The sequence below is a fragment of the Myxosarcina sp. GI1(2024) genome (genome assembly GCF_053543375.1).
Window position 1 is genome coordinate 745,290 of the sequence record NZ_JBKGTY010000001.1, and the last position, 57,671, is coordinate 802,960.

47 protein-coding genes and 8 pseudogenes (1 of these 55 only partly in view) are annotated in these 57,671 nt (G+C 41.5%); 36 read left to right on the forward strand and 19 right to left on the reverse strand.

Going from position 1 to position 57,671, the window contains the following annotated elements; all coding sequences use genetic code 11:
* Positions 1–121: 121 nt before the first annotated feature.
* Both ACLFKQ_RS03675 and ACLFKQ_RS03680 read left to right on the forward strand, forming a co-directional pair.
* Positions 122–878 (forward strand): annotated as a pseudogene (locus ACLFKQ_RS03675) (alpha-amylase family glycosyl hydrolase); the annotation flags it as partial.
* 383 nt (positions 879–1,261) lie between these two features.
* The gene (locus ACLFKQ_RS03680) at positions 1,262–2,476 is read left to right on the forward strand and encodes a hypothetical protein (protein WP_448998535.1); all 1,215 of its coding nucleotides are present in this window, start codon (positions 1,262–1,264) and stop codon (positions 2,474–2,476) included.
* Positions 2,477–2,751: 275 nt separating this feature from the next.
* Here ACLFKQ_RS03680 and ACLFKQ_RS03685 read toward each other — a convergent pair whose 3' ends face one another.
* Positions 2,752–2,928 (reverse strand): hypothetical protein, encoded by a 177-nt coding sequence (locus tag ACLFKQ_RS03685; protein WP_448998536.1) that lies wholly within the window; start codon positions 2,926–2,928, stop codon positions 2,752–2,754.
* Positions 2,929–3,050: 122 nt separating this feature from the next.
* Here ACLFKQ_RS03685 and ACLFKQ_RS03690 point away from each other — a divergent pair, with 122 nt between their 5' ends.
* Positions 3,051–4,181 carry a cation:proton antiporter domain-containing protein gene (locus ACLFKQ_RS03690; RefSeq protein ID WP_448998537.1) on the forward strand — a complete coding sequence of 377 codons (1,131 nt, stop codon included), beginning with the start codon at positions 3,051–3,053 and terminating at the stop codon, positions 4,179–4,181.
* Positions 4,182–4,784: 603 nt separating this feature from the next.
* Here the strand turns inward: ACLFKQ_RS03690 and psaK are convergent.
* Positions 4,785–5,057 carry a photosystem I reaction center subunit PsaK gene (gene psaK / locus ACLFKQ_RS03695; protein WP_448998538.1) on the reverse strand — a complete coding sequence of 91 codons (273 nt, stop codon included), beginning with the start codon at positions 5,055–5,057 and terminating at the stop codon, positions 4,785–4,787.
* A gap of 126 nt (positions 5,058–5,183) precedes the next feature.
* Here psaK and ACLFKQ_RS03700 point away from each other — a divergent pair, with 126 nt between their 5' ends.
* The 6 genes from ACLFKQ_RS03700 (at position 5,184) to nblS (ending at position 15,566) form a co-directional block, all read left to right on the forward strand.
* Positions 5,184–5,819 carry a phosphoribosylanthranilate isomerase gene (locus ACLFKQ_RS03700; protein WP_448998539.1) on the forward strand — a complete coding sequence of 212 codons (636 nt, stop codon included), beginning with the start codon at positions 5,184–5,186 and terminating at the stop codon, positions 5,817–5,819.
* Between the two features lie 671 nt (positions 5,820–6,490).
* Positions 6,491–7,627 carry a class I SAM-dependent methyltransferase gene (locus ACLFKQ_RS03705; RefSeq protein ID WP_448998540.1) on the forward strand — a complete coding sequence of 379 codons (1,137 nt, stop codon included), beginning with the start codon at positions 6,491–6,493 and terminating at the stop codon, positions 7,625–7,627.
* A 15-nt stretch (positions 7,628–7,642) separates the two neighbouring features.
* On the forward strand, positions 7,643–8,626 hold the full coding sequence (locus ACLFKQ_RS03710; protein ID WP_448998541.1) for an NAD(P)-binding protein: 984 nt from the start codon (positions 7,643–7,645) through the stop codon (positions 8,624–8,626).
* Between the two features lie 376 nt (positions 8,627–9,002).
* Complete coding sequence (locus ACLFKQ_RS03715; protein ID WP_448998542.1) at positions 9,003–12,029, forward strand: two-partner secretion domain-containing protein; 3,027 nt, start codon at positions 9,003–9,005, stop codon at positions 12,027–12,029.
* A 179-nt stretch (positions 12,030–12,208) separates the two neighbouring features.
* Positions 12,209–13,471, forward strand: a complete 1,263-nt coding sequence (gene purD / locus ACLFKQ_RS03720; RefSeq protein WP_448998543.1) for a phosphoribosylamine--glycine ligase — start codon at positions 12,209–12,211, stop codon at positions 13,469–13,471.
* A gap of 157 nt (positions 13,472–13,628) precedes the next feature.
* Positions 13,629–15,566 (forward strand): two-component system sensor histidine kinase NblS, encoded by a 1,938-nt coding sequence (gene nblS, locus ACLFKQ_RS03725; RefSeq protein ID WP_448999447.1) that lies wholly within the window; start codon positions 13,629–13,631, stop codon positions 15,564–15,566.
* Between the two features lie 7 nt (positions 15,567–15,573).
* Here nblS and ACLFKQ_RS03730 read toward each other — a convergent pair whose 3' ends face one another.
* Both ACLFKQ_RS03730 and ACLFKQ_RS03735 read right to left on the reverse strand, forming a co-directional pair.
* Positions 15,574–15,927, reverse strand: coding sequence for a zinc ribbon domain-containing protein (locus ACLFKQ_RS03730; protein ID WP_448998544.1), 354 nt, complete (start codon positions 15,925–15,927; stop codon positions 15,574–15,576).
* A gap of 39 nt (positions 15,928–15,966) precedes the next feature.
* Entirely contained in the window at positions 15,967–16,272 is a 306-nt protein-coding gene (locus tag ACLFKQ_RS03735; protein WP_448998545.1) for a TIGR03792 family protein, read from the reverse strand.
* Positions 16,273–16,408: 136 nt separating this feature from the next.
* Between ACLFKQ_RS03735 and ACLFKQ_RS03740 the strand changes: the two genes are divergently transcribed.
* Together ACLFKQ_RS03740 and ACLFKQ_RS03745 are read left to right on the forward strand one after the other, a co-directional pair.
* The gene (locus tag ACLFKQ_RS03740; protein ID WP_448998546.1) at positions 16,409–16,732 is read left to right on the forward strand and encodes a phasin family protein; all 324 of its coding nucleotides are present in this window, start codon (positions 16,409–16,411) and stop codon (positions 16,730–16,732) included.
* A gap of 408 nt (positions 16,733–17,140) precedes the next feature.
* Entirely contained in the window at positions 17,141–17,536 is a 396-nt protein-coding gene (locus ACLFKQ_RS03745; RefSeq protein ID WP_448998547.1) for an FHA domain-containing protein, read from the forward strand.
* Between the two features lie 8 nt (positions 17,537–17,544).
* On the opposite strand, the gene ACLFKQ_RS03750 is transcribed toward ACLFKQ_RS03745, so the two are convergent.
* Positions 17,545–18,348, reverse strand: coding sequence for a TlyA family RNA methyltransferase (locus ACLFKQ_RS03750; protein WP_448998548.1), 804 nt, complete (start codon positions 18,346–18,348; stop codon positions 17,545–17,547).
* A gap of 165 nt (positions 18,349–18,513) precedes the next feature.
* Between ACLFKQ_RS03750 and ffh the strand changes: the two genes are divergently transcribed.
* The 3 genes from ffh (at position 18,514) to ACLFKQ_RS03765 (ending at position 20,674) form a co-directional block, all read left to right on the forward strand.
* Positions 18,514–19,965 (forward strand): signal recognition particle protein, encoded by a 1,452-nt coding sequence (ffh, locus tag ACLFKQ_RS03755; protein WP_448998549.1) that lies wholly within the window; start codon positions 18,514–18,516, stop codon positions 19,963–19,965.
* A 93-nt stretch (positions 19,966–20,058) separates the two neighbouring features.
* Entirely contained in the window at positions 20,059–20,307 is a 249-nt protein-coding gene (rpsP, locus tag ACLFKQ_RS03760) for a 30S ribosomal protein S16 (RefSeq protein WP_448998550.1), read from the forward strand.
* Positions 20,300–20,674 carry a KH domain-containing protein gene (locus ACLFKQ_RS03765; RefSeq protein ID WP_448998551.1) on the forward strand — a complete coding sequence of 125 codons (375 nt, stop codon included), beginning with the start codon at positions 20,300–20,302 and terminating at the stop codon, positions 20,672–20,674. Before rpsP ends, ACLFKQ_RS03765 begins: the two co-directional genes overlap by 8 nt.
* 145 nt (positions 20,675–20,819) lie before the next feature.
* Here ACLFKQ_RS03765 and ACLFKQ_RS03770 read toward each other — a convergent pair whose 3' ends face one another.
* From ACLFKQ_RS03770 to ACLFKQ_RS03785, 4 genes are all read right to left on the reverse strand, one after another.
* A complete protein-coding gene (locus ACLFKQ_RS03770) occupies positions 20,820–21,113 on the reverse strand; it encodes a DUF1816 domain-containing protein (RefSeq protein ID WP_448998552.1) in 294 nt (97 codons plus the stop codon).
* 140 nt (positions 21,114–21,253) lie between these two features.
* Entirely contained in the window at positions 21,254–22,096 is an 843-nt protein-coding gene (rlmB, locus tag ACLFKQ_RS03775; protein ID WP_448999448.1) for a 23S rRNA (guanosine(2251)-2'-O)-methyltransferase RlmB, read from the reverse strand.
* A 19-nt stretch (positions 22,097–22,115) separates the two neighbouring features.
* Positions 22,116–22,505: a Mini-ribonuclease 3 gene (locus ACLFKQ_RS03780; RefSeq protein ID WP_448998553.1), complete on the reverse strand. Its 390-nt coding sequence runs from the start codon at positions 22,503–22,505 to the stop codon at positions 22,116–22,118.
* Positions 22,506–22,600: 95 nt separating this feature from the next.
* Positions 22,601–22,969 carry an STAS domain-containing protein gene (locus tag ACLFKQ_RS03785; protein ID WP_448999449.1) on the reverse strand — a complete coding sequence of 123 codons (369 nt, stop codon included), beginning with the start codon at positions 22,967–22,969 and terminating at the stop codon, positions 22,601–22,603.
* Positions 22,970–23,348: 379 nt separating this feature from the next.
* Between ACLFKQ_RS03785 and ACLFKQ_RS03790 the strand changes: the two genes are divergently transcribed.
* From ACLFKQ_RS03790 to ACLFKQ_RS03810, 5 genes are all read left to right on the forward strand, one after another.
* The gene (locus ACLFKQ_RS03790) at positions 23,349–24,662 is read left to right on the forward strand and encodes an ABC transporter substrate-binding protein (RefSeq protein ID WP_448998554.1); all 1,314 of its coding nucleotides are present in this window, start codon (positions 23,349–23,351) and stop codon (positions 24,660–24,662) included.
* A gap of 1 nt (position 24,663) precedes the next feature.
* Positions 24,664–25,551, forward strand: a complete 888-nt coding sequence (locus tag ACLFKQ_RS03795) for a carbohydrate ABC transporter permease (protein WP_448998555.1) — start codon at positions 24,664–24,666, stop codon at positions 25,549–25,551.
* 57 nt (positions 25,552–25,608) lie between these two features.
* A complete protein-coding gene (locus tag ACLFKQ_RS03800) occupies positions 25,609–26,475 on the forward strand; it encodes a carbohydrate ABC transporter permease (protein ID WP_448998556.1) in 867 nt (288 codons plus the stop codon).
* Positions 26,476–26,610: 135 nt separating this feature from the next.
* Positions 26,611–26,976 carry a DUF4864 domain-containing protein gene (locus tag ACLFKQ_RS03805; RefSeq protein ID WP_448998557.1) on the forward strand — a complete coding sequence of 122 codons (366 nt, stop codon included), beginning with the start codon at positions 26,611–26,613 and terminating at the stop codon, positions 26,974–26,976.
* Positions 26,977–27,224: 248 nt separating this feature from the next.
* Entirely contained in the window at positions 27,225–28,307 is a 1,083-nt protein-coding gene (locus ACLFKQ_RS03810; protein WP_448998558.1) for a ferrochelatase, read from the forward strand.
* 235 nt (positions 28,308–28,542) lie between these two features.
* Here the strand turns inward: ACLFKQ_RS03810 and ACLFKQ_RS03815 are convergent.
* From ACLFKQ_RS03815 to ACLFKQ_RS03830, 4 genes and pseudogenes are all read right to left on the reverse strand, one after another.
* Positions 28,543–29,337: pseudogene (locus tag ACLFKQ_RS03815) on the reverse strand (IS1 family transposase).
* A 37-nt stretch (positions 29,338–29,374) separates the two neighbouring features.
* A pseudogene (locus tag ACLFKQ_RS03820) lies at positions 29,375–30,335 on the reverse strand (FAD-dependent oxidoreductase).
* A gap of 309 nt (positions 30,336–30,644) precedes the next feature.
* Positions 30,645–30,842 (reverse strand): hypothetical protein, encoded by a 198-nt coding sequence (locus ACLFKQ_RS03825; protein WP_448998559.1) that lies wholly within the window; start codon positions 30,840–30,842, stop codon positions 30,645–30,647.
* A 25-nt stretch (positions 30,843–30,867) separates the two neighbouring features.
* Positions 30,868–32,138: pseudogene (locus ACLFKQ_RS03830) on the reverse strand (IS701 family transposase).
* Between the two features lie 95 nt (positions 32,139–32,233).
* On the opposite strand from ACLFKQ_RS03830, the pseudogene ACLFKQ_RS03835 reads away from it, so the two are divergent.
* The 7 genes and pseudogenes from ACLFKQ_RS03835 to ACLFKQ_RS03865 all read left to right on the forward strand — a co-directional run.
* Positions 32,234–32,704 (forward strand): annotated as a pseudogene (locus tag ACLFKQ_RS03835) (SRPBCC family protein); the annotation flags it as partial.
* A gap of 36 nt (positions 32,705–32,740) precedes the next feature.
* On the forward strand, positions 32,741–33,061 hold the full coding sequence (locus ACLFKQ_RS03840; RefSeq protein ID WP_448998560.1) for a hypothetical protein: 321 nt from the start codon (positions 32,741–32,743) through the stop codon (positions 33,059–33,061).
* A gap of 368 nt (positions 33,062–33,429) precedes the next feature.
* A complete protein-coding gene (locus ACLFKQ_RS03845; RefSeq protein WP_448998561.1) occupies positions 33,430–33,846 on the forward strand; it encodes a hypothetical protein in 417 nt (138 codons plus the stop codon).
* Between the two features lie 81 nt (positions 33,847–33,927).
* A pseudogene (locus ACLFKQ_RS03850) lies at positions 33,928–35,098 on the forward strand (zinc-dependent alcohol dehydrogenase).
* Between the two features lie 181 nt (positions 35,099–35,279).
* Positions 35,280–35,585, forward strand: coding sequence for a polyribonucleotide nucleotidyltransferase (locus tag ACLFKQ_RS03855; protein ID WP_448998562.1), 306 nt, complete (start codon positions 35,280–35,282; stop codon positions 35,583–35,585).
* 354 nt (positions 35,586–35,939) lie between these two features.
* A complete protein-coding gene (locus tag ACLFKQ_RS03860; protein WP_448998563.1) occupies positions 35,940–36,794 on the forward strand; it encodes a manganese catalase family protein in 855 nt (284 codons plus the stop codon).
* 139 nt (positions 36,795–36,933) lie between these two features.
* Entirely contained in the window at positions 36,934–37,380 is a 447-nt protein-coding gene (locus ACLFKQ_RS03865) for a DUF4383 domain-containing protein (RefSeq protein WP_448998564.1), read from the forward strand.
* Between the two features lie 31 nt (positions 37,381–37,411).
* On the opposite strand, the gene ACLFKQ_RS03870 is transcribed toward ACLFKQ_RS03865, so the two are convergent.
* The gene (locus tag ACLFKQ_RS03870) at positions 37,412–37,624 is read right to left on the reverse strand and encodes a hypothetical protein (RefSeq protein WP_448998565.1); all 213 of its coding nucleotides are present in this window, start codon (positions 37,622–37,624) and stop codon (positions 37,412–37,414) included.
* A 77-nt stretch (positions 37,625–37,701) separates the two neighbouring features.
* On the opposite strand from ACLFKQ_RS03870, the gene ACLFKQ_RS03875 reads away from it, so the two are divergent.
* The 3 genes from ACLFKQ_RS03875 (at position 37,702) to corA (ending at position 40,700) form a co-directional block, all read left to right on the forward strand.
* The gene (locus ACLFKQ_RS03875; protein WP_448998566.1) at positions 37,702–37,836 is read left to right on the forward strand and encodes a DUF2243 domain-containing protein; all 135 of its coding nucleotides are present in this window, start codon (positions 37,702–37,704) and stop codon (positions 37,834–37,836) included.
* 474 nt (positions 37,837–38,310) lie between these two features.
* Entirely contained in the window at positions 38,311–39,192 is an 882-nt protein-coding gene (locus ACLFKQ_RS03880) for a YihY/virulence factor BrkB family protein (protein WP_448998567.1), read from the forward strand.
* A gap of 347 nt (positions 39,193–39,539) precedes the next feature.
* Entirely contained in the window at positions 39,540–40,700 is a 1,161-nt protein-coding gene (gene corA, locus ACLFKQ_RS03885) for a magnesium/cobalt transporter CorA (RefSeq protein ID WP_448998568.1), read from the forward strand.
* 129 nt (positions 40,701–40,829) lie between these two features.
* On the opposite strand, the gene ACLFKQ_RS03890 is transcribed toward corA, so the two are convergent.
* The 3 genes from ACLFKQ_RS03890 to ACLFKQ_RS03900 all read right to left on the reverse strand — a co-directional run bounded on the left by ACLFKQ_RS03890 (position 40,830) and on the right by ACLFKQ_RS03900 (position 43,898).
* Entirely contained in the window at positions 40,830–41,390 is a 561-nt protein-coding gene (locus ACLFKQ_RS03890) for a type 1 glutamine amidotransferase domain-containing protein (protein WP_448998569.1), read from the reverse strand.
* Positions 41,391–41,693: 303 nt separating this feature from the next.
* Complete coding sequence (gene murG / locus ACLFKQ_RS03895) at positions 41,694–42,758, reverse strand: undecaprenyldiphospho-muramoylpentapeptide beta-N-acetylglucosaminyltransferase (RefSeq protein ID WP_448998570.1); 1,065 nt, start codon at positions 42,756–42,758, stop codon at positions 41,694–41,696.
* A gap of 204 nt (positions 42,759–42,962) precedes the next feature.
* Positions 42,963–43,898: a tetratricopeptide repeat protein gene (locus ACLFKQ_RS03900; protein ID WP_448998571.1), complete on the reverse strand. Its 936-nt coding sequence runs from the start codon at positions 43,896–43,898 to the stop codon at positions 42,963–42,965.
* Positions 43,899–44,061: 163 nt separating this feature from the next.
* Between ACLFKQ_RS03900 and trpB the strand changes: the two genes are divergently transcribed.
* From trpB to tnpC, 5 genes and pseudogenes are all read left to right on the forward strand, one after another.
* On the forward strand, positions 44,062–45,300 hold the full coding sequence (trpB, locus tag ACLFKQ_RS03905; protein ID WP_448998572.1) for a tryptophan synthase subunit beta: 1,239 nt from the start codon (positions 44,062–44,064) through the stop codon (positions 45,298–45,300).
* A gap of 140 nt (positions 45,301–45,440) precedes the next feature.
* Positions 45,441–45,998, forward strand: a complete 558-nt coding sequence (locus tag ACLFKQ_RS03910) for a CAP domain-containing protein (RefSeq protein WP_448998573.1) — start codon at positions 45,441–45,443, stop codon at positions 45,996–45,998.
* Between the two features lie 6 nt (positions 45,999–46,004).
* Positions 46,005–46,634, forward strand: a complete 630-nt coding sequence (locus tag ACLFKQ_RS03915; RefSeq protein ID WP_448998574.1) for a ribonuclease D — start codon at positions 46,005–46,007, stop codon at positions 46,632–46,634.
* A gap of 892 nt (positions 46,635–47,526) precedes the next feature.
* Positions 47,527–47,772: pseudogene (locus ACLFKQ_RS03920) on the forward strand (IS982 family transposase); the annotation flags it as partial.
* A gap of 971 nt (positions 47,773–48,743) precedes the next feature.
* Positions 48,744–50,202: pseudogene (gene tnpC / locus ACLFKQ_RS03925) on the forward strand (IS66 family transposase).
* A gap of 335 nt (positions 50,203–50,537) precedes the next feature.
* Here tnpC and ACLFKQ_RS03930 read toward each other — a convergent pair.
* Entirely contained in the window at positions 50,538–51,386 is an 849-nt protein-coding gene (locus ACLFKQ_RS03930) for a WecB/TagA/CpsF family glycosyltransferase (protein ID WP_448998575.1), read from the reverse strand.
* Positions 51,387–51,638: 252 nt separating this feature from the next.
* Positions 51,639–53,246, reverse strand: a complete 1,608-nt coding sequence (locus ACLFKQ_RS03935) for an Hsp70 family protein (protein WP_448998576.1) — start codon at positions 53,244–53,246, stop codon at positions 51,639–51,641.
* A 208-nt stretch (positions 53,247–53,454) separates the two neighbouring features.
* Between ACLFKQ_RS03935 and ACLFKQ_RS03940 the strand changes: the two genes are divergently transcribed.
* Both ACLFKQ_RS03940 and ACLFKQ_RS03945 read left to right on the forward strand, forming a co-directional pair.
* A complete protein-coding gene (locus tag ACLFKQ_RS03940; RefSeq protein ID WP_448998577.1) occupies positions 53,455–54,672 on the forward strand; it encodes an HhoA/HhoB/HtrA family serine endopeptidase in 1,218 nt (405 codons plus the stop codon).
* 527 nt (positions 54,673–55,199) lie between these two features.
* Positions 55,200–57,671, forward strand: partial view of an EAL domain-containing protein gene (locus tag ACLFKQ_RS03945; RefSeq protein ID WP_448998578.1) — the 5' portion only. 24 nt of this gene lie beyond the right edge of the window; 2,472 of the gene's 2,496 nt are visible here — the first part of the coding sequence; the start codon lies at positions 55,200–55,202; its stop codon lies off the right edge, out of view.

Sequence of the window (57,671 nt, forward strand, 5' to 3'; positions counted from 1 at the left end):
ACCCTTAGGAAACCAAAAACCAATCTACAGTGGTCACGCTTTAAATTAAAAAATAATTTAAAAACAAAATAATTGCTATTGAAACTTGTCTAATTCGAGCTGATTCTTAACCTCAAAAATTATGTCTAACGCAGTAGAATTTAAGTTACTAGCTCCCTATAACCAAGCAGCAGTTTTAATCGGATCTTTTTCAGACTGGAAAGAGATATCGATGCAAAAAAACGAACGAGGATATTTCTCTACCTCAGTTGAGTTGGAAGATGGAGTTTATCAGTATAAATTCCGAGTTAGGTCAAAAAATCAAGATCGGCTGGATCGATGGGTAGAAATTAACGATCCTTATGTGACAGCAATCGATGCGGCGACCAATAATGGCGTGATTCGGATTAAAGATGGTCGGCGATTCGACAGAAGAGCTGAAACAGTTAATCGATCGATGCCATGCCAGAGGCATTCGGGTCATCCTAGACCAGATTTACAACCATTCCTCGGAAGAAAGTCCCCTAGTGCAAATTGACCGTGATTACTGGTACTATCATGAGCGCCACCATCCTGATGCTGACCCGATTGATTACTGGGGACCAGAGTTTAACTACAACCATTACGATGAGATACGAGAGACTTTACCAGCTAGGGACTATATTGGGGATGTGGTCAGGTTTTGGATTCAGGAGTACCACATCGATGGCATTCGTTATGATGCCTTAAAAGAAATCGATAACCAAGACTTCTTAAGCTGGATTAGTAGTGAAGCGACTAAGACTGCCGGGTCCAAACCTTTCTACAACATTGGCGAACGGATTCCCGAACGAAGCGATCTCATCGATCCCTATGGACCTATGGATGGCTGCTGGCACGAAAATTTTTACTACACCATTGGACGAAAGACTATTCTGTTGAAGCAGAAAACAACGAATTGATTATTGACATGGGAGAGTACGAAGGGCAAATTTTCATTTGGCAGTAGTCGGCAACCATAACACCAAAAAATAACATCACCCTTTTTATCTATAGATCGCAATATTACTGACCGCATCTTTAGATAGACGATTGAAAATCTGAGAATGATTACTTTTAAGATAAATAGCTTTTCTAAAAGAGTGAATAATACCAATTCTCAAAAGTAACTAGAGACTTAGTCAATCTAAGTTATTGAGATACCTTTATTTCAGAGTTGCGATCTATCTAGCCACTTTTGATAAACGGTATAACTCTTTTGTGTCGTTGTTTTTTAATAAAAATTCAAAAAGGTTGAATAAATATGAGCTTTAACCCCTTAACTGAAAAAGGCATTAGCATCGATAGACAACTACGAAGTTGGTCAGAACTCAACGTGAAACCCTATCGTTCCGAAGATGTCGACCCCTACACTCGTACTCGCGTAATTACTTTAAATGGGATTGAAGTGGAATCGATCTTATTTTCCCATCAATTTGCCCGTCATACCGATCGCCAGGATATCCGCCGTTATTTAGCGATGACGCGTCGGGTGGAACAGCAACAACAGAAAGCGGTCAATTGGCTGATACCTGGCAATGAATCTAATTTAGAAGTTACCATTGGTTACGAACAAGTTGCCGTTGACCTCACCGCTTATCTAGCGCGGACCGAACCGGATCCTTATCTCAAACAAGCGTTTGAGTTTGGCTTACTCGAAGACTTCGACCACCTTTACCGCTACGCTAACCTTTTAGATCTCCTCGATGGGAAAAAAGCCGAACGCATCACCGGAGACTATACCGAAATTATGCCTGGTCGCGCTACTAGTGCAGAACACCGCCATCCTTTTGATGAAGTTCGCAAACCCACAGACCGCCAACAGGCAAATCCCTTGTCTATGTTACATGCAATGACCTTAGTTGCAGCGGAACAGCAGACTATGAACTTCTACATGACAGTGGGAAATCGCCCGATGAATCCTTTAGCACGGGCGCTATATCTAGAGATTGCCCAAATTGAAGAACAGCATGTTACTCACTATGAATCTCTCCTAGACCCCACTGCCTCTTGGTTTGAGCGCGAAGTGATGCATCAGTACAATGAGTGCTATCTCTACTATTCATTTATGCAACAAGAAACAGATCCTCGTATTAAGCAATTGTGGGAACTCCATTTAAATATGGAACTCGAACATCTGCGCTTGGTGTGTGAACTGATGCGACGCTACGAGGATAAGGATCCAGAGTCCATGTTACCGAAAGAGTTGCCCGAACCCATAAAATTCCAAGAGAATAAAGATTATATCCGTCAAGTCCTAACATCTCAGGTCAATCTCACGGGTCATGAAACTGAGTTTGTCCCTGTTGACAGCTTACCTGCAGATGCTCGTTACTTCGAGTATCAAAAGACCGTTAACCAAGACGGTATTCCCAGCGAACAGGTCATTGAAGAACATAGAAAGCAAATGGGGCAAGAGTATCGCGTCGAAACCGAAGGAAAACATCCCTTAGCGGGTGTTTCTTCTAGTATCCTTTAGGTTTTCTCGGTTTTTCCTTGACATTCGGCTTGAATACCCGATCGCGCTTAGCGTTCCTCGACTGTTTTGGACGGGAGTAGCTTGAAACTAGAGTTACCACAATATAGAATTGTACTTTGAGCGCGATCGCTTTACCTGCTAAGTAGCGCTCGGAATGACTTCAAATTTTCCCGATAAAGTCAAAATAATTGCGATTGGTTTTGCTACCACACTCCGCACAAGCGCAAGACTTAAATGGCTTTAATTTCAGCGATCGATACCGGGAAGATTACTCATCATTTAGGCCACCGGAAGCTATTGCGTTCGACTAATCCTAAAAGTAGCCGACGACGATGCTCTAAATCAGCAAGGGAGCGCACAAATTCTTCATCGCTGACCACGGGAATTCCTGCTTGCCGTAGGGATCTCAGATAGATTGCTACTCTAGTAATTTTCTCTTCCCATAGCTGCAATCGATTTGGTTGTAAATGCCTGGTGAAGGAGATTGTATTACGTCCTATCTCGAGAAAGATGAAATGATCGAGTAATAGATCGATAATAGCAGAGAATTTCTTGGGTTTCAGAATTTTTAATCATGGCTCAACTCCTCGACCCGACGAAGTTTAATATTGCTCTATTAGGTTTGGGAGGTCTGCTTTCCGGTTACGCTCTGCTGTCTCGCTTTTTCAAACAGCAGCTTTATCTTTCTGCGCCCATTCTTGCCATACTTTTGGGGGTACTCTGCGGACCCGTTCTCGGTATTTTTGACCTTCATGCGTGGGGCAACCAAGAACTCATTTTAGAAGAACTTGCCCGTCTGGCAATCGCGGTTCAACTAATCTCGACGGCCCTCCGTTTGGAGAAGGCTTATCCCTTCGAGCATTGGCGCAGTTTAGCAATCATTCTGGGTCCTCTGATGCTGGCGATGTGGGCAGTTAGTAGCTTGTTAGTGTACTGGATTCTAAATGTAGAGCTCTGGGTGGCGATACTCATTGGTGCAGTGATTACCCCTACCGATCCCGTTTTAGCCTCAACCATTGTTACCGGTAAATTTGCTAAAAAACATCTTCCTCCAAGGGTTCGTAACCTCTTAGGGGCTGAGTCGGGACTAAATGATGGTTTAGCCTACCCCTTTGTCTTTTTACCCTTGCTCTTTCTCATGCCGTCTCACTCCGACCCACTCGTTCATTGGTTTAGTGTGATTTGGCTTTGGGATGTAGGGGCAGCGATTATTTTTGGCTTGGGGTTGGGTTATCTCGCCGGAAAACTCTTGCAATGGGCGCAGCGTAAAAAAATGATGGATAAACAGTCTTTTTTGGCTTACATGGTCGCCGTTTCTTTCCTTGCTTTGGGTGGAATTAAACTGATTGGGAGTGATGGAATTTTAGCTGTTTTTATGACTGGGGTGGGTTTCGATCTAGTGATAAAATCTTCCGATCGCGTGGAAGAAGAAAATGTACAAGATGCTCTCGATTTAATGACCACCATTACCATGTTTAGTCTTTTTGGTCTAGCCCTACCTTGGCAAGAATGGCTATCTCTCGGTTGGCGGGGATTGGGTTTAGTGATGGCAATCTTGTTACTGCGCCGTCTTCCTGCTTTCTTGATGCTCAATCGCTTCATTCCCCATACTCAAGGATATAAGGATGCCCTGTTCATGGGTTGGTTTGGTCCCATTGGTGTCGCGGCAATTTTCTATGCCAATCTAGTTTCTATGCCAATCTAGCCGCTCACAAAACTGGACTTCTTCAAGTGTGGTAAGTGACTAGTCTCGTCGTTATCGGTTCGGTTATCGTTCATGGCATCACCTCAGTCCCTTTGTCTATGCTATACAGTCACCACTCTAATAATTCTTCCGAACCTCGAGAATAAGTTGGAGACGAGCGAGATCGAATTGAACTTACAGCAGTTTTCTATAGAGTAGACTACAACTTGGTATTAGGCAGAAGGCAGGGGCAGGGGCAGGAGGCAAATCCCTAGCATTCGATTGGACGAGGGCGTACGCACTCCTGTAAAAATAAGGGCGACTCAAGCTTGTCTGAAAACCCACTCATAGGGCTTTTAAAGACTCGAATTAACTTCGAGGCCACAGCCTGTTGACAAGACGCGCTCCTTAAGAAGGATAAAAGAAGCCTCGCCTTAGAGACAGCCCTTGATTTGCCGAGTTTTCGTCGGTAAAGAGGATTTATGAAACTTTAATATAACTAGACAAACTTCACGGATAAACTCTCAATCATGTTAGAGAAGCTTGCTCCATTGGTTGTCTTAGGTTATCTCCCAACTTATCGATGGTGGCATGAGTCGCTCTGACTACTCTTGACTTAACTATTTAGAGAACTCCTGCATTGCCCAATCCTAAGATAACGCCCGCACCGAGAATATGACCCAAGCTAGTAGTAGCTAATAATTCTGGTACGCCAAATTTATCCCACATTTCTGGTTGGGGTACTGGTAAATCAGGACCTTGACCGGGTTTTTGGATAGCATAGCGTCCAATAGCGATCGCAAATAAATTGCACATAATCATGATGATTGCCACTGAAGGATTCCAGTCAATAGTCGTCGGAGAAGCCTGAGCTGCTAAAACTAAAGTAGATATCATGTAAAAATTAACTCCCAATTATTTATAATCTGGTTTAGTTATAGAGATTAGATTATAGGAATCTCTGGGCAAACAACTTGGTTTCGTTGAAATAATTAACAGTAATACGGACTTTATATAGCCAGAATGCGAATTAAGATCTGCGGTATTACCCAGGCACATCAAGGAAAAGCTATAGCGGCATTAGGGGCAACTGCCTTGGGATTTATTTGTGTCGAGCGATCGCCTAGATATATAACCTCGGATCGGATTCAGGACATCGTGAGAGAATTACCAACTAGTGTAGATAAAATTGGCGTATTTGCTAATCAAACAGCAGAGACTATCGCCAAAATCGTAACTAGCACTAATTTAACTGGAGTGCAGCTTCACGGCGACGAATCCCCCAAATATTGCGATCGCCTGCGTCAAATTTTACCGGCAGAAACTGAATTAATTAAAGCTTTTAGAATCAAAACTGCTGCATCTTTAACCGAGGTTAAACCCTATCTCGATCGCATTGATACTATCCTTTTAGATACCTACGATCCGCAAATATTGGGAGGTACGGGAAAGACTCTTAACTGGCAAGATTTACGGCAATTCAAACCTGCTTTACCTTGGCTGCTGGCAGGAGGTTTAACTCCAGATAATATTTTAGAACCTCTCTATCGCCTCAGTCCTGATGGTATCGATCTTTCTAGCGGCGTAGAGCGATCGCCTGGAGATAAAGATATAAGTAAAGTAGAGCAATTATTTGCCGAGTTGCGATCGCAACAATGACAGTTTAACTCGCTGTACTCGAAGGAAGAAGGAAGGAGTAAGAAGGAAGAAGTTACCCTTCTTGAGGGGCTGTCTGCGAAAGAAAACATCGCAGTTCATACGCCCCGTCCCTCTTCCTTCTGTTTAACCAACTACTCGATCCAAAGTCAGATCGATCGCAACTGGTTTACTAAAGATAATATTAATCACAAAAACGATACAGTTAGTAACAAAAGCGATACAAAAATAACTATTTGGTTTTAAGCTGAAGAAAGAATTTATATGGTTTAGCAGTTGATTTGTGGGAATTTTCTACGCTTTAGTTTTCTCAAAGTTGAGTAGAAACTTACCCAAAATATTTTCTATAAAACTGTCCCTTTTACGGCCTTTTTGTGTCGGTTCATCTATTGGGCATTGTTCCATAGCCAGCATTAGAGGTTGTCTGAGAAGTCTGATTTATTACACTAATGCTCCCTAAATCCCCCGCCCCTCCCTACCCCTCCCCAATGCTGGGGAGGGAACGAATGGTCTCCCCCAAATTTGGGGGAGATTAGAGGGGGCAGTGACTATGATTTATTTTCTCCCCAGACTTGGGGGGTTAGGGGGGGGCAAAACTAAGAAATGGAAATTTAAAAAGATAACTTTTCAGATGTCCTCTTAGGTAATATCAATTTGAATTGAGGTAAAAAGTTATGTCATCTACCACCAGATTCCATGATTTTCTAGAGGATTTATCTACAGTAGGGAGTCTCAATAGTAAATCACAATTGTCCTACAAACTCACTCGTGGACTTACTGCGATTGCAAATGCGAGCCAGATGGCATTGGCAGAAAGTTATATTAATGGACTCGAAATTCCCGATCCTCTACTAAAAGGCGGTTTTGACACAATTCTTCCCATATTGTACCAATATTTTCCCGCTCTGCTCGTTCCTTACGAGTGGGTACTCAAACAGAGCGAACAGCTAGCAGAAAGTTCTAATGAATTAATGAAAGTTCAATACGATCTGCCAGAGGAACTGTTTACTCTGATGTTAGAAGAGAGCGAGCTAATTTATCCTAAGTACACTATGGCGTTATGGGAAAAAGGAGCGACAAACATTTTAGAAGCTCAACAGGATATGCTTGACGATGCGATCGAGAAAGTTGGAATTCAAGACGGAGACAATATTCTAGATTTAGGATGCGGTTTTGGAGCGTCTTGTAATTATATTCTGAACCGATTTCCTGACGTGAGAGTGACAGGTGTGAATTTGAGCCGAACGCAATGTCAATATATGCGGAAAAAGATGCAATCTCCTGACAGTCAACTGAGTTCCGAGCGATTTACCCTAATCGAACGCGACTTTAACGAAATTACTTTTGAAACCAAATTTGATAAAGTAGTTGCGATCGGACTACTGGAGCATATTGGCAATTTAACCAAGGCTTTAGAAAAGATAGGGAGTTTTGTAGAAGATAATGGTCGGGTATTTATTCACATTATCTCAGTCCGTTTACCTCACAATATCTTCGATCCTTTTATCAATAAATATATTTTTCCTAAAGCAAGAGCGTGGTATTACGAGCAAATTCCGCTTCTAGATCGACGACTGAAAACTATCGATCGATGGTATATAAATGGGTCGAATTACGCTCAAACTTTGAGAAGTTGGTTAAATAATTTTGATGCGAATCAAAACACAATCAAAACTTTACATTATGACATGAATTATGAGCAATTTCGTCGTATGTGGAGGCTTTATTTACTTTCACTTATTGCTTACTTTGAAGCCTGTAATGGTGAAGTTTTAGGCAACGGTCAATATTTATTAGTTCCTAATTCCTAATCTGGAGGCATGGCAATGACAGAATATTATGAAACTATTATTGTTGGTGGTGGTCCAGCTGGAAGTAGTTGTGCGTGGAAGCTAAAAAAAAGCGGGAAAGAAGTATTAATTCTCGATAAAGAACTATTTCCCCGTTTAAAGCTATGCGCTGGCTGGATAACTTCTAAATTAATGGAAAAGTTAGAATTTACCCCTAATGATTATCCTCACTCAATTCTGAAAATAAACGCAAGAATGTATCTCGCACCCTTTTCCTTTCCCGTCCTTTCAAGTAGGATGATGCCATGGAGAAAAGACTATTCGATTCGCAGAATTGAGTTCGATCGCTGGTTGCTAGAACGTTCCCAGGCTCAAATTAAAACTCATCGTGTAAAAAAAATAGAACGACAAAAAGAGCATTACATCATTGACGATCGCTATAAGTGTAAATATCTAGTAGGAGCAGGAGGAACCGGTTGTCCGGTTAGAAAAACTTTTTTCCCTCACCAGCGTCTGCCGGAAAAACAAATCGTAACTTTAGAAAAAGAATTTGAATATCCCGAACGAGATAGTATAACCCATATATTTCTTTCTGAGCGTGGGCTTAAAGGTTATTCATGGTATGTTCCTAAAGGTAATGGCTTTCTCAATATCGGTTTGGGAGGCTATAGTTCCTATTTCGGGCAATCCCAATTCGGCATTCGCGATTATTTCCGATGGTTTCTCGAAGATCTGGTAAAACGGAGATTATTGGATGAGAAAACCAGCCAAGCACTGAAACCTTCAGGTTATGGATACTATTTGTTTGCCAAACAGGGAGAAGTCAAGCGCGATAACTGCTTTTTGATTGGGGATTCGGCTGGCTTAGCTTCTCTAGATCTAGGTGAAGGAATCTATACAGCTATTGAGAGTGGATTGCTGGTAGCAGATGAGATTCTCGGTAACTCTCAATACTCGAAAACAACTATTTCTAAGTTCAGTCTCAAGCGTCCTTTACAGTGGATAGTGAAACCTTTATAAACCCCGACAAGCGGTGAAAACCATAGTTTTTAATAGGCTCAGCCACCTAGGGAAAGCAGAAGATTTAACTTTAAATAACCGAGGTGAAATCTTAGCTAAAACAACTTATTGCTCAGAAGGCAACAATAAAGCACTTAGTGAAGTGAGATTAATTTACAAATTAGAGATCGCCTGGAGATAAGGATTTAGCTAAAGTAGAGCGATTATTTACCGAGTTGCGATCGCTTCAATGAAATAGTTGGCAGTAAATTTAAGGAGTAGTATAAAAAGTTATCAACTTGTCATACTAGTTACCAACTGCCATAAATTGTCATAATTCGATCGCAGATTTTTAAGCTTTTCTTATTTATTGTGCACACCTTTTTTTGTACTCTTAATGGTAGAAATTTTACTACCTACAGAAATGCTTTACTATCGGCGGTTATTTCCAATTAGTGCGGTGTGCGGTTTGTATCTATACAGTTTATCTATGGCTGAGGTGGCGCGATCGCAGTCTATCACTTCAGATGGTACTTTACCCAACCCTACAGAAGTAAATCCTCAAGGTAACGTCACCGAAATAACTGGCGGTACGGCACGAGGCAGCAATTTATTTCACAGCTTTCAAGAGTTTTCTGTCGATGTTGGCACTGAGGCTTTCTTTAACAATGCGGATACCATTTCCAATATCCTCTCTAGGGTAACTGGGGGCGATACCTCCAGCATCAACGGGATGATTAGTACTAACGATGCCAGTTTGTTTTTAATTAATCCCGCAGGGATTATCTTTGGTGCGGGGGCGAGTTTGAATCTCGGTGGAGGTTCGTTCTACGGTAGCACCGCCGATAGCCTGTTATTTCCCGAAGGAGAGTTTAGCGCGGTAAATCCGGACAATACCCCAGTTTTAACTATTAATGCTCCTATTGGGCTGCGTTTGCGCGACAGTTCTGCTCCGATTGAGGTTACGGGAGATAGCGCCACTAGAACTTTTGTTAATTTAGCAGTTAATTTAGGACAAAACTTTAGTTTGATTGGTGGCGAGATCGATTTTAATACGGGAGTAGCTATTGCCCCAAGTGGAAGAATTGAGTTAGGAAGCTTATCAGAATCGGGAATCGTTAGTCTAAATGAAGATTTTAGTATCAATTTTCCTGAAAACGTAGGCAGAACAGATATTAACTTTGCTAATGCAGGTGTTAGTGTCGCCAGCGAAGAAGGTGGTTCGATAAATCTCAATGCTCGCAATATTAATTTGACTAATGATAGTCGTATTGTAGGAGGACTCGTATCAACAGGAATTAACGTACCGGATGCGGAAGCGGTAGATGTGGTTATAAATGCTACAGATACACTATCCATAAGCGGTATTAACACTACGAGTGGATTAAATAGTGCAATTTTCAATAATATTGAATCAGGAGCAGTAGGTAATGGTGGAAATGTTCGAATCAGTTCAAAAAATCTCTCTTTAACCAATGGCGGTCAGATACAAACTGTGGTGCATCGGGGTAACCCTAATTTGGAACTCGAATCAGGAAATGGCATCGCTGGCGATATAGTTATCGATGTCGCAGAAGCCGTCACTATTGAAGGGGTCAGCGAGATTGTCAATGTCGGTGGATTTGATAGCAGTTTTCCCAGCTTGATTTCCAGTAGTTTGGATTTGGGAGCAACAGGTGCAAGTGGAGAGATTTCGATCGCTTCTGACTCTTTGTCTTTAATTGATGGTGGTCGAATTTTAAGTAGTACTTTTGGTCGAGGTAATGCAGGAAATATCACTCTCGATGTCAGCAACGATATCAAGCTTGAGGGAGCCAATCAATTTCTCACTCAAGGAATCTCCAATGATGCCTTGAGCAGCATTTCCAGTAACGTAGAATCGCGAGCAGAAGGAGATGGAGGCTTAATCGATATTCAAGCCCAAAATCTCTCTTTAACCAATGGCGGTCAGATACAAACTGTGGTGCGTCGGGGTAACCCTAATTTGGAACTCGAATCAGGAAATGGCATCGCTGGCGATATAGTTATCGATGTCGCAGAAGCCGTCACTATTGAAGGGGTCAGCGAGATTGTCAATGTCGGTGGATTTGATAGCAGTTTTCCCAGCTTGATTTCCAGTAGTTTGGATTTGGGAGCAACAGGTGCAAGTGGAGAGATTTCGATCGCTTCTGACTCTTTGTCTTTAATTGATGGTGGTCGAATTTTAAGTAGTACTTTTGGTCGAGGTAATGCAGGAAATATCACTCTCGATGTCAGCAACGATATCAAGCTTGAGGGAGCCAATCAATTTCTCACTCAAGGAATCTCCAATGATGTATTGAGTGGTATTTTCAGTGACGTAGCATCGCGAGCAGAAGGAGATGGTGGTAGCATTGAGGTTACCACCGATGAACTCTCGATTACCAACGGTGCTGGAATTAATGCCGGTACTTTTGGTGAAGGAAATGGCGGCACGATTTTCGTCGATGCTACATTGATAACACTCGATGGTACGGCACCCAATGGTCAATTTGTCAGTGGAATTTTTAATACGGTAAATCAAGGAGCAAGAGGCAATGGTGGGGACATTGAAGTTACTACCGATGAACTCTCGATAACCAACGGCGCTAATATTAACGTTAGTAATCTTGGAGAAGGAAATAGCGGCAATCTTTTAGTTAAAGCAGATGCTTTAACTCTAAATGGTGGAGGGATTTTTGCTGCCAATATACCATCAGAATCTAATGCTGCTAACGAAGCCTCAGTATTAGGAGGCAATATAACTCTGGAAATAGCAGATAATCTTATTCTGCGCAACAACAGCTCGATCTCTGCTCAAGCTGGAGAGAACGCTTCTGGTGGCAATATTAATATTAATGCAGATTTTGTTATTGCTTTCTCAAGCAGCGGCGATGGTAACGATATTATCGCTAGTGCAGAACAAGGAGCAGGGGGAAGGATTAATATTTCTACTCAGCAAATTTTTGGTTTAGAAGAAAGAGAAGCAGTACCAGGAAATGGCTCTAATGATATCGATGCTACCTCCGATTTTGGACTTGATGGCACGGTAAACATTAGTACCTTTACTGACGATCTTCTTCAAGGAGCGGCTGAACTACCTACAAATCTGGTAGAACCAGAGCAAACTATCACTCAAGCCTGTCAGAGCGATCGCGCTTCTGGAACATCGGGTACCTTAACTATCCTGGGTAAGGGTGGCGTACCTCCAGAACCTGTCGCGCCTTTAAATAGCGATGTGTTGATTATTGAGGGAGATGCCACGACGGCAACAAATTCAGCACCACAGGTGATTAAAACTGCTCAAGGGGATATCGTTCCCGCTCGAGGAGTAGAAATTACTGAAGATGGTCGGGTTTTGTTGGTTGCCTATCCTACTAGCAATAACCAACGCACTCCAGCAGCGAGGACTAACTGTGGCAAATAGGTCGGTTTAATGGCGATCGCCATCTTGGCTAACTAGAGCGATTTTAAGTAGAATAGCTAATAAACTTCTGTCTCCTGCCTCCTGTCTAATACCGAGATCTGGTCTGCCCAAGAGAAAACTGCTTTAATTGACCCTGGAACGCGGTTTAATTAATAGTTGTTCGTAAATATTGGATATCGATGAAAATCTTAGTAATAGGTAGCGGTGGCAGAGAACACGCCATAGCCTGGACATTATTGCGATCGTCTAATGTGACATGGGTATTTTGCGCCCCTGGTAATGGCGGTACTGCAAAAATGGAAAATTGTCGCAATTTAGCTCTAGCGGTAGATGACTTTGAAGGAATAGCTGATGCAGTCAGAGAAAACGAGATCTCTTTAGTAGTAGTGGGACCAGAAGTACCTCTGTCTTTGGGAATTAGCGATTATCTCCAACAGCAGCAAATTCCCGTATTTGGTCCTAATCGAGCAGGGGCGCAACTCGAGTCTAGTAAGAGTTGGGCAAAAGAATTGATGCGGGCGGCAAATATTCCCACCGCCCATGCTGATAGTTTTAGCGATCCGACGGCGGCTAAGGAATATGTAAGGCAACAGAATGCACCGATAGTTATTAAAGTCGATGGTTTAGCTGCAGGTAAAGGAGTCGTAGTAGCAGCAACAATTCCAGAAGCGATCGCGGCGATCGACGGTTTATTTCGTCAAAACTTTTCCCGCCTAGTTATTGAAGAATTTCTGATGGGAGAAGAAGTTTCAGTTCTCGCCCTGACTGACGGAAAAACTATTCGCCCCCTACTACCCGCACAAGACCACAAACCCATCGGCGAAGGAGATACGGGAAAAAACACTGGGGGCATGGGCGCATACGCACCGGTACCCATAGTAGACGTGCGACTGCAACAGCGAATTCAGCAGGAAATTCTCCAACCGACACTAGACGCTATAAACCAGCGCGGTATCGATTATCGGGGTGTAATCTATGCTGGCTTGATGATTACTCCCCAAGGCGACCCTAAAGTAATTGAATTTAACTGTCGCTTTGGCGATCCTGAGACTCAAGCGGTTTTACCTCTACTGGCAACCTCTCTCGATGAATTACTCCTCGCCTGTGTAGAAGGGCGACTAGCATCCCAACCCCCAATCGCCTGGAATGGTAAAGCCGCCGTCTGTGTAGTGCTTGCTTCTGGAGGCTATCCCGATCGCTACCACAAAGGATATGAAATTTCTGGATTAGATACTGCTTCTGCACCGGAAGTTATGGTTTTTCAAGCCGGAACCAAACTGCGGGGCGATCGCTTCATTACCGACGGTGGTCGGGTATTGGGAGTTACCGCCCTAGGAGACAATCATGCAGAGGCGATCGCTCTAGCATACGATAAGGTAAAATCGATTCGGTTTGAAGAAATGTATTACCGTCGCGACATTGGATATCGGCTCGGCAAATAAAATTCTCCAATTACCTCCGTACTAATTGATAAACTATAATTGCAGGCATCTTAACATTTATTAATTATTTACGCGGAGTATTTTGCTGACTCTTATTACCAAGATTAAAGAAATTATTGCCCTCTGGTGGTCGGAATTTACCCTCCAGACCAAACTCATGGCAGCGGCTACTTTAGTAGTTTCCTTGGTTATGAGTGGTCTAACTTTCTGGACGGTAAACACTATTCAACAAGATGCTAGGGTTCACGATACTCGCTTTGGCAACGATTTAGGGTTGCTATTAGCTGCTAATGCTGCCCCTTTTATTGCCGAAGATGACCTCAATGGCTTAGCTCGTTTTTCCAGTCGTTTTTTCCTCAGTACCTCCAGCGTACGTTACCTGATTTATGCCGATCGCGAAGGCAATATCTTTTTTGGTATTCCCTACTCCCAGGCGGAGGTACAGAATTCTCTAACTATCGAGCGTCAAATTCAGTTACCAGAGGACTATGCCGAAAACAGCGAACTCCCCTTTATTCGCCAGCATGATACTCCTAATGGCGAAGTTACCGACGTATTCGTTCCTTTAAGACACGAAGATAAGTATTTAGGAGTTTTAGCAGTTGGGATTAATCCCAACCCTACGATTGTCGCTTCTTCGAATCTCACTAGAGATGTAACTATTTCGGTGTTTATCACGATCTGGGCGATGGTGATCTTGGGCAACGTTTTTAATGCGTTGATGATTACCAGACCGATTAAGGAACTATTAGTCGGGGTGAGAAATATCGCCGCTAAAAATTTCAAACAGCGGATCGATCTCCCTCTGAGAGGAGAACTAGGAGAACTAATTGCCAGCTTCAATTTTATGGCAGAACGCTTAGAAAAATATGAAGAGCAAAATATTGAGGAATTAACTGCCGAAAAAGCCAAGCTGGAAACTCTAGTATCTACCATCGCTGACGGTGCAGTTCTCATCGATACCAACATGAAGATTATTCTGGTCAACCCCACCGCCAGACGCATCTTTGGCTGGGAAGAAAAGGCGATCGGCGAAAACATCCTCCATTATTTGCCATCGGAACTTACAGTTAAATTAACCAAGCCTCTCTATCAAATTATTGCCGATACGAGAGAGGGAGAATTAACAACCCTGACTCATGATGCCGATCGCAGTCATACAGATAACGCTGAAGATGTACTTCCCCAAGATGAATTTCGCATTACTATCAAACAACCAGTAGAGAGAACGGTGAGAGTTTTACTCCGAAAAGTGGTCGATAGCGAACGGGAAAACATTAAAGGAATTGCCATGACCATTCAGGATATTACCCGCGAAGTCGAACTAAATGAAGCTAAAAGTCAGTTTATTAGCAATGTCTCCCACGAATTGAGAACCCCTTTATTTAATATCAAATCCTTTATCGAAACCCTGTTCGAATATGGCGAAGATCTGAGTGAGACTCAGAAGCGAGAATTTTTAGCAACGGCGAATCACGAAACCGATCGCCTCAGCCGTTTGGTTAACGATGTTTTAGATTTATCTCGTTTAGAATCTTCTCGAACCTACCAACTGGGTGAGGTCGATCTAACCCAAACCATCGAACAGACTCTCAGAACCTATCAACTCAATGCCAAGGATAAAGGTATTGCCCTAGACCAGCAAATCTCCCCCAATTTGCCCACCGTACTCGGTCATTACGACCTCTTGTTACAGGTGTTAGCGAATTTGGTTGGCAACAGTCTCAAATTTACTCCCGCCGGAGGTAAAGTAACGATTCGCGCCTATCCAGTCGAATCCGACACCGTAATCTCGACTCATCCCCGGCAGGTGAGAGTAGAAGTAATCGATACCGGGATTGGGATTTCTCCAGAAGATAAAGAAGCAATTTTCGAACGTTTCTTCCGGGTTGAAAATCGAGTTCACACCTTAGAAGGGACTGGACTGGGTCTTTCGATCGTCCGTAACATCATTGAAAAACACAACAGCCAAGTTCACTTAAAAAGTGAAGTCGGAGCGGGCACTACTTTTTGGTTCGATCTGCCAGTTTACGAACATTCCCATTCGGAGCACAATTTAATTCAAGCAGTAGAGACCGTTGAAGAGGAACCGTAATTGCTGCCTAAAATGCCAATAGAATACTGACCAGGGCGATAACGGCGATCGCGACCAAACCTCGATGGCGACCGAGCCAGTATTTGACTGACTGAAAACCATTTGCAGTTGGATGTGTAGTTTCTTCTTTTAATGGCAAAGAAGAGTCGCGAAATAAAGTGCATGTTTTAGCATGAGGACGCTGAGGAAAATTACAGGTATCGTCATCATGATAGACACAGCGATCGCACAAATATTCGCTTTCGGTCGCCCGATACAGAGGTATACCGGGATGACCGAAAGCTTTAAGCTGGTAGCGACAGTGAGGACATTCTATTGCTTGGGAATCGATCGCGCGATCGCAGCGGGGACAGTTAGCCATAAAATCGAACCTTAAGACAAGCTAGTTTTATTTTCTCATCTAGGAAAATTTGCGTATTTGAAATTCCTTGCTTTCTAGCATTTTATATTGAGTTCCCCCCATCGCCTCAGCAAATTGGCGATCGGTAGCAGTTAAAACTTCCAGAGGAACCGCTTTCCACTGTTGGCGACTCTGCCAGCGAATGACGAAGATAACTTCATTGCTTTTACTGGGATCTAGCCAAACTTCTTTACCGACAAAACCAGGTTGTTGGCTTAGGGTTGCCGTCCAAATCGCTTCGTCTTGTCGAATAAATTTTTCTCGAGTTTCTGGTGCTACTCTAAATTTAAGCCATTCAATAACCATGCAAGTCGATCGAGAGATAAATCAACAATAATATATCTTGTATGAGGGCAAAGACATTTGACTTCGTTCCCCTGCAGTATACCGTTTACCATTCTACGATGGCAGTAACATAGTAAGTAAATTTGAGGAAATTAATATGGAAAGTAATGATTGGCTGAGACAGTTATTAATGGTCGGTATCGGTACCACTTCTCTGGTTGCCGAAAAAATTCGAGAAGTTAGCCAAGAATGGGTCAGAGAAGGAAAAATCAACTCCGAACAAGCCAAGTCTATGGTTGACGATTTAATGCGCCAATTTAGTTCCGAATCTGGAACGATGCAACAGCAAGCTGAAAGACAAGTAAGAAATATGCTCCAGGATTTGGGCGTTCCTCGACAATCAGAATTAGACGAATTAAGAGGCAGAATCGATCGCCTCGAACGTCAAGTTAGAAACTTAGAAAACAAAAGCTGGCGTTAACCGAGCGCCAAATGATCGATAACGTTTTTCTGGCTTTGGAAGGTAAGAACTAGGTCGTAAGCTGTTGGCTATTAGTTAACTTAAAGCTATTAGCTTTCAGCTATTGGCAACAATAAAGTTATTAAGTGAGAGCGAAGGAGGTTGAGTAGATTTACCCGCGAGCGAAACTTTAAAAATGAAGCCAATGGTCGATCGCTAAGGACAATTTAACTTGTAATAGAGATAAGATTAATTTCTAATAGCCGACAACTCAAAAAGCGATCGGCTAAGATTAAATAGCGATTTTTTGTGGTGCAATGGTTTTAAATTTGATTTGACACCAAATATAAAAAACTAAAAATAACTTCGTTTCCCGCCTTCCTCAAAAAACTTTTAGTGAATGACTTTATTGTTTGAGATAGCCGATCTGTGATTACCTTAACCCTATTACATCCTTTAAGAGAAATAGCAGTTCAAAGCTGGACTTTTGAAGATAAATCGACTATTCGGATCGGGCGTGCCCCTGATAATGAAGTAGTGTTATATAGTGCTGTAGTATCGCGCTACCATGTCGAAGTCAAAAAAACCGAACAAAGTTGGGAAGTAATTAATTTGGGAGCAAATGGCACCTACGTTGACGGAAAAAAAATTACTAAAGCTCCTATATTTGATGGTACGATTTTCCGACTAGCAACCTCGGGACCGAAAATCTTAGTCAAAATTGAATCAGAATTTCCCGAACCAGAAGAGCTTGACGAACTTCACCGCCAAGAAGAACTAAAAAAGAAAATTTTAAAATCTTCTAAAGATACTTTGATTAATTAGAACGATTTTTAGGTCTCCCTTGCCACTTCAGCAATAACTTCCTCGATTCGTTCTAGGTTCTGCAACTGTGATGGTTGAGACTTTAACCATAGCAAATATTCGATATTTCCCGCAGGACCTTTGAGGGGAGAACTAACTAGTCCTTGATATTGCCAGCCTAGTTGATGGGCAACTTGCCAAACTCGCGCGATCGCCTCAGCTCGGTCTTGAGGGTTGCGAATTACACCTTTTTTACCAACCTTGGCTTTTCCCACTTCGAACTGGGGCTTGATCAGTAAAACTACTTCGTGGGGAAAGGTCAATAAGTTACGTAAATTGGCTAAAATTTTGGTTAAGGAAATAAACGATAAATCCATCACACCCAAACTAGCATGAGGGCAATCGCCATATAGTTCCTCTGGGGTAAGATAGCGAAAATTGGTTCTTTCTTTCAGAATGACGCGATCGCTCGTACGCAAACTCCAGGCTACCTGTCCGTAGCCCACATCGACTCCATAAACCAGTGCTGCTCCTGCCTGTAGCAAACAGTCAGTAAAACCGCCCGTAGAAATACCGCCATCGAGACAGATCCGCCCTTTAACATCGATCTCAAAGATTTGAAGCGCCTTAGCTAATTTTACGCCACCGCGAGAGACATAAGGCGGCTTTTGCTTCAGGGCGATCGCCGCAGTTACCTCGACTTCCGTGCCTGGTTTATCGATAATGCGATCGTCTACCATAACTTCTCCCGCTCTGATCGAACGCTGCGCTACTGCACGAGAATTACAGAGATTGAGACTCATCAAGAGATTATCCAGTCTTTGTTTGCTCAATTGATACCGAGATCGGAAATTACTATCATTTGTTATTAGTTTAGTCGATCGAGACCATAACCGAACCGCTACGGGAATTTATACAATAATATAACTGAACTAAAATTTAGACATTCAATAGCTTCGAGATAACAATAACTCAATAAAAAATTCAAAAATTGCTTTATGTTTGATGCCCTAGCCGAAAAACTAGATGACGCGTGGAAAAAACTGCGCGGTCAAGACAAAATATCCAAATCGAATATTCAAGATGCTCTTAAAGAAGTGCGTCGCGCCTTGCTATCTGCTGATGTCAACTTGCAGGTAGTTAAAACCTTCATTGCCGAAGTCGAAGAGAAAGCATTAGGTGAAGGAGTAATTTCTGGAGTCAATCCGGGACAACAATTTATCAAAATTGTCTACGATGAATTAGTCCGAGTGATGGGGGAAAGCAACGTTCCCCTAGCTAAAGCAGAACGACCGCCGACAGTTATTTTGATGGCAGGTTTGCAGGGTACTGGTAAAACTACTGCTACTGCGAAACTAGCTCTGTACCTGGGCAAGCAAAAACGCAGTTGTCTGATGGTCGGTACTGACGTATATCGCCCTGCGGCTATCGATCAGTTACTAACTTTAGGCAAACAAATTGATGTTCCCGTGTTTGAACTGGGAACCGATGCCGATCCTGTCGAAATTGCTCGTCAGGGAGTCGATCGCGCCAAAGAAATGGCGGTAGATACGGTAATTATCGATACGGCAGGTAGGCTGCAAATAGATCCAGATATGATGGGTGAATTAGCCCGCATCAAAGCAACCGTCAATCCAGATGATACTTTACTGGTAGTCGATGCGATGACGGGACAAGAAGCAGCCAACCTCACCCGGACTTTTCAGGAAGAAATTGGCATTAGCGGGGCAATTCTCACCAAACTAGATGGCGACAGTCGCGGTGGTGCGGCTCTGTCAGTCAGACAGGTATCGGGACAGCCAATTAAATTTGTCGGTGTCGGGGAAAAAGTCGAGGCATTAGAGCCATTTTATCCCGATCGCCTGGCTTCTCGGATCCTCAACATGGGCGACATTCTTACTCTAGTAGAAAAAGCCCAAGAAGAAATCGATCTCGCCGATGTCGAAAAGATGCAGTCCAAAATTATGGAGGCGCAGTTCGACTTTAACGACTTTCTCAAACAGATGCGCCTGCTGAAAAACATGGGTTCTTTGGGAGGCGTGCTCAAGCTAATTCCTGGGATGGGTAAAATTAGTGGCACAGATTTAGCTAAAGGAGAAACTCAACTCAAGCAAACCGAATCGATGATTAATTCGATGACTAAAGATGAGCGCACTAACCCCGATTTACTAGCTAGCTCTCCCAGTCGTCGTCGTCGTGTCGCCAAGGGGTCTGGCTTTCTCGAAAAAGATGTCAGCAAGCTAATTAAAGACTTTAGCAAGATGCGCTCGATGATGCAGCAAATGGGTCGCGGTATGCCCGGTATGGGAATGCCCGGTATGGGCGGCGGTATGCCCGGTATGGGAATGCCCGGTATGGGTGGCGCTGCCATGCCTGGTTTTCGCCCTCAACAGGGAGAAGGCAAGAAGAAAAAGAAAAAAAAGAAGAAAAAAGGCTTTGGTACATTGTAAGATAGAATATTGTCTGAATTAACCAACTAGAAGAATCAGCAGATAGTTTACAATCGTTAAGGACTATATTTCGATATTGAGAAATTTATATATATGCTCAAACTCCGTTTAAAAAGATTTGGTAAGAAAAGAGAAGTCAGCTACCGTATTGTGGCGATCGACAGCAGAAATCGTCGTGATGGTCGTCCCATTGAAGAATTGGGTTACTATAATCCTAGAACCGACGAAACTAGACTGGATGTTCCGGCGATTGTCAAACGATTGGAACAAGGCGCACAGCCCAGCGAAACTGTAAAAAGCATTCTCCGAAAAGCACAAGTTCTCGACCGAGTTCATGCCTAGAAAGACTAAGACTAGCCCAGATTACGAAGGGCTAGTTAAATTTTTGATTGACCCTTTGTTAGACGACCCACAATCGCTGTATATCGACAGTGAAATCATTAGAGAGCGAAAAATCTGGTTGAGAGTCGCTTTCGATAGCGATAGCCGTGGGAAAGTATTTGGTCGCGGTGGTCGCAATATTCAAGCTATTAGAACCGTATTAAATACTGCTGCTGCTTTAGCCGACCAATTGATTTATCTAGATATTTACGACGGTGAAAACCGCAATCGTCCCGAACGCCAATCCTCTAGTAATTCTAGTAGTGCTAACAGAAAAAAAAGATCCCGCACTTCCAAAGAACGACCCCGTATTACTAAATCGGAGTAACCAGGAAGCAAAGGAGGCTGGAAAGACTGGCTAGGAAAATTAAGGTTTCTCGAGCTGTTCGAGTTTTAGTTACCTTTTAAAGCATAAGCTCTGTCCCACAGAGGCAGAGCCTGGAATCTGCTATTAACTTCAAGCCAATAGTTTTTTAGTAGGTCTGACTGCTAAACATAGAAAGCTTTAGATCTGTGGTTTCGTTGGATTCATCATAAACGGTTAAATGCTGGGGTTTGCAACGCCTAACTTCCAGTTTATCGACTTTTGCTCCTTCTCCAATTAAATCTTCAACGTAACCAGCCTGCGCGGCATGGGCTTCATTTGAAGTTAGAAAGGGACCGAAGTAATAGGTACATTGGGGGTTCTCGGAAATGATTTTTACCCAGTGAGCCAAACCAAAGCTATTGAGTAACGAGATCGACATTTCTTTGAGCATTTCTTTCATTAATTTATCCTCTATTTTTGCTAAATTAAATTAATTTTTGTAAAATTATCGAGCAGTCTATATTGAAGTTATTTTAGTTTTACTAATTTTTATTTATTTATACCGTCAGATAGACTGCAATTTCAATTTAAATAATATTTTTATTGGGATCGCGCTTGTCGTTGGCGAAAGATTTCGTAGAGTGCGATCGCTGTTGCTACCGAAGCATTGAGGCTGGGAGTCGCTCCCGACAGAGGAATCGCCGCTAATTCATCGCAATAACGTTGAGTTAAAGGACTGATGCCTTTGCCCTCCGAGCCTACTACTAATCCTACTGCACCGCTAAAATCGATTGTGTGTAATAATTGACTGCTTTGGGTCGCAGTGCCATAAATCCAAAAACCAGCTTCTTTCAATTGCTCGATCGCCTGGTTTAAATTTACCACCCTGGCGATCGCTAAATGCTCTACAGCTCCTGCGGCGGCTTTCATTACAGTAGAGGTCACACCTACTGCCCTTCTTTGGGGAATAACTAGTCCCTGCACACCCATTGCTTCTGCAGTGCGGATAATGGCACCTAAGTTGTGAGGATCTTCAATGCCATCGGCGACGACAATTACGGGATTACTTTTAAGTTTGGCTCGCTCGATTAATTCAGTCAATTCCCAATAAGCATAAGGAGCAATTTGAGCGACTATTCCTTGATGGTTGGCTCCAGAGCTTAATTTATCGAGGCGATGACTGTCGATTTCATCGATTATCGTCCCCTTGGCTTTGGCTTCCTCTAATAAAGCTGCAAATTTGGGGCTTCTACGTAGTTTGCGAGTAATCCAGATTCGACTGACGGGGCGATCGCTTTCCAAGACTGCGAGAACGCTGTGGCGACCGTAAATCGAATTAGTTGCTTCTAAGTTTTCTTCTTCAATAGTTCGTTCGACAATTTTAGGGCGAGGTTTGCTATTGTCTCGCTTGGGCGAGCGCTTGGGATAGCTTTGTTTCATCAAATCTGAGATTTGGCTCAATTTACTCTATGTTTAACTTAGCTAATAATTCCTCCAAACGCTGCAGGTCAGTTAGATAGAGATAGCCAATTAAAGTTTCTAAACTAGTTGCCTGTTGATACAGTTGGGGGGATAGCCGTCTCGGTTTTCCCCCACAGGCATTACGTCCGCGACGAAGAATTTCTCGTTCGGCAGCAGTTAAATAAGGTTGAAGAAGTTCTAATTGAGCTGCCTGAGCTTCGGCTCTTACTTGGGCAGTGACTTGACCGTGATAATTTGCCATGCGCTTCGGTGGCATCAAAAAGTAAGTACGAACGTATAATTCGTATACGGCATCTCCGATATACGCCAGAGCTACTGGCGACAATCGTTCGATTTCAGCCAATTGTTCTTTGGCTGTTAAATTAGCCATATTTTCAATCTTCGCCCAAGTTAGAACTGCTTCAAATGGTTTTATTTGGTTGGAAATGGACTCTGATAAAACTTAGAGTCAAATTAGATGTTAGGTTAATTTTTGAGGTTTTCTAGCGCGGTTTCCACAGAAGGTTGTAGAGAAAGAAATTTCTCCAAACGAACCAACTTTACTGTTTGAGTCACCCGGGGATTGGTAACCACTTGCAAGCTACCTCCCTGATTTTGAGCCTGTTTGACTAATTGTACTAAAGCGCCCAAACCAGAACTATCGATAAAATCGATTTGAGACAAAACTAAAATTACGTCTTGTGGTCCTTGGTCGATACAGTTGCCGATGACTTTACGAAATGCTGGCTCGGAAAAAGCATCGAGTAATCCAGTAAGACGAAAAATTTGATAATTATTACTGACTTCGCGAGTGCCTCTCAAGCTTACAGTCAGATTTAGCTGTTCTGGAATAATTTCCTCCTCAACTGTTCTTAAATTTCGATTTTGAAGTATACCCGATCTTTTCTTCAGACAAAAAGAGGTTAACTTCAATTATTGTAATGATAGAGTATAATGCTTGAATTCAGAAGGTCGTTATTAATAGCCGCTAACGTACACTAAGCTCAAAATAAATAGCTCCTGGAGATAAATATTAGAATTAAATTATATACCTAATCTTAATTATTTAGATTGAAGCGATCGCGCTGAAAGAGAACCAAGAATCATACATTTGGCGATCGCTTAATTCACAGTAATCTACAAAAGTAAACTAAAAATTTTAAAAGTTAGAGATTACTCAGTCTTCTTATGGCAGAGTAGTATCTGACTGTGTGTCAATTTTACTTCAGAATCGATGTCTAACTTTTTCTTATCACACCTTCAGCTTAAAATTTTTTCCAGATTCAGGAGCATCAAACCCAAAATTTTGCGGTTTTTACTCCTATTTGTCGCCACAATTGCCCTGTTTTATTTTTGGATAATACCCGTAACTTCTCAACAACCAGTTACTGTTAGTGTTTTGATGCAAGCTGCCGAAGCTTCTCAGTGGCAACCATTAGTAGAAAAATTTCACCGACAACATCCTCAAATTAGGATTAAAGTTTTTGCCGCTCCTAGCGATACCAATCAGGTAGAAGATTTATATACATCATCCTTTTTACTGGGAGAATCGGTTTACGATTTAGTCTACATGGATATCGTTTGGACTCCCAAGTTTGCCGCTGCTGGCTGGTTAGAAGATCTATCGGGACGTTTATCGGATGAGGAACTCGACGAATTTTTAGAGGGCGATATCAATGGCGGAATGTATCGCGGCAAGCTGTACCGCGTTCCGTTTCGTTCGGATGCGGGAATGCTTTATTACCGCACCGATTGGTTAGCAGAGGCTGGCTATCAGCCTCCAGAAACCTTTGCCGATTTACTTAAAATTTCTCAAGATTTACAACAACAGGGACTGACAGACTGGGGTTATGTCTGGCAGGGCAAGCAATATGAGGGTTTGTCGGCTATGTTTGTCGAAATACTCGAAGGTAGTGGCGGTTTTTGGATCGATCCCGATACTTTAGAGGTGGGCTTGGAGCGACCAGAAGCAGTTGAGGCAGTAGACTTTTTACGCAGCACCATTGAGAAGGGAATTTCTCCTCCTGGAGTTACTACTTATGCCGAAGAGGAAACCCGTCGTTTGTTTGAAAATGGTAAGTCCGCATTTTTACGTAATTGGCCTTATGTCTACAGTCTAGCTTCAGAATCACCGATCGCTGGTAAATTTGCCATTAAACCGATGATTCATCAACCAGGGAATAGTAGCGGTGCTTGCTTAGGTGGTTGGGGACTGGGTATTGCTAAAAATAGCAAACATCTCGAAGCAGCTTGGGAGGTAGTTAAGTTTTTTAGTAGTGAAGCTAGTCAACGAGAGTATGTTTTAGCAACGGGCTACGTTCCCAGCCGTAAGTCTTTGTTTACCGATCCGCAAATCGTAGCCAAATACAGTCACTATCCCCAATTATTAGAGGTAGTTAAAAATTCTGCTTTACGCCCGCCAATTCCTCAATATTCACAGGCTTCGGATATTTTACAGCGTTATCTGAGTGCGGCTTTGACTGGTAAAATGAATCCCGAGTCGGCAATGAAAGCCGCTGCCGCCGAAACTCGCAGGTTATTAAATTAAGATGACTCTAGAACGACAAGCAAAAATTACGGGTTGGTTATTGTTAATTCCTGCCCTAATCGTATTGTCTTTAGTATTTATTTATCCCATTGCTAGAGCTTTCTGGCTGAGTTTGTATGCTGAAAACTTGGGAACTCAACTTCAGCCAGTGTTTACAGGTCTCACTAACTACCAGCGCATGGTCGGAGATGGAAGATTTTGGCAAAGTATGCTCAATACCTCTATTTTTACGGCAGTTAGCATTACGTTGGAGTTAATTTTAGGTTTGGGTACTGCCTTAGTTTTAAATAGAGCCTTCTTTGGTCGAGGAGTAGTCAGAACCGTTGCCATCATTCCGTGGGCTTTACCCACAGCAGTTATGGGTTTGGCTTGGGCATGGATTTTTAACGATCAGTTTGGGGTAATTAACGATCTTTTACGAAGATTGGGACTAATCGATACGGGAATAAACTGGCTGGGAGATCCGACTTTGGCGATGGTGGCTTTAATCGTCGCTGATGTTTGGAAAACCACTCCGTTTATTAGTATCATTCTGCTAGCACGTTTGCAGTCTATTTCTCAAGATTTATACGAAGCTCATGCTTTAGATGGTGCTAGTGCCTGGCAAAGCTTCTATCAAATTACCTTGCCTTTGCTAATGCCTCAAATTTTAATTGCACTGCTGTTTAGATTTGCCCAGGCATTTGGGATTTTCGACCTCGTACAGGTAATGACCGGAGGCGGACCTGCAGGCGCGACAGAAACGGTATCGATTTACATCTATTCTACGGTAATGCGTTATCTAGATTTTGGTTATGGTGCAGCTTTAGTAGTAGTAACCTTTTTGTTGTTAATCTTAGCCGTTGCTATTACCTCATGGTTGTTAAATAAAGCACGTTCTTATATTTGAGTTTACTTTATTGGTAATTTTATTTATCTATCGATTGAATTTTAAGGGTAATAGCTCATGTCTTCAATACAATTAAGAGAGCGACAAGCAGCAAGATTAACCGCTGGTAAAGTGGTTTTAGGTTTGAGCATTTTGGCGGTTTTGGTTTTTTTTCTGGCACCGATGATTTGGCAGGTTTTGACTTCGATCAAAACTAATGAGGATATATCGGCAATTCCCAACGTCTATCTGCCCGACGAGATTACTTTCGAACACTACCGAGCACTATTCGTACGTCGTCCCTTTTTACTTTATATTTTCAATAGTGCTTTTGTCTCGATAGTTTCTACGATTTTATGTTTGGTTATCGGTTCTCCTGCGGCTTATGCTTTAGCTAGAACCAAGTTACCCGGAAGAAATTTAATTTTAACGGGGATTTTAATCGTTTCTTTATTTCCCTATGTCTTACTATTTTTAGGATTGTTAGAAATAGTCAAAGCCGTCGGTTTGGGCAACACTTATCTAGCCCTGATTATTCCCTATACGGCAATCAATCTACCTCTGACAATTTTAGTGATGCGGAGCTTTTTCGAGCAGTTACCAAAAGACCTCGAAGATGCCGCAAAAATTGACGGCTATAAAACTATAGGAATGCTGCTCAAAATCGTGTTGCCCATGACCTTACCCGCGTTGGCAACTACGGGAATTTTAACCTTTATTTTTGCCTGGAATGAATATATATTTGCCCTGACTTTTATTACTGAAGAAGCTAAAAAAACTATTCCCGTAGCAACCGCACAGCTAGGAGGAGCGACTTTATTCGAGATTCCTTACGGCCCGATCGCAGCAGCAACTGTTTTGGGAACTCTACCGTTAGTGATTCTGGTGCTAGTTTTTCAACGTCAGATCGTGCAGGGTTTGACCGCAGGAGCGGTTAAGGGATAGTAGCTATCGCTCGATTGAAGCTGAAACCCACTAATAGACTTGTTGCACGAATCCTCATTAACTACTTAAGCTAAGAGTAAAAGAGTAAAACTCCAAGGCACAAGGGTTTGATTATTTATTCATGCAAGAGGTCTCATGTATATCTCAGAACATGATAAAGCCTTGATTCGTAACTGCATCGAACGACAGCTACAGGCATTTCAAGAGGATAATGCTGCAGCTGCCTTTGCTATCGCCAGTCCGACTATTCAACAGCAGTTCGCCAGCGCAGAAAACTTTCTGGCTATGGTAAAACAAAATTATCAAGCCGTCTATCGTCCACGTTCGGTAATGTTTCGCGGATTTACTTTAGTCGATGATTTTCCCGCTCAAATCGTCATGTTATTAAATGAAGCAGGAACGGTCGTTAAGGCAGTTTACGTCATGCAGCAGCAGCGCGATCGCAGTTGGCGCATTCACGGTTGTCTCTTAGTTCCCCTCGACGAACCGCTAGATTACTGATCGCAACAGAACATAGTTAATAGTAACCTTCGACTAGCCAACCATAGATATAGATATACCCAGAACATCAAATAGCAGTGAGGATCGGTCAATAGCTAGAGGTTACAAAAGTTAACAATAGCTAAATTGACAACAGTATCCAGTAGGAAGAGCAAGGACTGAAATAGAGACTGGTTGAGTTAAAATCTTTCTTCCTTGCCTATCTGGATTGAGATGTTTGCGTAAATTATACGATAGAGAAATATTATATGGTTATTACACCAGAACAGTTACATTACTCCAGCGATCGTCATCAACAGAAAAGTCGCGTTGCGGTACTGTTAACAGGCTATGGCGAAGTAGAAGACTATGAAAACTTTGCTGATTACAATCGGCAAGCCCTCGACCTACTGACGACTAAGTTTGCTCCCATTCCTAAGTGGCTCACACCAACTCTATCTTGGTATTTAGCTAATTCCGATCGCCAAGAATGGGAAGAAGAAAACGATCGCTTTATTTCTCCTCATAATGAAATCTTTGAGAGACAAAGGGCTGGAATCGAAAGGAGTCTTCAACAAAAGTGGGGTGATCGGGTTGAAGTTTTCAAGGCATTCAATTTCTGCAAGCCTTTCTTACCCGAACAAGTGCTGGCTCAAATCAAAGAGCGGGGATTTGACAAACTGCTAATCTATCCCCTTTTAGTGGTCGATTCTATTTTTACTAGTGGTATTGCTTTAGAACAAGTCAATAACAGTCTTTCCCAACTCACAGAGGATGGAGAACGCTGGCTGCAAGGAACTAGCTACATTCCTTCTTTTTTCGATCGCCCAGCCTACATCGATTTACAGGCTCGCTCCATTGAAGAAACCCTCGGGGAGAAATTGCTCTCAGCTTATTTTCCTTCCCAGATAGGAATAGTCTTAATGAATCACGGCTGTTCTGAAGAGGCGAAAGGATTCGTGACGGGAATTGAAGAAAGTCAAGGACTGTACGATAAAGTTAGAGCCAAACTAATTAATCGCTATCCGCTAATTTCGGTTGGTTGGCTCAATCACGATACTCCTTTTGTTAAATGGACGCAGCCCAATGCCGATCGAGCCGCTGAAAACTTAATCGAACTAGGAGCTAAAGCGATTCTATTCGTTCCCATTGGCTTTGCCACTGATAACCACGAAACAATTCTGGATGTAGAAACGATTATCGAGCAAGTTCGCCGGAAGTATTCGGAAATCACTTATCTGCGGATGAACTGCGTTAACGACCATCCCGAATTCCTTAAGATGGTAGCAGACTGGGCAAACCCCCAAATAGAAGCTCTATTATTCCCAGTAGGTAAAAAGAGGGATAGCTAACCTCTATGAAAAGTTACTCCAACTCAAATTAACTACACAAAACTTGGGCGTGGTGGCGAATGCGATCTTCAATGAAAGTGGCGATAGTAAAGTAGCTGCGATCGTAACCCGAGCGCATTCTTAAATTCAAAGCTTGACCCGCTTGTTTATAAGCCGCCTCGAACTGTTCGGGAAGTAGCTGTTGTTGGTGGTAAAAATTATCGTCCGTTCCCCGATCGATGAGAATTGGGTAGTGCTAAAGATGTAATGAAGCATTATAGTAATATACGAAGTGCCAGATAGCACCTAGATGATTCTCTAATGATTTGGAAAATGATAGGGTTTTTCCCACTAATCGAGATACTCTTTGTCTAAGAGTATTGTTAAACCGTTCAATATAACTTGTTCTTCCTGTTTCTTTTCCCACTGCTTGATGGGGTTGTTGAGGAAATACCGTCTCATAAGCTGCCCAAAAATCAGTGTAGGCAACCGCACATTGACCATAGACAGGAGGTAGCGAATTCCACAGTTCTGGCGCTGCTTGTTCGCTGCGATTGCGCTCCGCGCAGTGGCAAAGCCAATCGCCAATTGTTACCCCAACGATTTCACGAGTTTTGGAATCCAAAGCTAACCAGACCCATTGTTTATTTCCTTGATGGTCTACAAATGACACGGGGCTTTCAAGGTGCGGAACCTGTGTCCGCACACAGCCCCTCCACATTGCATCACACTGCTTCGTCAATTTCCCCTTTTTTTGGGTGTGACTTTTATTTCTCTGGGAACTAGAGCATATTTATTTATGGTTAACATAGGTTTGAAGCCACTTTTCTGACACTTCAACTGCTCGTGCAATACCTGCCAAAGAAATTCTTTCTAATCAGAGCCTGTCAATCAACTCCCGTTTCTCTTGATTAACGACGATTTTTTGCGGTTTCTCTACAAATTGACGATGACATTGATTACATCTAAACCTTTGTTTTCCGTTGTGAATCCGACCATTTTTGACAATTTTCTCAGAATGGCAGCTTGGACAAGTAGGCTTTGCTCTCAAGTTATTTAAGCTCGACGTTTATTTTAGATCGTTACTTCTACAGGACTACCAACTTATTCATCGCAAAACACCACGGAGTTACGGTGACATATCCTGTTTTAGTCTGCGACACGAAGTATGTTTTTCCATCTGGTCCAGGGTTGATTTCTAATTCTCGTTGGTTATCGGGCAGTTTATGCTGACAGAGAATTAACGACAGGCGATCGCATAAAACTTCTCCTCCTTTATCTTTAACTAGATTGACTAGAGCTTGAGTCAAAGCACCAGTACCACTACGAGGTCTGGCCATACCTGGATTATGACGCATCGACATCATCATCGAACCAATGCCAATAGTTTTTTGCGAGGGTGGCGCGCCAAATTCTGAGACTAATCTGGCTAGCGGTGCTCTGAGGAATTCTGAATCAAACCAGTATTCTAGACTATCTTTGGGACTGGTAAGCATGGTACGAACTAAATCCAAAGTCTTATCAATTCCACCCAAAGTCGACAACAGTTTTTGAATATTTTTGATGCCATAGTTCCCGGCAATATCGACAACGGATTTGGGCGGTGCATTGAAAACTGGCGTAATTCCTGCGGTTAGCCGTTGCCAAAAATCAACATACTCTCCATATTTTTCAGCGTCGCGCTCACTGTAACGCGCAATTTCGGCTTGAGTTTTCTCTACTGAAGCATGAGCCAGAAAATATTTACCGTCAGGATGGGGACAAAAGGTGACGGGGTCGCAGTAGAGGTATTCTAGCCCATATTTGGCTAGTTCTAGCTCTTCAATTACGGGTCCGAGATGAATAAACTCGTGGTCGATCGCACAGAGATTAAATTAAAAGCCTGGTGCTGCTTCGGGTAAAGCTTCTTCTGTGGTCGCTCCACCGCCAGGAATGGGACGTTTTTCTAACACGAGAACCTTATAACTTATAACCCGCGTTGAGTAAATAGGCCGCACAGACCAAACCATTGTGACCTGCACCGATAACGATTACATCGTATGTTTGCATGTGGCGCGTTTGCTGACAATTATTTTTGTATGTTTATTTAAGTTTAAAAAATAAAGCGAGACATCTTTTATCTATCAATAGAAAGAAATTGGTTAAAGTTTTTTTAAATTAACGAATTTATTTACTCGAGGCAAAATTCCCAGAGAAAGAAAAAGAAAGCGTACATCAATTAATTATTCTGTCTTTAGAGCTAAAAAAAAATCTTGGTACTGCTCTTAAATAGTTTTAGAGTCTCAAGCGCGAAACTTATTTTACTTTTGAAAAAACAACATAAATAATACCGAGCGATTTATCTTATATATCCTTAGTTTACATTATGGAATTAACTAAAAATTCGACGATCGATTCGACCATGACAGCTAGGGAAATTGACAATAGCTCATTGGTTATGAGAAATTTACAGCAGCGTTCTTTAAAAGATATTTTAGCGGCATTGGGCGAGCGTCCCGTACCAGAATCGGAAAATGTTATCGATCGCGCTGCCGAAGCAGTTGGTTTAGAGCCCAATCTTTTAGCGGTACTTAAACAAAAATCAAGCCCAAACAAAGCCCAAACTAGCTTTATAAGCTACGAATACGTCGCGATTTTGGTTCAACCATTGGACAAAACGATAAGATATACCTGTACGAAAAGCTTCTAATGCTTCAGGAAATGTCTCCAAAGGTTTGTTCGCCCAACGTCTTCTTAAACCTCCAGTAAGCTTATGCCAAAGGATAAAAGTATAGGCACAAAAAACTAGAATAAAATGTCTTTCCAAACTCTTCTTATCTCTAACTTGATACTCTTTTAATCCTAACCATCCCTTGGCTTCTCGATAGAAAACTTCTATCCAGTTTCTCTGAGCATAAGTTTGAACTATCCATTGCTCGGTTACTATTTCTCCCTCAACATTTGTGAGTAAGTAGTCAATATCTTCAGCATCTTCAAAGATTGGTGCACTCATGACGATAGCTATTTTTCTGATTCCTTCTAGCCTTGATATTTCTGCTTCTATTATTGCTACCCAGACGGTTCTAGGTTTTTCACCCTGGATTTGAATCTCCTTAAATTCCTCATCAGATAACCATTGAGCATATTCATCTACTCTGATTTTTTCTAATTGATTTGATGGAGTTTTAACCAAAATATTACGATTTTTAGCGATTCCTCCTATATACTTTAATTTCTTTTTTTCCAGTTCGAGTAAAACAGTTGTGTTGTTACCATAGGACGAATCTATTAATACTAGTCCTGGTCGATATCCCCTCTTCAAACTTTTATCGATTAATTCTAAGGCTAAGGTGGGTTTTTTCTTGAATTCTCTGTCTTTCTTTCCTTCGGGCAACGAATTACCATGTTGATATAGTTCTATGTCTAAAGGTAAGCTTTTTTGGCCATCATATAGATGAGTTGTTACTACAACATTGCCATTATCTGTTTTCCCAATTTCCCCAATATATTGACGACCTACTGCTGCGGTAAAGTTACCACTTTTTCTATGCCCAGAGTCATCAACAATTAGACTAAATCCCTTACTGATTCTCGTTTGATTACACTTGTTCATCACTTCTAAGCGACGTTCATTTATCTTGTTCGCTGACCAAGTTGCTTCAGTTAAGAAATGGTGTAATTTGTGGTATGTGACCTCTACTGCGTCTTTAGCCATTTGAGATACATTTTTTCGCTCACTTTCCCCTAATAATCCTCCTAAATAATGTCTGAATTCCCTTTTTTGCGCTTTAGTTCTCAGTAAATCATCAAACTTTTGACACCATCTCATCTATCGAAACAGGGAGGCATGGCTGCGGGAGTAGTTTCTTTCATAAAGTAAGTGCGATCGGGCTTTAGAATAATGTTAAAGTTAATCAGCAAAGGTATTCTATCTTATTTTGTCTGTTTAAATTGTTTAAGTACCGTTAGTAGAAAAAACTGTCATTATCAATCGTCCCGCCAACGAACTATACGGCTACTGGCGCGATTTCACCAATCTACCCAACTTTATGACTCATCTCAAATCGATAACTAATAAAGATGAAGCAGGTAAGGTAACCCACTGGGTAACTAATGCACCTCTAGACTTAAGCGTCGAATGGGATGCTGAAATTGTCAAAGATGAACCCGATCGCTTAATTGCCTGGAGTGCGCTAGAAAATGCCGATATCGACAACTGTGGATTTGTCCGCTTTCAACCAGCTACGGGAAATCGTGGTACTCAAGTCAAGGTGGTTTTAGAATATCAGCCTCCAGGAGGCGCGTTAACTAATGCTATTGCCAAACTGTTTGGCGAATCACCCCAAGAACAAATTGGCGACGAACTAAATCGTTTCAAACAGTTAATGGAAACTGGGGAAATCGCTACTACAGAAGGGCAATCCCACGGTTCTAAGTAGTTTAATCGAACCCCAAACATCAGGAGAAATAAAATTATGTTCCACACTAATATTACTCACTGGCTACGCACTGTCGCGATCGCTTTTATCCTTATCGTAGGAACTTGGTTGCTTAATGTCCCTTACAGCGCAACAGCCTTAGCTGGAGATAACTATAGCGCAGAGACAGATACCTATCAGCAAACGCGCAACCCCAATCGAGTCGATAGTAACAAAGAAGAGTTAGCTAACAGTAAAACCTATTTGCCAGAAGAAACTGAAGGCAAATCGATCTACGAGAACGTAATAGACAGAGTTAACCAGCAACGAGAGACTTATTCTCAAGACCAAACCCCAAGCGAAACCGAACGCCAATAATTTATCTATCCGTCGGTTAACTCTCTTTCAAAAGTCATAAAGATCGGTAGTCATAACTTTTGAATGATGAAGAGATCGAGACAAGCAGCAAAAAATTAAAGTGAGATTATTGACCATAAAATATGAGTAATTACAAACGTGCAGTTGGTTTATTTTACAGCCGCGACGAAGCAGAAGCAGCATTAAGGGCACTGAAAGACGATGGCTTTAATATGAAGTGAGTTAATTTAATTGCCCGAGATGCCGATCGAGTAGCAGGAGCAAACGATCTAAATCGTGGTGAAGAAACTGTAGAAGAAGGCAATAACGCCTCTGAAGGTGCGGGTGCGGGAGCAACTAGCGGTGCAGTTTTAGGCGGTATTGGTGGTTTGTTAATTGGTTTGGATACGCTCGCCATTCCCGGTGTAGGTCCGATAATCGTAGCTGGAGAAGCAGCTTCTACCATTGCTAGTACTCTTGCCGGTGCGGAAATTGGCGCAGCCGCTGGCGGTATTATCGGCGCTTTAGTCGGTTTGGGTATTCCCGAAGAAAAAGCAAAAATCTACAACGCTCGCGTCAAAAGCGGTAGCTATTTACTATTAGCTAACGGTACCGATGAAGAGATACATCGTGCCGAAATAATTTTAAGAGATAACGGCATCGAAGAATTTGGTATTTATGATGCGCCCGATCTAGGTAATGCTGAAACCATAGCAACTAATCCCGTAGCTCGCCAGCGTACCGTCGTTCCTACGAAAGATGTAGATGAGATCGTTATAGAAGACGAGCAACGCAGAATTAGATAGACTTCCAATCCTTCTTAGAGTAAGTAGATTTCCAACAATTTAGCAAAGCTTACTAACTACATATTAATTAAATTTGAAATTATGAAAGCTATATGTTGGCACGATAAACACGACGTGCGAGTTGAAACCGTACCAGATCCCAAAATTCTCAACCCCCGCGATGCCATTATTAAAATAACTTCTACTGCCATTTGCGGTTCAGATTTGCATCTATACGAAGGCAATATTCCCACTATGGAGTCGGGAGATATTCTCGGTCATGAATTTATGGGGGAAGTAGTCGAAGTCGGTAAAGAAGTAAATAACTTACAAAAAGGCGATCGCGTCGTAGTTCCTTTTACTATTTCCTGTGGTAACTGTTTTTTCTGTCAAAAAGACCTGTGGTCGCTTTGCGATAATTCCCAACCCCAATACCTGGATGGCGGAGGGTTTCTACGGACATTCCCCTGCTGATATCTATGGCTATTCCCATTTACTCGGAGGCTATGCAGGAGGACAAGCAGAATATGTACGGGTTCCCTATGCCGATGTCGGACCTTTGAAAGTACCAGATGGCTTAGAGGACGATAAAGTTATCTTCCTGACCGATATTTTTCCCACTGGCTATATGGCAGCAGAAAATGCCGATATCGAACCGGGTGACACCGTAGCAGTCTGGGGTTGTGGTCCTGTAGGTCAATTTGCCATCAAAAGTTCCTATATGTTGGGTGCAGAACGAGTAATTGCGATCGATCGCTTTCCCGAAAGATTGCAAATGGCTCAACAACAGGGGGAAGCAGAAGTAATTAACTACGAAGAAATCGACCCAGGAGAAGCTCTTAAAGAAATGACGGGTGGTAGAGGTCCCGATCGCTGTATCGATGCAGTGGGATTAGAGGCACACGGCACCGATGCTATGGCGGCTTATGACAAGGTAAAGCAGGGTGTAAAACTGGAAACGGGAAGACCTACAGTTTTACGACAGGCAATAGTCGCTTGTCGCAAAGGAGGAACGGTTTCAATTCCTGGGGTGTATGGAGGCTTTGTCGATAAGATACCTCTGGGGGCAATTGTCAATAAGGCTTTGACCTTGCGCTCGGGACAAACTCACGTTCAAAAGTATCTCCAACCTCTGCTCGATCGCATCCAACAAGGTGAAATCGATCCTTCTTTCGTAATTTCCCATCGCCTGAGTATCGAAGAGGCACCCAAAGGCTATGAGATATTCCACAACAAAGAAGACAACTGTACTAAAGTAGTTCTCAAACCTTAATACAGTAAGCCAAGGAGTAGAGAGGGTGTGGGGAGGCAGTAGATACTATCGATGTTAAAAAAAGAATATATCCCAAAAGATTGAGCCATATATACCCTTTAGATGAAATGCATATTCAAGAAATTTGCCAAGCTAAGAATGAGATTGAATTTATTCGCTCGTCAATTTAAGGAGAATCAAAATGGGAATAGGTGACATATTTAAAGGGATTCAACGCGATTTAGAACGGAAAGTTCGTGGCGAAGGGGACGATGAAGAACGCCGTTACCGCAGACGCGATGATGACGATGAAGCACGTGGTCGTGGCTATGGTGACTACTATTATGAAGAACGTTCTGGCGATCGCGACGAGGAGAAAGATGATGAGCGTCGTAGCTACCGCGATCGCGATGATGACGATGAAGCACGTGGTCGTGGTTATGGCGATTACTATTATGAAGAACGCCCTGGCGATCGCAGCCAAGAAGTTAGAGACGATGATGACTAAAGAGACTTTGGAGAGGTTTTGTGGCGTTAGTTTAATCGCAAACGTATTCTCGTTCCTATGGCGGATGAATGGCGATCGAAATTATGTGGTAGTTCTTTATTAAATGCGATCGCAGCTTGCCTACTAATTACTTCGACCTGAGATTTCTCTAATTAATTTTTAGATAAATCCAAAAGTTTAAAAAACCGAATCAAGCTTTTAGCAATTTCTTATCTTCCTAACCTTTTTAGTTTGGCAAGATCGGCACTAGCTCCAGGTTCTTCTTGCCAAACTTGGAAGGATAGGAACGGTTCGGTCAAACCCCTATTTCCTTCCAAGCTAAGACACTAAGATCTCTAGAAAATTATATATATTATGTTTTACCACAAAAAGCGTCTCCAGTATTTTACCAAACCGGAAAGACCCGACCCCATCCTGGCAAAAAAAATGCAGGAATTAATCGGCGGTCCTTTTGGTGAAATGACTGTAATGATGCAATACTTTTTCCAAGGCTGGAACTGTCGCGGTCCTGCCAAATATAAAGACATGATGCTCGATATCGCCACCGAAGAAATCGGACATATCGAGATGCTAGCGACTACTATTGCCTATCTTTTAGAAAAAGCACCAGTCGAACAACAAGAAAAAGCAGTCGAAGATCCCATCATGCAAGGTGTTATGGGCGGTATGAAAGCCGAAGATGTAATTATGGCAAGTATGAACCCCCAACACGCTACCGTTACTGGTGGCGGCTCGCTACCTGCCGACAGCATGGGATATCCCTGGAATGGTCGTTATGTAATTGCCTCTGGTAATTTAATGGCTGATTTTTATTCCAACGTTCAGGCAGAATCTCAAGGTCGTTTACAAGCAGTAAGAATGTACGAAATGGCTGACGATCCTGGGGTTAAAGATACACTTGCTTATATGATTGCTCGCGATACCATGCACCAAAATCAATGGGTTGCCGCAATTGAAGAACTGAAAGCTGATGGTTTAGAAGACTTACCCGTTCCTAGTTCTTTCTCTCAAGAGCAAGAAAAACAACAAGCTTCTTATCAATTCTGGAACTTATCTGAAGGTTCGGAAAGTAAAGAAGGACGTTGGGCAAAAGGAACAGCCCCCGATGGTAAAGGAGAATTTGAATATCTGGAAAATCCTCAAGGTGAGTCGGAAATGCCCGATCCTCCAGCACCAGATCCTCGTTTCCACAGCACGGGTAAAGGCTAAAAAGGCTCTTAGCTAGTTATTAGCTTAACTGCTTAAAAATTAATGGTGAGAGTGACAGCACGAATTTACACGACAGAGGTCACTCGCCAAATTTAATCAGACAAACAATATAACAATAACCGTAATGGAGGTTTAAATTATGCAACGTAACTGTGCACTAGCTTTAGGTATTATTTTTCTGCTTTTAGGCATAACAGGGTTTATTCCTGGCTTAGTGGCTTTGCCCCCTGAAGGCTTATCCGCTGGTGGTATTTCTTTAGATGCAGATAGCTTTTATGCCAAAGGCTTTGGTTATCTGTTTGCGGCATTTCCGATTAATTTGATGCACAATATAGTTCATCTTTTAGTAGGAATTTTGGGCATTGTCGCAGCTACCACAGGATATGCCAAGCTTTATAATCGCGGCTTTGCGATTAGCTATGGTTTAATCGCGGTCATGGGTTTAATACCACAAGCTAAAACTGTTTTCGGTTTAATGCCGATTTTCGGTAATAACATTTGGTTCAATGCTTTGTCTGCGGCGATCGCGGGTTACTATAGCTTTATTGCTGACAAACCGTCAACTTCAGACCAAATTAATGCTTAACAATTAGAATCTCGGGCGATCGCATGTATGGTTAACTTACTAGCCGAGCGATCGCCACATCAGCAGCTTTAAGATAGATGTAGGTATCATCACACCAGCCTAAGCTATGAACGTTATGTGGTAAGTCGTGGCAGTTTCGTTCGATCTTGCCCAGAATAAGCCACAGCCAATCTGGCGTTGCAGAAGCGGCTGAGACAATTTTTCTCAGCGAATGGTCGTTTCCTCCTTTGCCATTAAGTACCAAAACTATTTTTTGCCAAGGAGAGATTGCTAGCTTTTCCCTAGCCGCAGTTCGAGTTAGATTTCGATAGCCACCACCTCTTGCAAATTCATCACGTCAAACCAGGAAGTCATCAACTGGCATGGGATTTAGGTTTTATTGGTGCTGGCATGTTGTCGATCGCCATCGGTTGGTTAATTTTACGTCAAGATAAACTAAAAATGCAAAATGAGTGAAGTTTTGAGAGATTGCTGCTTAGAAAGGCTTTAAAAGCCAAGTTATCATCGAGCGATCGCATTATTTAGATAAATGAAGATTGAATAAGTTTAAGTTACTACTGCGATCTTTTTTTGTCGGATATTTTATCCTGTAGAATTGTTCGGTTGATAGTTTACTTGGGTAAGATAAACTACCAAAACCTTCTAAGAGAACACTAAACTGTTCGAGTCGAACAGACTCTCAAAGGTTTGAAAGCTAAATTTTAGGTTACAGTAATCAAAGAAGAACTGCCTACCAGACTAGATGTCAATCGCCTTGGGAACACCAACGAATGAATTTTCCCCATGCCGAGATTCATATCTCTATCTACTAAAACAAAATTGGTGTCAAAGTAATAATTTTCCGCGAGCGATTCTTTGAATTGCGTTTAGATATACTATCTACAGAAATCGTCTCCTCAGGTAGGGGGAAAATATTAGTGTAGCAAACCAATGAATGTCAAAAAAATTATTCAGTTATTGAAATCAACATTCCAAGAATGGCAACAAGATAACGCCCCGCGTTTGGCAGCAGCTTTGGCGTATTATACTGTGTTTTCTATTTCGCCTCTATTGGTGATTGTAGTAGCGATCGCTGGCAGATTTTTCGGACAAGATGCCGCTAAAGAAGAAATCATCAATCAGATTAGTGCGTTTGTCAGCGAAGATGCCATTCAACCAATTCTGCTCGCTTTGAATAATATCAGCCAACCTCAAATCAGGGGAACGGCATCTCTAATTAGTATCGGTGTATTATTAATTGGTGCTTCGGGTATTTTCGTTCAACTACAGGATGCTCTTAATACTGTCTGGAACGTTAAACCAAAACCCGGTCAAGGAATCTTACTATTCGTTCGCAAGCGTTTATTTTGTTTTTTAATGGTACTGGCGATCGGGTTTTTATTAATGCTATCTCTAATAATTAGTACAGCTGTATCTACTCTTGAGACTTACAGAACGGACTTTTTACCAGGTTCGGCAATTCTGTGGGAAAATATAGACTTTATCGTCTCTCTAGGTTTGCTTACCTTTTTGTTTGGTTTGATGTTTAAGTATGTTCCCGATGCCACAATCGTTTGGAAAGATGTATTTGTAGGAGCTTTAATTACAGCTTTATTTTTTATTTTCGGCAAGTTTTTGTTAGGATTGTATTTCTCTGCTGGCAGCCTGGGTTCGGCGTATGGTGCGGCAGGTTCCTTAGCTGTCTTTTTAGCCTGGGTTTATTACTCGGCACTAATTGTTTTGATCGGGGCAGAATTTACTCAAGTGTATGCTAGGATGTATGGCTCTGATATTAGACCTGGTAAACGTTCTCGAAAAGTTGGAAGTAGTTAAAACTACCAAGAAGTTTGTAATAATTGTTAAATTATATATAGTAGCAACACTAAGCGAAAAAATATCAAAACTTAACAAAAAAATTTAATAATTTTATTGTTGCTTTACAAATGAGCCGTATCGTCTGTTACAATTCTTTAGTGAGGAACTAAATTGAAAGTTGCAGTGTTTGGGAATGCGCAACTTAAGGTTTCCCCAAAACTAAACAACAACAACATTCAAACAGATACCGGCAGTCTCGTCGCCGGTTTTTTTTTAAGCTAGTTCCTTGCGAGCGACTACAACTACCAGGGTCTGGCTAAAATAACTAGGATAAGTCATCCAAACGCTCGACAAATTTTTTGTAGATGAGCTACCAAAATAACCCCAATCCTAATTTGCCATCGCTGTCTGATGAAGAGATCGATATAGAAGAGTTATTCGATTATGCCTACGAAAAGCCCGGTAGTATGCCGGGTACGCTCAATATCAAAACAGATGCTAAGCCTCCACGAATCGTTTTAATCGACTATAATTGCGATCGCGCCCATCGCAAAGAAAATTTAACTCCCGAAGCTTGTGCCAAATATTTAGATACAGAATCAGTATCTTGGGTTGATGTTGGCGGTTTGGGTAGTGAAGATATATTGCAAAGACTGGGTAAGGTATTTAACATACATCCATTGGTACTAGAAGATATTGTCAATGTCCCCCAAAGACCAAAAGTAGAAGAGTATGCCGATCGACTGGTAATTATCACTCAAATGGTGATTCCCAAACCCAAAAAAAACAGTTTTTGGTTAGAACAAGTTAGTTTAATCGTTGGCAAAAATTATTTGTTAACCGTACAAGAAGAACCAAACCGAGACTGTTTTCAAGGAGTACGACAGAGAATTCGGTTTAAAAAAGGGAACATTAGACATCAAGGAAGTGGATATTTGGCTTATGCTCTCTGGGATGCGATTATTGATGGTTTTTTTCCTATTTTAGAAATATATGGTGAAAAAATTGAAGACCTAGAAGACAAAGTTATTTTTAATCCTAGCGATCGAATCTTGGCAGAAATTTATAAAATTAAACGTGAATTACTGGCTTTGCGTCGCGCGATTTGGCCTCAAAGAAATGCGCTGAACACATTGATTAGAGATGGTAGTGAGGTGCTTGACGCTGAAACATTAGTCTTTTTCAGAGACTGTTACGATCGCAGCGTCCAAATTATCGATATTATTGAAACCTATCGCGAATTAGCATCGAGTTTGACCGATATCTACCTTTCGGCGATCAACAACAAAATGAATGAAATTATGAAGTTGCTGACAGTAATTTCCAGCATCTTTATCCCCCTAACTTTTATTGCAGGTATTTACGGCATGAACTTTAATACCGAAGCTTCTCCCTGGAATATGCCAGAGTTAGGCTGGTATTGGGGTTATCCACTTTGTTTGCTCTTGATGTTGGCGATTGCTTCAGGACTGGTTTATTTCTTTTGGCAGCGCGGTTGGTTTAGAAACTTGTCCAACCCCAAATAAAATAACCGTTTCGATCGAACCCCAAGATTTAGATTTTAAGCTCAATTTGAACGGGAGGCGGTCGGTAATAAGCTTACTGACCACCTCATTGTTATTGACAATTTTTAGGTTTAGAACTCGTTTAAAAGTCTAAGCTGGCTGTGCGGACTTACTGCTGGCAAATAAAGCAGTTGCCTTTTCCACAAAAGCGGGAATATCGCCAGGGTTGCGACTAGTAACTAAATTACCGTCTACAACTACTTCTTCATCGACCCAATTGGCACCTGCGTTTTTGAGGTCGGTTTGTAAAGAAGACCAAGAGGTAACTTTACGTCCTCTAACCCCATCTACTTCCACTAGAGTCCAAGGACCGTGACAAATAGCTGCTACGGGTTTACCCGCATCAAAGAAGGACTTGACAAATTGTACTGCTTTTTCATTAGTACGCAGTTGGTCGGGGTTGACGGTTCCACCGGGAAGTAGAAGTGCGTCATAGTCTTCTGGATTTGCTCGATCTAAAGTTACATCGACGGGAAATTCATCTGCTTTATCGTAGTGATTCCAACCTCTTACTTTGTCTACTTGGGGGGAGACTATGTGAGTTTGCGCTCCCTCTTTGTCGAATGCCTCTCTAGGTTGAGTCATCTCTACTTGTTCGAACCCATTAGCTACTAAGATGGCAATTTTTTTTCCCTGCAATTGCTGTGGCATATTTAATTTCCTCTTTGAAATGCTTAAATCTCCGCTCTACTTCTTCAGCCTCAGATACAACTAAATAAACTGTGTAATTTAAATAGATACAGACCTATTAGTTCGAGCGGGGTTAGTACTTTCTCAGCCTAGTAATTTATTTGCTTATACTTCTTCGTTCCTCGGACAGATATGGCAGTCTTATTGGCTCGAGAGCAGTTTTCGATCTGCTTGCGCTGCGATGTAGCCTAGTTTTTCAAATGCTTGTGGTCTCGCTAACAGTTTTAATCTAGGTAGCAAATATCTAAAGATAGAATTCAAGACTTATTTAGCGATCGCGCTGCGAACTAAATTAGCCAGTCTTTCAGCACTATCGCTAACTGCAAGGGAGGCAGCTTTCTCTGCCATAGTTTGCAATTGGAACGGCGAACTCAATAATTCGTTGACTAGTTGGTTTAAAATTTCGGCAGTGAGTTCTGATTGTCGGTAAACTACAGCCGCACCAGCCCTAACAAACTCCTCGGCATTATATGTCTGATGGTCTTCTGCGGCATAAGGATAGGGAATCAAAATAGCTGGCGTGCCCGTAACGGCGAGTTCAGTTAGTGTTCCCGCACCCGCACGGGAAATAGCTAAATTGGCTCTTTGCAGTAACCCCGCCATATTGTCGTAAAAAGGGAGAGATATATAGTGGGGATGTTGTAATGTGACGACATCGGGATCGTTTTTACCCGTCAAATGAACGATGTATGCTCCCTGACTCAACCATTCTGGTGCTGCGGCACGAACTAATTGATTGACTGCTACCGCCCCTTGAGAACCACCAGCTACTAAAATTAAAGTTGCGTCGGCAGGAATGGGTAAATCTAAACTTTGCGGTTGGTGAAACTGAGCGCGAACTGGAGTACTAACGTAGACGGTGGGAACTTGAGGTAAATAGCGAGCCGTTCCCTCAAAGCCTAAAGCGATCGCATCACACCAGCGAGCTAAGAAACGAGTCACTTTACCGGGAATATAATTAGCTTCGTGAAGAATTGCCGGTTTTTCTTGCAGACGAGCCGCTAAAATGGCGGGAGCGGCGATATAGCCACCAGTAGTAAACACGGCATCGATCTGTTTTTCTCGAATCAGTTTTCGTACTTGAAATATGGAAAACAGAAAACTAGCAATAATCTTCACTGTCTTAAAACTCAAGCGTTGTTGAAAACCTTCTACCGAAATAGTATTGAGAGGATAGCTCTCTGGTATGAGAGTAGTTTCCAATCGGTTGGGAACTCCCAGCCACTCAATTTCGTAGTCTGGTAGCTGTTGGGCTAAGGCAAGGGCAGGAAATAAATGTCCTCCCGTACCGCTGGCGGCTATTAGAAGACGAGTTGAAGATGATGACACGAGAAATTAAAGATGAAAAGTGAATAAGTAGGACAGCACAAATAAAGCTAACTGAAGAAGGTAGTCATTTGTCCTTTGTCATTAGTCATTGGTAAACATTTGAACCGTGTTTATCTTTAGTAACCTTTTTTAGTGACGACTACCGACTAACAACTAACAATTTATTGACCTCGATCGCTACTGATGCAGCAAAATATAGTTTAACTATTGTATGCCGCATCCCGCTCTCGCCATCTCTTGCATTTGGCGATCGCTGCTTAACTCTAGTACCTTGGCAAAATCTCGCTCCGCAGCAGCTATGTTTTGAGTATCACAGAAAGCAATTCCTCGATACACTCTGGTTATTGTCTCTTGTTCTGGGGTAATAGAGTTTTGTTGCAAAATATTTTGCCAAACCTCATCGGCTAAAGCAGATCTTTTTAATCTATATAGAGAAATACCTTTATTTAGTGCAGCAGCAAAATATTTGGGATTCTTAGTTAGCGATCTCTCGAAAGCTAAGAGAGCCTGTAGTTCTTGTTTTCGAGCCAGGAAAATTTTGCCCTGTAAGTTATAAACGATAGCGAACTGGCGATCTCTACCTGTAAGAGGCTCTCGATTGGATTCTAAAAGGCTAGCAGCTTGTTGAGCGTCTCGTTCGGCAGCCTCATAATCTTTGGCATTTAAGAGAGCCTCGCTTTTATTGAGCCAAAAGGTCACTGTTTGAGGAGCGAGGGTAACTGCTCGCTCGAAAGCATTTGCTGCCATTTGATATTTTTCTAAGTTATATAAAGCTTCTCCCTGGCAGTTCCAACCTAAAGGCTCTTGAGGCGCGATCTCATTGGCTTGAGAGCAAGACTGCAGCATGGCTTCATACTGTCCTAATCCTTTGAGAGCGTAGCCGCGTGATAGCCAAAGTCTGTAGTTATCTTGGAGATTAGTTTGCAGCAGGCGATCGTAAGCCAATACTGCCTGTCGATAGCGTTGCTCTTGGAGGGAGCGATTTGCCTGTTGGTATAACTTTAGCTGTCGATATTGAGTTACCAGGTAAAAACTCAACCAAATTACGCTACTTAAAAGTAAACCTAACAAGATTACCGCTCGGAATGAAGCGCGACCGCTAGAAGATAAGTTGTGGTTTGATGAATTTTTAGTCCCCATTATGTTATGGATATAAAATATTTTGATAAAAAATCGATTTAAGTTGCTGCATTTTCAATTCGCGATCGACTAGACAGATAGAATTATAAAATTATAAAAGTTTGCTATTCAAACTTCTTTTATCTACTATCTAAATATTTAAAATTTCCAATATACCTCAGTTATGACTGCTACTCCCATAAATAGCGATCGCACCTCCGCTCAACTACCAGATAATTTAGGACGTTTTGGCTCATACGGCGGCAAATACGTTCCAGAGACCCTAATGCCAGCCTTAGCCGAATTAGAAACCGCTTATGCCAGATACAAAAACGACTCGGATTTTCTCCAAGAACTACAGGGTCTGCTCAAAGATTACGTAGGTAGGCCCAGTCCGCTCTATTTTGCCGAACGTCTCAGCCAACACTATACCCGTCCCGATTTTAAACCAGAAATCTATCTCAAGCGAGAAGACTTAAACCACACGGGAGCACACAAGATTAATAATGCGATCGCTCAAGTGTTACTGGCAATTCGCATGGGTAAACGGCGAATTATCGCCGAGACAGGCGCTGGGCAACATGGAGTAGCGACGGCAACCGTCTGCGCCCGATTTGGCATCGAGTGCATTATCTATATGGGCGTTCGGGATATGGAACGTCAAAAACTCAATGTCTTTCGGATGCGTTTGTTAGGTGCGACGGTACAGCCCGTAACTGCCGGTACTGGTACTCTCAAAGATGCTACTTCTGAAGCCATCAGAGATTGGGTAACTAACGTCGAAACCACGCACTATATCCTAGGATCGGTAGCGGGTCCTCATCCTTATCCGATGATGGTCAGAGATTTTCACGCCGTTATCGGTAGCGAAACTCGCCGTCAATGTCAAGAGAAATGGGGCAGCTTACCAGATATTCTGATTGCCTGCGTGGGCGGTGGTTCCAATGCCATGGGATTATTTTATGAATTTATTCCCGAAACAGAAGTTCGCTTGATTGGTGTCGAGGCTGCAGGAGAAAGCGTCGCTTCTGGCAAACACGCTGCAACGCTTACGGCAGGTAGCCCTGGCGTACTACACGGAGCGATGAGTTATTTGCTTCAGGATACTCAAGGACAAATTATTGAAGCACATTCGATCAGTGCGGGTCTAGATTATCCAGGTGTAGGACCAGAACACAGTTATCTCAAAGACAGTCAACGAGCAGAATATTACAGTATTACCGATGTCGAAGCAGTTGATGCCCTATGTCTGCTCTCAGAGCTAGAGGGAATTATTCCTGCTTTGGAAACCGCTCACGCTTTCGCCTACTTAGAGAAACTCTGTCCTCAACTTAAAGGTAGTTCGCGCATCGTGTTGAACTGTTCGGGAAGAGGGGATAAAGATGTACAGACGGTAGCGGAGTATTTAGGAGATAAATTGTAGATTGGGTACTAGGCTCTGGGGAAGTAGTAAGCGCAGAATGCTCCGCTGAGTAACCTCTTGAATTGAATTCAAAACGGGTCAGCGGTAGCAAATAAACAGTTTAGCTCGATTATCTCTTTTCCTTTTAATGAATTTTACTAATGTCTAGCAACTTAAAACCGAGAGCCTTACTAACGGTGAAAATGTTTGCCTTGACTACTACGGTTGCCGTTTTTAGCAACTGTTCGCAGCTCTCGGCAGAAAGCAGTCTGCTTCTCGAGCGAGCAAATTATCGCGAGACTAACCGTACAGTCTTAGCAAATAGCGATCTCAGCGCTCTCAAACAGTCCGTTCACGAGCGCGTAAATCAGTATCGTGCTAGCAAAAATTTACCACTGTTAGAATTAAATTCAACCATCAGCCAACAAGCCAAAACTCACAGTGAAAATATGGCACGAGGAAAAGTCCCCTTCAGTCATGAAGGATTTCAGCAACGCATAGAGGCGATAAGTAACGAGATTTCCTATCGTCGTGCGGCAGAAAATTTAGCCTACAACTCAGGATACACCAATCCTGTTAAACGGTCGGTTAGCGGTTGGATCGACAGTGTCAAACATCGCCAAAATATCTTGGGCAACTATAATCTAACGGGAATTGGAATTGCCAAAAATCAACAAGACGAATATTATTTTACGCAAATTTTTATTTTAGAAAATTAATTGGATATGGTTTTAGATAACATTCGGCTTTTTGATGAAGACATCGATGGAGCAACCTTAGCTCGCTATCTAGCAGAGGATGCGATTGCTGTAGATACGGAAACCATGGGTTTAGTTTTAGGACGCGATCGCCTGTGTTTGGTTCAGCTATGCGATTCTTTAGGTTACGTTAGTGCCATTCGTATTGCTAAGGGGCAAACCACAGCACCCAATCTGCAAAAACTACTTACCGCATCAGACGTTACTAAAATTTTTCACTATGCTCGTTTCGATGTAGCTCAGTTCCGCTATACTTTTGGTATTGATACCGCACCTATCTTTTGTACCAAAATTGCCAGTAAGCTAGTTCGTACCTATACTTCTAGTCATGGTTTGAAAAGTCTCGTAGCCGAACTAGCAGAAGTAGAATTAGACAAACGCGCTCAAAGTTCTGATTGGGGTAATGCGGAAAATTTGTCTTTAGAGCAGTTAAACTATGCCGCTAATGACGTTCGCTACTTGTTGGAATTAGAAGAGAAATTGACGGCAATGCTCAAACGAGAGGATCGCTATGAAATAGCGCAGCAGTGTTTTCAAACCATACCTCTATTTGTAACTCTAGATATTTTGCGCTACGACAACATCTTCGAACATTAATCTCTATATATTAATCTCTATCTATTAAACTCTTTGGGGTTTGCTATCAGTTCAACCTACAACTGATACGCCTTCAACAATTAGAGAAGGGTATTATACGAACCATTCCAAATACAGTAATTTCCTAGGGCCACAATTTAGTTCAAAATCTCGTATACGTTTCCTGCGATCGCCCGGGGGTGCTCTTAGGAAACAAATTGTTTCTTTCAGACGTAACGAATCAAAATTCGTTGGATGCTCAGGTTAACAATAGTTTTTTTTCGAAATAGCTAAAGCATTTACAATCTCTGCCTTAAGTATTAAGTTTAATACAAATAGATTAGGCTTTATTCAAATATCGAGAGATATTTTCACCCCTTATATTATAATAATCTAGATAGTAGTCACTTCGCTTATCGAAAATAACCAACGGTTTTCCTTACTGCATGACTAAATGCGTCCAGGTGGAGGAGGATAATTATTATTATTTGACAGCACCCAACGCCAAAACAGAATAAAGAAAATCATGAAACCCAAAAAGATAAAAGCTTTCAACATAGCTTTAAACTCCAGCAAGATAATAAGAACTAGACTATAACTACTCTCACCCCACACGGAATTTGAAATTTAGAATGAACTTTTTTTCCTTTAAAAACTTAAAAAAGGCTCGCTAATTTATAAGGTTTATATTTTTATCTTAATTTATAATCTATCGGTCAATCGATAAGTTTTATGAGGAGCTTTCTCAAAGCTAGATCCTTCTTAATTTCAACCTCAATAATCTGCTTAGTGTTGCCATTGCCCTGATTCTCCATGCCCATTATTACGTGAGTTCGACGAAAAAATAAGAGAAAAGAAAGGCTGAGATGTAAACTCAGAATAAGCAAAATCACTGAGTATCTCAGCTAGTTCTATGATGACATCGAGATTGGACATCACACAAATATTTTGGGATGTAGATGACTTCTGCAACCAATGGTCAAGTCTATGGCAGAGACAAAAGCAACTACCATCAATGCCGTGTGAAAAAAGATGTCGTTCGAGAATGTTATTAAGTGAGGTGATGACCATAGCGAGCGCTTTTCACGGTTCGGGTTTTCGTACCTTCAAAGAATTTTATACACTTCAAGTATTACCATACTGGAAAAAAGCTGTTCCTAAAAAGTTTCCAGTTAAGATGTCAGTAACTCATGTTTACACTGGGCTACTTACATAATCTAAGAGCAGGTTCAGCATCTTATCTTCAATTCTTTGCTTCTCTTCTTCGGTGTGTCGTTCCAGTTCGGCTTTAGCTGCTAATAAGTCTGCGGTTCTAATTTCTAGATTGGCAATCGCCAGAGTATCTCACCGTACGCCACCACCAAAGAGATTGTGAATAATGAAAGCCTGAGTTGAGGTTGCTCGATCATTAAAAGGAAAATCATAGGGTATTGGATCTGGCTGTTGAGATCGAGTTAACAAATTACAAATTTAAGAGTACTTGCCGTTCGACAAGATTGCTTCAGCAAGAAGAACCTTCCTCGACTCATTTGCCACTTAATGCTGCTATTACCGTTTCACAGAGCATTGAGGCTCATTAGATTGACGCTTCATTAGCAGTAAACAAAACGGGCATTTTTCCTCTAGAATCATAGACTTAAAGCAGGGTAATCGCACGTAATTTTTCAAGTTCATACAACACAAGGCTTCTGGCGAACGGGTTGTAAAATCATAAAAATTGAAAACCCTTGCTGTCTAAGCATCATAGAATTTTGATGCGATTACCCTGAGACTTAAAGCCGTTTCTTCAGACTGCCAATTTTCTAGCTGTTTGAGGGATTTCCTTCAAAAATCATCTGGCGTGACTGACCTCAAACTTGATAGATTTCTGCATGAATTTCTCCTGAGCTTATCGCTATTTTAGCAGTTTTTCAAGCTCGTTCATGACTATTTAATTTGACGATGCTAATTACGCTAATCGCCTATTTTTGTACTGGCAAATAAATAAGCCAGACATACTTGTAAGTAAATCATCTGGCTGACAAACGGCAATTTTTATTGTTAAAAAGGTCAATTTTACTTAGAAAAAAATGGGTAAGGATTCAGGTATCAGGGTTGACAAAAAGGAAAAAGAGATTAAAGTAGCCAATAATGAGCGAAGCTAATCACCCCTTCAAAGCCGAAGAACTGCGCCAGTTGTCCAATGAGAAACTGGCAGAAATCGTGACTACCCAACAAAAGCTGATTGAGAAGCTAGAAAAAAGAATAGAACAACTGGAACAGAGCCTCAACCTCGACAGCCAAACCTCATCGAAACCCCCTTCAACTGACTTGCTGAAAAAAAGCGAGAGAAAACCAGAAGTAGGGTTGGAAGAAGCCAAAAAAGAGACAAAAAGAAAACCAGGAGGACAACCAGGACATCAAGGGAAGACGAGAAAAGGATTTGGGCGTGTAGACCGCTACGAAGTATTGAAACCGACCATCTGCTCCAACTGTGGAAATCAACAATGGAAGACTAAGGGGGTACGAGTAGATACTCAACAGGTAGCCCAGTTGGTGGCAAAACCGATACAAGTCGTAGAGTACCAACGTCATCACTGTCAATGCGGCAAGTGTGGAGCAATAGAGGCAGCTCGACGGTCTCCCACAATGATTCCAGGTCAAGACTTGGGAGTCAGACTACAGGGGTTACTTTCCTGGCTGGGAAACTATGCTCATATGTCCTATGCTAAACAGCAAGAACTGTTGTGGGAACTGGGAGCAATAGAAATTAGTAGGGGAACTTTAGTTGCCACCAATGAACGAACGAGTACAACAAGCGAGTATCAACAGTGTTGAAGGGTTGAAAAAGTCGATTAATTCAGAGCATCCTCCTCTACATTGTGACGAAACCCCCTGCTCAGTTAAAGGAGTCAAAGAATGGCTCTGGGTTTTAGCTGGGTCAGAGTTCTGCCTGTTTCATGCCGGCGATACTAGAAAACGCAGAGAATTGGAAGCTGTATTAGGAGTATTCTATGATGGAGTTTTGATTAGCGACGATTTTAGTGTCTACAACGGCTATTCAGTAGCAGGACAACAAAAGTGTTTGGCTCATCTACGTCGTCATTTTCAAAAACTGTTAAAGACTAAAGGGGTAGATAACCAAGAAATTGCTACCACCTTTCTGTCTCTAATTGATGAGGCATTTAAGCAACATCGGGTTTGGCGACAGACCCATCAGGAAAGCCACTATCGAGATTGGGCAGAGGATTTCCGAAGGCGAGTGACTAGCGCAATTAAGACTTGGCTCAAGAATGCTGGTCATGAAGCTGGAAAACTGCTACGTTCGCTGCGTGATAAGGCGGAGCAATGGTGGTATTTTCTGACACATCCTCAGATACCCCCCGACAATAATCTAGCTGAACGATGTTTGAGAACTGCTGTAACCAAGCGGAAAGTTTGTGGTGGCTCTCGTTCCATCGAACGGTTTCAACATACAGCCAACCTGCTGAGTGCAATTCAATCTTGTCGTTTGCAAGGACGTTCGGTGATTACTTTTTTTCAACAGACTTTACAAGCTACAGTTGGACATTGTTCTTATCCTTCTCTTATTCCTCATGCTTGCACCTGAATCCTTACAAAAATGGAATGTTATTAAACAAATTTTGAGTTTGACTTAATCTGTTACCCACTAATGCTGGCTGTGAAGGGTTTTCTGCTAAATTCAAAAACAAATAAACACAAAAAGTTGCGATCGCAGCCAGCACAATTCTTTCTAGCATTTTACGCCCTCTCCCCATTTGCACCTACACAATCTCAGTATGACTTATTTAGCAACATTCAGCCAGTTTTTTCTATTCAGACATTAATATTTTTATCAAAATTTTACAATAAGTTTAAAGTCAATTGTTTTGACTAAGATTGAATTTTAATTTAGTTTAATTTAATTCCAGCAAGGAGAGTAGATTACTCCGCCTTTTTACTACGAAGTAATTTGTAATTCAAAGTCTTTGCCAATTCAGTACAACTCGATCTTCGAGACCTATGTAGACCACTTTTTTTGGCAACTAATGGTCGGTAATAAGATTTGAGTTTTTGCTGTAAAACTAGAGCAAAGAAAGCAATATCTTCTACTAAATATCTTCTCCACAACCGTTTGGGCTCTAAAGCAAGTCGATATAACCATTCTAAACCAGCTAAGCTAATCCATTTGGGAGCACGTTCGAGATTACCAGCTTCAAAGTCAAGAGTCGCACCAATGGCAAAAAAAGTTTTAATATTTTCTAGCTGAGATTTATACTTACAAATCCATTTTTCTTGTTTGGGAGCTCCTAATCCTACTGCTAAGACAGTTGCAGCGGAATTATTAATTAAATCGATAATTTTTTGACATTCTGTTTCACTGGCTTCAAAGCTAAAGGGTGGAGAATAAGATCCGACAACTATTTCTCTACCAACTTTGGCATTAATATTTTGGCGAGCTTTTGCTGCTACATTACCCAAACCACCAAGCAAAAAAATTTTAACGCTTTTGTCATTTTGATATTGCTGATAGAAAGCGGGGAATAGATCTGAACCAGAAATTTTTTCACACAAGGGTTGACCGAGAAAATACGATGCCCAAAATAGTAGTTGGCTGTCGCATACGCGATAATCTGCTTGTTGATAAACTCGATAAAATTCTTGGTCTTTTTGAAGTTTGATTAGATGATCGACATTAGGTGTAAACACAATGCCACCTACTTTAAGGTTTTCTAAAAGCTCCGACATACTACAGTTATCGATCGCAACATTTAAAATGTTTACTCGTTCCATTTTCACTCCTCATTTAAGTAGATTGTAATTTCTAGTTTTGAGATTTTCTTGGTATCTACTTAGGTAATTTGGCATAGATTAATAATATGAATTACATATATACGTACGCATACTATACGATTGGACATGTAATTTTTCTTACTTAAGATACTGGTATATCGGTTTGCTTAAAAGATAAATATCAAGTAAATTATGGAGGTATCAACCAAAATTTAATTGAATTTATCTAGGTATATATTACAGTAATCAAACTTATTTGAGTCGAACCACTATATGATGATTTAGTAAAGTTTTTTGGGTAACTAAATCTTCAATAGAAATACGGAGGTAGCGTTTTTCATCAACATTAAAAATCAGCTTGAGTCGATCGCTACCGGGATTTCCAGGGGGATCGAGCTTGGCAATGGTTCTGGCTCCATCTCGATCGTTAAGTGCCATGACCGTTGCAGTATTTGAATTAGAAGCACGAGTCATCAGACGTTCGCCATCAAAATATACTTCGGTAGTAGTGGTTTGAGAACCTAATTCGCCGATGACTAATTCAACACTAGTTTGATTTTCTGTGGATGCTCCCAAAACCAATTCTACAGGACGTTCTAGGGGATAGGGTTGCCCCGTTTCAATAATCGAATGCCAACTATGGCAGTTTTGACGGCGATTCCAATAGCGAATACCGTAGCTGTGATAGAGAAAGTCTCGAATCTCTATATTTTGAGCTACTTGCAGAGCTCCCTTTACAATCGCTTCATATGGGCGATCCTCAAAAAGTTTATCCTGCTCGAAATATTGTCCGATCCAGCTACGTACTGCAGGTATTTGTACGGAACCACCTACCAACAGTACCCCATCAATATCTTCAACCTCAACTCCATTACGTCTGGCTTGTTGTATTACTTGCTCCATAGATTCGTCCAGACGCTCGAAAAACTGCTGTTGTCGTAAAATTTCTTCGAAGCGATCACGTTCTAGATTTAGTTCGTAACTTTCTAGAGTTTCATCATTAAAATAGACCTCTGAAGCAGCAGTCTGAGAAGACAACTGGATCTTCAATCTTTCTGCCAGACGGGTGACTAGAGAAGATTTGGGTAAACCTTGCGTATTATGAAAATAATCGACCAACCAGTTATCGATATCGGAGCCGCCGAGATTTTGTCCTACTTTTGCCAAAACTCGAGCAGTTGGTTTTTGAGAAGAGTTGTCGCCCCAGATTCGATTCCAATTGAGTTTGAAACCTCGAGGCAGTGACTTTTCTGCCAGCTTGACTAGAGAAAGATCCAAGGTACCACCGCCAAAATCTACCACCAACAGTAACTCGCGCTCTGCCGCACCATAACCTAAAGCTGCGGCTGTCGGTTCGTCTATAATTCTAATTTTTTCGATTGCTAGAGATTGAAAAACATCAGTCAGCCAATTGCGATAAGCTTCAAAACTATCAACGGGTACGGTTAAAACCAAAGTTTCAATTTCTGCTGTATTAGTTTGTAACTTGGCGATCGATTCTTGGAGAAACCACGCTCCTATCTGCTCGAAAGTAATAGTTTGGCGATCTAGTTGGGGCAAAAATCCCTGAATGGGCGATCCGATACCTCTTTTAAAACTCCGAAAAAAACGTGGCTCATTAGCTAAATCCAAACCGCGATCGCGCACCGTTTGTCCGACAACAACTCGTCCTTGGCTAGCATCTTCAACATACACCCAGCTAGGAATTAAAGGCGGTAATTTGGCAAATGACTGAGATAACCCCTTCAGCTGGACCATTTCTGCTCTTTCGGTGGCGGCATTCCAGCGAGCGATTGCCGTGTTGCTAGTTCCAAAGTCAATAGCATAAATATTATTAGTTGAGATTGAATTTTTCCCCATTCAGAAAATTAATTTACGTAATTATACGGTCGTATAACTAAATTAGTTTAACTTGAAGATCGCTGTTTAAAATCAAACGGAAGTAATAATTTTTGCGATATTGAGGGTCTAATTTAGCAAAGATCGACCTCAGATAGCTTCTAATACTGATAAGGTTATGATATATATTCAGTCTTAAAGAAAAAATATTTATATTTATCGCTAAACGATGAAAGAGCCAAGATTTCTAGGTAAAGTGGCAAGCCACCTGATAGCACTTTTTTTAGGAGTCATCTTAACTTTTGGGGGGTTGAGAGTGATGTCTTCTCAAGCAGATACTTTGCCCCTCAATTTACCGCCTAAGGTAAAAGATCGGCCAGATAAAGTGGCTTTGCAAACAGAGCCTCAAGAGCGTGATACTTCCACCAATTTTGTGGGTACGGCTGTAGCACTGTCGGGACCTGCCGTCGTGAGAATCGATACCGAACGAACCGTTACCCGCAGAATCGAGCCATTTTTTGACGATCCGTTTTTTCGCGATTTTTTTGGCGATCGCTTTCAGCAACAGTTTCCTACAGAAAGACAGGTCAGAGGTCAGGGTTCGGGATTTATTACCGATAAAACCGGGATAATCTTAACTAATGCTCATGTTGTTAGTAAAGCCGACCGCGTCTTGGTAACTCTGAAAGACGGACGCGAGTTCGAAGGAACCGTAAGAGGAACTGATGAAGTAACCGATCTAGCAGTAGTTAAAATCAATCCTCAGAGAGAAGAATTACCCGTCGCACCTTTAGGCAGTTCTGACAGTTTGCGAGTCGGAGATTGGGCGATCGCCGTAGGCAACCCCGTCGGTTTAAATAACACGGTTACTTTGGGAATTATTAGCACCCTAACTCGCTCCTCGGCACAGGTAGGTATTCCCGATAAGCGGATCGATTTTTTACAAACCGATGCAGCGATCAATCCTGGTAATTCTGGAGGACCTTTGCTCAACGAACGCGGTGAAGTAATTGGAATCAATACGGCAATTCGCGCCGATGCTAATGGAATTGGCTTTGCTATTCCTATAGATAAAGTTAAAGCTCTCAAAGATACCTTGGCGGCTGGTCGGAAAGTTCCCCATCCTTATGTCGGTATCCAGATGGTAACTTTGACTTCAGAACTTGCCAAACAAAACAATCAAGATCCCAATTCAGCTTTTTTTGTCCCTGAAGTAGATGGTGTATTAGTAGTGAGAGTTCTTCCCAATACTCCGGCAGAAGCAGCGGGAATTCGTCGTGGTGATATTATCGTGGCGATTGACGACAAACCAATTACCAATGCTAGCGAACTTCAATCGTTAGTGGAAAACAGCGGCTTGAATTCCAGTTTGCGGTTTAATATTCTTCGAGGCGAGCGCTCAATCGAGTTAAAAGTCACTACTGCTCAATTGGAAAGTGCTACTTAAGCGGAAATTAACACTCAAATACAAAGTAATCTTACTCAACTTACTTGGAACATCAAAAGCGCTCAGGCAAATGAAGCAGCAAAAGTTATGTAGATAGAACTAAAAAGGTATCGAATCTCTTATCGATCGTCTCTTGCCTTTCTTTGCTCTCGGTGCATCCTCTTACTACGAAAATAGTTATGAGAATGCACCGCTGTTTTTCTCCACAATTCCAGTTAAGATTGAATCTTAACTACGTTATTTACCGATAAGACTACTCCGGTGAGACTCAAAGATATAGAAAAACACTCAGACAATTTTTTTGCTGACCATACTTTAACCCAAACGCCAAATACAAATTAAAAATCTAGATGATGTTGTTACTTTAACCTTTGTTTCGGGGAACAATAAAACCAACATCTTGATTCGCCAACGAGATGTCAATGCTTAGAAGCTGCTATCGTCCTGATGCGGATCGACAATTTCGCTTACTGCGATTGCTTGTTTTTTGTAGCTTTTAGATCTGTAGCGTCAATTACTCAAGAAACATGGATAAACAATCTCTTCAAAACAATACTATGGATAACCTAGAAACAGTTCACCATATCCTAGTAATTGAAGACCCTACAGATAAAAGAACCGTCGAGCTAATGCTGCCAAATTATTCAATTGGTCGCCATTCTGATAACGATATTGTTTTTTCGTGTCAAAAGATGTCTCGCTACCATGCAACTCTCTTAAGAAGAACCGATCTTAAAAATAATCAATACTCTTATTGGCTTTTAGATGGAGATTTGCAGGGTAATAAAAGCCGTAATGGTATTTTTGTCAATAACAAAAAATGCTTAATTCACGAATTAAAAGACGGAGATATTATTAGATTTAGTGCTGAAGCTGTAGCCAAATACTCAATTGTCAATAACTTGTCAGATCTCATAGGAAATGAGGATAGTTTTTCTTTAAAAAAAGAAAGCATCACCTCAGTTTATAAAGACGATAATAAAGCAATTGACAACAAACAAACACTATACACTTCGTCACCAGAAGCGAACCCCAATACTTACTCAGAGCAAGAATTGATTGCTTTTGCCGAGTTATGCCCACAACCAATTATTGAAATAGATTTATACGGTCAAATTAAATTTTTAAATTCTGCGGCTAATTTAGTTTTTCCAAGTATTTATCAGCAAAAATTACAACATCCTTTATTAAAAGATTTAATCTCTCAATGTAATGTTAATAACAGCCAAATTTTGACTAGGAAAGTAACAATAAATGACAAGATATATCAGCAAAAAGCTTGCTATTTTCCTGGAAGTAGATTAATCAGAAGTTACATCAGCGATCTAACTCAACAACAAGAATTAAAAAAATGTTTATTAAAGCAGCAAGCAATTTATCAAACCGTAACTAAAAAGGTTTCTGAAGGAATAATTATCGTCGACAAAACAACTAAACATATAGTATATGCCAATCATTATAGCTCAATTATACTGGGATATACTGTAGATGAGCTGCTAACAATGACAATTTTCGATCTCTGTTTCGATCGAGAAAAGCTGGCAACTAATCTTCTAAAAGCTGAAACCCAAAAAAATAGCTTAGTTGGTACCTATTTGTTACGCCATCAAAATAGTTCGGCAATTAAGGTTAATTTAAAAATTGGTGCTGTTGACTGCGAAAATGCTAATTCTCTTTATTTAATGGTCGGTACAGTTACTGAAGAAAATGATATTCCTATAAATTGTTTAGAAACTAAAAAATTAACTAGTAAAGATGTATTTTATCAACAGCTTACGACAGCAGTAGCCAATGCCAAAAGATATCGAAAATTATCGGCATTAATGTTTCTCGATCTCGAGCTACTACCAGAAGTCGAACAGAATTTAGCCAATGACCACAGTAATTTTTTGTTATCGACGATTGAAGAAAGACTCCGTGCTAGTTTGCGTTCGGGAGATCCAGTAGTTTTATGGCAAAAAAACAAATTTGCTTTGTTACTCTCACAAATAGAAGCCGTTGAGGAAGCTGCAAAAGTTTGTCATCGTGTTCAACAGTCTTTAAAGCAGTCATTTAAAGTCGGAGAGCATCTAATTAACGTTAATAGTAATATTGGTATTGCCATTTATCCACAAGATGGTACCGAGTTAAATGTTTTATTAAAAAATGTCGATACAGCACTTCGTCGTGCTCAGAAAAATAACGATAGCTATCGATTTTTTAACTTAGAGATTGATTCTTGTGTTGCAAAAATACTACAAATGGAACGAGTTTTAGAGCGAGCTGGAGAAAGAGAAGAGTTTAAGCTTTGTTATCAACCGCAAGCTAGTATTGACGACCAAAGTATACTAGCGATTGAGGTTTCAATTGAATGGGAACATTCAGAGTCGGGAGAATTTTCTCCTACTAGCTTTATTAGGGTGGCAGAACAAGCGGGGTTGATTATTTCCATTGGAGAATGGATAATAACAACCGCTTGTATGCAAAGCAAAATCTGGCAAGATCGAGGATTACCGCCGTTAAAAATTATCGTCAATCTTTCGCCAGTCCAGTTCCAAAAGTCAAGTTTACCAGCAGTCATCGAACGAATTTTGGCAGAAACCGAGTTCGATCCTACTTTATTAGAATTAAATATCGTAGTAGAAACGCTGATGCAAGATTTGGAATATTCACAACAAACTATGGAGCGACTGAGAAAATTAGGAGTTAAAATTTCTCTCACTAATTTAGCAACCGATCTGTACTCCTTAAAAGCTTTAAAACAGTTCTCTTTTGATACTTTAAAAATCGAACATTCTTTGATAAGAGAATTGAAACCAGAACCGCAAGTTGTAGCGGTTATATCTGCTTTAGTCGAACTCGGAAAAGGATTTAATCTAGATATAGTTGTGGAAGAAGTTGAAACCGAAGCTCAAGCTGAGTTGCTACGTAGTTTTCAAGAGCAAAGAATTCAGGGTTTTTGGTCTAGTCCAGCTTTATCGACAGCAGAAATGACTAAATTATTGTGCGATCGCTATCTT

What these genes read in the sequence shown, in the direction of transcription:
- rpsP (WP_448998550.1), top strand. Translation starts at nt 20,059, where the DNA reads ATGCTCAAACTCCGTTTAAAAAGATTTGGTAAGAAAAGAGAAGTCAGC.
- ACLFKQ_RS03770 (WP_448998552.1), bottom strand. Translation starts at nt 21,113, where the DNA reads ATGAAAGAAATGCTCAAAGAAATGTCGATCTCGTTACTCAATAGCTTT.
- ACLFKQ_RS03840 (WP_448998560.1), top strand. Translation starts at nt 32,741, where the DNA reads ATGTTCCACACTAATATTACTCACTGGCTACGCACTGTCGCGATCGCT.
- ACLFKQ_RS03735 (WP_448998545.1), bottom strand. Translation starts at nt 16,272, where the DNA reads ATGGTTATTGAATGGCTTAAATTTAGAGTAGCACCAGAAACTCGAGAA.
- ACLFKQ_RS03800 (WP_448998556.1), top strand. Translation starts at nt 25,609, where the DNA reads ATGTCTTCAATACAATTAAGAGAGCGACAAGCAGCAAGATTAACCGCT.
- ACLFKQ_RS03805 (WP_448998557.1), top strand. Translation starts at nt 26,611, where the DNA reads ATGTATATCTCAGAACATGATAAAGCCTTGATTCGTAACTGCATCGAA.
- purD (WP_448998543.1), top strand. Translation starts at nt 12,209, where the DNA reads ATGAAAATCTTAGTAATAGGTAGCGGTGGCAGAGAACACGCCATAGCC.
- ACLFKQ_RS03705 (WP_448998540.1), top strand. Translation starts at nt 6,491, where the DNA reads ATGTCATCTACCACCAGATTCCATGATTTTCTAGAGGATTTATCTACA.
- ACLFKQ_RS03910 (WP_448998573.1), top strand. Translation starts at nt 45,441, where the DNA reads ATGTCTAGCAACTTAAAACCGAGAGCCTTACTAACGGTGAAAATGTTT.
- ACLFKQ_RS03680 (WP_448998535.1), top strand. Translation starts at nt 1,262, where the DNA reads ATGAGCTTTAACCCCTTAACTGAAAAAGGCATTAGCATCGATAGACAA.
- ACLFKQ_RS03915 (WP_448998574.1), top strand. Translation starts at nt 46,005, where the DNA reads ATGGTTTTAGATAACATTCGGCTTTTTGATGAAGACATCGATGGAGCA.
- ACLFKQ_RS03765 (WP_448998551.1), top strand. Translation starts at nt 20,300, where the DNA reads ATGCCTAGAAAGACTAAGACTAGCCCAGATTACGAAGGGCTAGTTAAA.
- ACLFKQ_RS03690 (WP_448998537.1), top strand. Translation starts at nt 3,051, where the DNA reads ATGGCTCAACTCCTCGACCCGACGAAGTTTAATATTGCTCTATTAGGT.
- ACLFKQ_RS03710 (WP_448998541.1), top strand. Translation starts at nt 7,643, where the DNA reads ATGACAGAATATTATGAAACTATTATTGTTGGTGGTGGTCCAGCTGGA.
- ACLFKQ_RS03865 (WP_448998564.1), top strand. Translation starts at nt 36,934, where the DNA reads ATGCAACGTAACTGTGCACTAGCTTTAGGTATTATTTTTCTGCTTTTA.
- corA (WP_448998568.1), top strand. Translation starts at nt 39,540, where the DNA reads ATGAGCTACCAAAATAACCCCAATCCTAATTTGCCATCGCTGTCTGAT.
- ACLFKQ_RS03900 (WP_448998571.1), bottom strand. Translation starts at nt 43,898, where the DNA reads ATGGGGACTAAAAATTCATCAAACCACAACTTATCTTCTAGCGGTCGC.
- ACLFKQ_RS03890 (WP_448998569.1), bottom strand. Translation starts at nt 41,390, where the DNA reads ATGCCACAGCAATTGCAGGGAAAAAAAATTGCCATCTTAGTAGCTAAT.
- ACLFKQ_RS03935 (WP_448998576.1), bottom strand. Translation starts at nt 53,246, where the DNA reads ATGGGGAAAAATTCAATCTCAACTAATAATATTTATGCTATTGACTTT.
- ACLFKQ_RS03930 (WP_448998575.1), bottom strand. Translation starts at nt 51,386, where the DNA reads ATGGAACGAGTAAACATTTTAAATGTTGCGATCGATAACTGTAGTATG.
- ACLFKQ_RS03940 (WP_448998577.1), top strand. Translation starts at nt 53,455, where the DNA reads ATGAAAGAGCCAAGATTTCTAGGTAAAGTGGCAAGCCACCTGATAGCA.
- ffh (WP_448998549.1), top strand. Translation starts at nt 18,514, where the DNA reads ATGTTTGATGCCCTAGCCGAAAAACTAGATGACGCGTGGAAAAAACTG.
- ACLFKQ_RS03810 (WP_448998558.1), top strand. Translation starts at nt 27,225, where the DNA reads ATGGTTATTACACCAGAACAGTTACATTACTCCAGCGATCGTCATCAA.
- ACLFKQ_RS03880 (WP_448998567.1), top strand. Translation starts at nt 38,311, where the DNA reads ATGAATGTCAAAAAAATTATTCAGTTATTGAAATCAACATTCCAAGAA.
- trpB (WP_448998572.1), top strand. Translation starts at nt 44,062, where the DNA reads ATGACTGCTACTCCCATAAATAGCGATCGCACCTCCGCTCAACTACCA.
- ACLFKQ_RS03790 (WP_448998554.1), top strand. Translation starts at nt 23,349, where the DNA reads ATGTCTAACTTTTTCTTATCACACCTTCAGCTTAAAATTTTTTCCAGA.
- ACLFKQ_RS03730 (WP_448998544.1), bottom strand. Translation starts at nt 15,927, where the DNA reads ATGGCTAACTGTCCCCGCTGCGATCGCGCGATCGATTCCCAAGCAATA.
- nblS (WP_448999447.1), top strand. Translation starts at nt 13,629, where the DNA reads ATGGCAGCGGCTACTTTAGTAGTTTCCTTGGTTATGAGTGGTCTAACT.
- ACLFKQ_RS03795 (WP_448998555.1), top strand. Translation starts at nt 24,664, where the DNA reads ATGACTCTAGAACGACAAGCAAAAATTACGGGTTGGTTATTGTTAATT.
- ACLFKQ_RS03715 (WP_448998542.1), top strand. Translation starts at nt 9,003, where the DNA reads ATGGTAGAAATTTTACTACCTACAGAAATGCTTTACTATCGGCGGTTA.
- ACLFKQ_RS03700 (WP_448998539.1), top strand. Translation starts at nt 5,184, where the DNA reads ATGCGAATTAAGATCTGCGGTATTACCCAGGCACATCAAGGAAAAGCT.
- ACLFKQ_RS03780 (WP_448998553.1), bottom strand. Translation starts at nt 22,505, where the DNA reads ATGGCTAATTTAACAGCCAAAGAACAATTGGCTGAAATCGAACGATTG.
- psaK (WP_448998538.1), bottom strand. Translation starts at nt 5,057, where the DNA reads ATGATATCTACTTTAGTTTTAGCAGCTCAGGCTTCTCCGACGACTATT.
- ACLFKQ_RS03860 (WP_448998563.1), top strand. Translation starts at nt 35,940, where the DNA reads ATGTTTTACCACAAAAAGCGTCTCCAGTATTTTACCAAACCGGAAAGA.
- ACLFKQ_RS03855 (WP_448998562.1), top strand. Translation starts at nt 35,280, where the DNA reads ATGGGAATAGGTGACATATTTAAAGGGATTCAACGCGATTTAGAACGG.
- ACLFKQ_RS03740 (WP_448998546.1), top strand. Translation starts at nt 16,409, where the DNA reads ATGGAAAGTAATGATTGGCTGAGACAGTTATTAATGGTCGGTATCGGT.